This is a genomic window from Salibacterium halotolerans, assembly GCF_900115625.1.
In the GTDB taxonomy this organism is placed as follows: Bacteria; Bacillota; Bacilli; order Bacillales; family Marinococcaceae; genus Salibacterium; species Salibacterium halotolerans.
The window spans coordinates 1-57,671 of record NZ_FOXD01000009.1 but is presented as its reverse complement, the minus strand read 5'-3'; the positions used below and the strand labels follow the sequence as shown (position 1 = coordinate 57,671).

The 57,671-nt window shown below is 48.6% G+C and carries 57 protein-coding genes, 1 tRNA gene and 1 other annotated feature (1 of these 59 running past the window's edge); of the genes, 4 read left to right on the top strand and 54 right to left on the bottom strand.

Features of this window, described 5'->3' with window-relative positions:
- The 26 genes from BM124_RS09180 to BM124_RS09055 all read right to left on the bottom strand — a co-directional run.
- Positions 1 to 58, bottom strand: partial view of a tetratricopeptide repeat protein gene (locus tag BM124_RS09180; protein WP_093336997.1) — the 5' end (the start) only. The gene continues 950 nt to the left of window position 1, outside the view; the window shows 58 of its 1,008 coding nt (coding positions 1–58); the start codon lies at positions 56 to 58; the stop codon falls past the left edge of the window.
- Between the two features lie 122 nt (positions 59 to 180).
- Positions 181 to 768, bottom strand: coding sequence for a 3-isopropylmalate dehydratase small subunit (leuD, locus tag BM124_RS09175; RefSeq protein WP_093336995.1), 588 nt, complete (start codon positions 766 to 768; stop codon positions 181 to 183).
- Positions 769 to 795: 27 nt separating this feature from the next.
- Complete coding sequence (leuC, locus tag BM124_RS09170) at positions 796 to 2,211, bottom strand: 3-isopropylmalate dehydratase large subunit (protein WP_093337111.1); 1,416 nt, start codon at positions 2,209 to 2,211, stop codon at positions 796 to 798.
- A gap of 37 nt (positions 2,212 to 2,248) precedes the next feature.
- Positions 2,249 to 3,325, bottom strand: a complete 1,077-nt coding sequence (gene leuB / locus BM124_RS09165) for a 3-isopropylmalate dehydrogenase (RefSeq protein ID WP_093336994.1) — start codon at positions 3,323 to 3,325, stop codon at positions 2,249 to 2,251.
- A gap of 38 nt (positions 3,326 to 3,363) precedes the next feature.
- Entirely contained in the window at positions 3,364 to 4,911 is a 1,548-nt protein-coding gene (locus tag BM124_RS09160; RefSeq protein ID WP_093336992.1) for a 2-isopropylmalate synthase, read from the bottom strand.
- A 15-nt stretch (positions 4,912 to 4,926) separates the two neighbouring features.
- Positions 4,927 to 5,919 carry a ketol-acid reductoisomerase gene (gene ilvC / locus BM124_RS09155; protein ID WP_093336991.1) on the bottom strand — a complete coding sequence of 331 codons (993 nt, stop codon included), beginning with the start codon at positions 5,917 to 5,919 and terminating at the stop codon, positions 4,927 to 4,929.
- Positions 5,920 to 5,958: 39 nt separating this feature from the next.
- Positions 5,959 to 6,480: an acetolactate synthase small subunit gene (gene ilvN, locus BM124_RS09150; protein WP_093336989.1), complete on the bottom strand. Its 522-nt coding sequence runs from the start codon at positions 6,478 to 6,480 to the stop codon at positions 5,959 to 5,961.
- On the bottom strand, positions 6,477 to 8,204 hold the full coding sequence (gene ilvB, locus BM124_RS09145) for an acetolactate synthase large subunit (protein WP_093336988.1): 1,728 nt from the start codon (positions 8,202 to 8,204) through the stop codon (positions 6,477 to 6,479). The genes ilvN and ilvB overlap by 4 nt, the downstream gene beginning before the upstream one ends.
- 402 nt (positions 8,205 to 8,606) lie before the next feature.
- Positions 8,607 to 9,512: a branched-chain-amino-acid transaminase gene (ilvE, locus tag BM124_RS09140; protein ID WP_093336986.1), complete on the bottom strand. Its 906-nt coding sequence runs from the start codon at positions 9,510 to 9,512 to the stop codon at positions 8,607 to 8,609.
- Between the two features lie 232 nt (positions 9,513 to 9,744).
- The gene (locus BM124_RS09135) at positions 9,745 to 10,398 is read right to left on the bottom strand and encodes a class I SAM-dependent methyltransferase (RefSeq protein ID WP_212634956.1); all 654 of its coding nucleotides are present in this window, start codon (positions 10,396 to 10,398) and stop codon (positions 9,745 to 9,747) included.
- 189 nt (positions 10,399 to 10,587) lie between these two features.
- Positions 10,588 to 10,791 carry a ComEA family DNA-binding protein gene (locus BM124_RS09130; RefSeq protein ID WP_093336983.1) on the bottom strand — a complete coding sequence of 68 codons (204 nt, stop codon included), beginning with the start codon at positions 10,789 to 10,791 and terminating at the stop codon, positions 10,588 to 10,590.
- A gap of 190 nt (positions 10,792 to 10,981) precedes the next feature.
- On the bottom strand, positions 10,982 to 11,224 hold the full coding sequence (locus BM124_RS09125; RefSeq protein ID WP_170841070.1) for a DUF3006 domain-containing protein: 243 nt from the start codon (positions 11,222 to 11,224) through the stop codon (positions 10,982 to 10,984).
- Between the two features lie 10 nt (positions 11,225 to 11,234).
- Positions 11,235 to 12,200, bottom strand: coding sequence for a ComEC/Rec2 family competence protein (locus BM124_RS09120; RefSeq protein WP_093336980.1), 966 nt, complete (start codon positions 12,198 to 12,200; stop codon positions 11,235 to 11,237).
- Positions 12,201 to 12,463: 263 nt separating this feature from the next.
- Positions 12,464 to 12,540: transfer RNA gene (locus BM124_RS09115), tRNA-Arg, on the bottom strand.
- A 143-nt stretch (positions 12,541 to 12,683) separates the two neighbouring features.
- On the bottom strand, positions 12,684 to 13,211 hold the full coding sequence (locus BM124_RS09110; RefSeq protein WP_093336979.1) for a metallophosphoesterase family protein: 528 nt from the start codon (positions 13,209 to 13,211) through the stop codon (positions 12,684 to 12,686).
- 5 nt (positions 13,212 to 13,216) lie between these two features.
- Positions 13,217 to 13,819: an XTP/dITP diphosphatase gene (locus tag BM124_RS09105; RefSeq protein WP_093336977.1), complete on the bottom strand. Its 603-nt coding sequence runs from the start codon at positions 13,817 to 13,819 to the stop codon at positions 13,217 to 13,219.
- Positions 13,820 to 14,587, bottom strand: coding sequence for a ribonuclease PH (gene rph / locus BM124_RS09100; RefSeq protein ID WP_093336976.1), 768 nt, complete (start codon positions 14,585 to 14,587; stop codon positions 13,820 to 13,822).
- 135 nt (positions 14,588 to 14,722) lie between these two features.
- Positions 14,723 to 15,802, bottom strand: a complete 1,080-nt coding sequence (locus BM124_RS09095) for a GerMN domain-containing protein (protein ID WP_093336974.1) — start codon at positions 15,800 to 15,802, stop codon at positions 14,723 to 14,725.
- Positions 15,803 to 15,931: 129 nt separating this feature from the next.
- The gene (racE, locus tag BM124_RS09090; RefSeq protein WP_093336973.1) at positions 15,932 to 16,741 is read right to left on the bottom strand and encodes a glutamate racemase; all 810 of its coding nucleotides are present in this window, start codon (positions 16,739 to 16,741) and stop codon (positions 15,932 to 15,934) included.
- Positions 16,742 to 17,375: 634 nt separating this feature from the next.
- Positions 17,376 to 19,100 carry a phosphoenolpyruvate--protein phosphotransferase gene (gene ptsP / locus BM124_RS09085; RefSeq protein ID WP_093336971.1) on the bottom strand — a complete coding sequence of 575 codons (1,725 nt, stop codon included), beginning with the start codon at positions 19,098 to 19,100 and terminating at the stop codon, positions 17,376 to 17,378.
- Entirely contained in the window at positions 19,100 to 19,363 is a 264-nt protein-coding gene (locus BM124_RS09080) for a phosphocarrier protein HPr (RefSeq protein WP_093336970.1), read from the bottom strand. Before BM124_RS09080 ends, ptsP begins: the two co-directional genes overlap by 1 nt.
- 442 nt (positions 19,364 to 19,805) lie before the next feature.
- Positions 19,806 to 20,021: a helix-turn-helix domain-containing protein gene (locus tag BM124_RS09075; RefSeq protein WP_380713201.1), complete on the bottom strand. Its 216-nt coding sequence runs from the start codon at positions 20,019 to 20,021 to the stop codon at positions 19,806 to 19,808.
- A gap of 390 nt (positions 20,022 to 20,411) precedes the next feature.
- The gene (gene sdhB / locus BM124_RS09070) at positions 20,412 to 21,173 is read right to left on the bottom strand and encodes a succinate dehydrogenase iron-sulfur subunit (protein WP_093336968.1); all 762 of its coding nucleotides are present in this window, start codon (positions 21,171 to 21,173) and stop codon (positions 20,412 to 20,414) included.
- Positions 21,170 to 22,951, bottom strand: a complete 1,782-nt coding sequence (gene sdhA / locus BM124_RS09065) for a succinate dehydrogenase flavoprotein subunit (protein WP_093336967.1) — start codon at positions 22,949 to 22,951, stop codon at positions 21,170 to 21,172. Before sdhA ends, sdhB begins: the two co-directional genes overlap by 4 nt.
- A gap of 15 nt (positions 22,952 to 22,966) precedes the next feature.
- The gene (locus BM124_RS09060; RefSeq protein WP_093336965.1) at positions 22,967 to 23,596 is read right to left on the bottom strand and encodes a succinate dehydrogenase cytochrome b558 subunit; all 630 of its coding nucleotides are present in this window, start codon (positions 23,594 to 23,596) and stop codon (positions 22,967 to 22,969) included.
- 357 nt (positions 23,597 to 23,953) lie between these two features.
- On the bottom strand, positions 23,954 to 25,306 hold the full coding sequence (locus tag BM124_RS09055; RefSeq protein ID WP_093336964.1) for a TrkH family potassium uptake protein: 1,353 nt from the start codon (positions 25,304 to 25,306) through the stop codon (positions 23,954 to 23,956).
- Positions 25,307 to 25,422: 116 nt separating this feature from the next.
- On the opposite strand from BM124_RS09055, the gene BM124_RS09050 reads away from it, so the two are divergent.
- On the top strand, positions 25,423 to 25,782 hold the full coding sequence (locus BM124_RS09050) for a DUF2507 domain-containing protein (RefSeq protein WP_093336962.1): 360 nt from the start codon (positions 25,423 to 25,425) through the stop codon (positions 25,780 to 25,782).
- 89 nt (positions 25,783 to 25,871) lie between these two features.
- On the opposite strand, the gene BM124_RS18550 is transcribed toward BM124_RS09050, so the two are convergent.
- The 19 genes from BM124_RS18550 to zapA all read right to left on the bottom strand — a co-directional run bounded on the left by BM124_RS18550 (position 25,872) and on the right by zapA (position 47,328).
- Entirely contained in the window at positions 25,872 to 26,183 is a 312-nt protein-coding gene (locus BM124_RS18550; protein ID WP_139217103.1) for a hypothetical protein, read from the bottom strand.
- A 195-nt stretch (positions 26,184 to 26,378) separates the two neighbouring features.
- Positions 26,379 to 28,889 carry a DUF2339 domain-containing protein gene (locus tag BM124_RS09040; RefSeq protein WP_244504288.1) on the bottom strand — a complete coding sequence of 837 codons (2,511 nt, stop codon included), beginning with the start codon at positions 28,887 to 28,889 and terminating at the stop codon, positions 26,379 to 26,381.
- A gap of 184 nt (positions 28,890 to 29,073) precedes the next feature.
- On the bottom strand, positions 29,074 to 30,423 hold the full coding sequence (gudD, locus tag BM124_RS09035) for a glucarate dehydratase (protein WP_093336959.1): 1,350 nt from the start codon (positions 30,421 to 30,423) through the stop codon (positions 29,074 to 29,076).
- Between the two features lie 16 nt (positions 30,424 to 30,439).
- Positions 30,440 to 31,936, bottom strand: a complete 1,497-nt coding sequence (locus BM124_RS09030) for a tripartite tricarboxylate transporter permease (RefSeq protein WP_093336958.1) — start codon at positions 31,934 to 31,936, stop codon at positions 30,440 to 30,442.
- Between the two features lie 13 nt (positions 31,937 to 31,949).
- Positions 31,950 to 32,351: a tripartite tricarboxylate transporter TctB family protein gene (locus BM124_RS09025; protein WP_093336956.1), complete on the bottom strand. Its 402-nt coding sequence runs from the start codon at positions 32,349 to 32,351 to the stop codon at positions 31,950 to 31,952.
- A 70-nt stretch (positions 32,352 to 32,421) separates the two neighbouring features.
- A complete protein-coding gene (locus tag BM124_RS09020) occupies positions 32,422 to 33,510 on the bottom strand; it encodes a tripartite tricarboxylate transporter substrate-binding protein (protein ID WP_170841068.1) in 1,089 nt (362 codons plus the stop codon).
- Between the two features lie 155 nt (positions 33,511 to 33,665).
- The gene (gene gucD / locus BM124_RS09015; RefSeq protein WP_093336953.1) at positions 33,666 to 35,126 is read right to left on the bottom strand and encodes an alpha-ketoglutaric semialdehyde dehydrogenase GucD; all 1,461 of its coding nucleotides are present in this window, start codon (positions 35,124 to 35,126) and stop codon (positions 33,666 to 33,668) included.
- Positions 35,127 to 35,156: 30 nt separating this feature from the next.
- On the bottom strand, positions 35,157 to 36,086 hold the full coding sequence (gene kdgD, locus BM124_RS09010; RefSeq protein WP_093336952.1) for a 5-dehydro-4-deoxyglucarate dehydratase: 930 nt from the start codon (positions 36,084 to 36,086) through the stop codon (positions 35,157 to 35,159).
- 1 nt (position 36,087) lies between these two features.
- A complete protein-coding gene (locus BM124_RS09005; protein WP_093337108.1) occupies positions 36,088 to 36,789 on the bottom strand; it encodes a FadR/GntR family transcriptional regulator in 702 nt (233 codons plus the stop codon).
- Positions 36,790 to 36,984: 195 nt separating this feature from the next.
- Complete coding sequence (locus BM124_RS09000) at positions 36,985 to 37,806, bottom strand: helix-turn-helix domain-containing protein (protein ID WP_093336950.1); 822 nt, start codon at positions 37,804 to 37,806, stop codon at positions 36,985 to 36,987.
- A gap of 125 nt (positions 37,807 to 37,931) precedes the next feature.
- Positions 37,932 to 38,963 (bottom strand): hypothetical protein, encoded by a 1,032-nt coding sequence (locus BM124_RS08995; protein WP_093336949.1) that lies wholly within the window; start codon positions 38,961 to 38,963, stop codon positions 37,932 to 37,934.
- 162 nt (positions 38,964 to 39,125) lie between these two features.
- Positions 39,126 to 40,844, bottom strand: a complete 1,719-nt coding sequence (gene uvrC, locus BM124_RS08990; RefSeq protein ID WP_244504295.1) for an excinuclease ABC subunit UvrC — start codon at positions 40,842 to 40,844, stop codon at positions 39,126 to 39,128.
- A gap of 62 nt (positions 40,845 to 40,906) precedes the next feature.
- Entirely contained in the window at positions 40,907 to 41,266 is a 360-nt protein-coding gene (locus tag BM124_RS08985) for a DUF488 domain-containing protein (protein WP_212634955.1), read from the bottom strand.
- Between the two features lie 59 nt (positions 41,267 to 41,325).
- Positions 41,326 to 41,643 (bottom strand): thioredoxin, encoded by a 318-nt coding sequence (gene trxA / locus BM124_RS08980; RefSeq protein WP_090928224.1) that lies wholly within the window; start codon positions 41,641 to 41,643, stop codon positions 41,326 to 41,328.
- A 246-nt stretch (positions 41,644 to 41,889) separates the two neighbouring features.
- Complete coding sequence (locus tag BM124_RS08975; RefSeq protein WP_093336946.1) at positions 41,890 to 42,297, bottom strand: DUF350 domain-containing protein; 408 nt, start codon at positions 42,295 to 42,297, stop codon at positions 41,890 to 41,892.
- A 33-nt stretch (positions 42,298 to 42,330) separates the two neighbouring features.
- Positions 42,331 to 44,688: an endonuclease MutS2 gene (locus BM124_RS08970; protein ID WP_093336944.1), complete on the bottom strand. Its 2,358-nt coding sequence runs from the start codon at positions 44,686 to 44,688 to the stop codon at positions 42,331 to 42,333.
- A 41-nt stretch (positions 44,689 to 44,729) separates the two neighbouring features.
- Positions 44,730 to 46,457 carry a DNA polymerase/3'-5' exonuclease PolX gene (polX, locus tag BM124_RS08965; RefSeq protein WP_093336943.1) on the bottom strand — a complete coding sequence of 576 codons (1,728 nt, stop codon included), beginning with the start codon at positions 46,455 to 46,457 and terminating at the stop codon, positions 44,730 to 44,732.
- Positions 46,458 to 46,518: 61 nt separating this feature from the next.
- Positions 46,519 to 47,061, bottom strand: coding sequence for a CvpA family protein (locus BM124_RS08960; protein WP_093336941.1), 543 nt, complete (start codon positions 47,059 to 47,061; stop codon positions 46,519 to 46,521).
- 3 nt (positions 47,062 to 47,064) lie between these two features.
- The gene (zapA, locus tag BM124_RS08955; protein WP_093336940.1) at positions 47,065 to 47,328 is read right to left on the bottom strand and encodes a cell division protein ZapA; all 264 of its coding nucleotides are present in this window, start codon (positions 47,326 to 47,328) and stop codon (positions 47,065 to 47,067) included.
- A 688-nt stretch (positions 47,329 to 48,016) separates the two neighbouring features.
- Between zapA and BM124_RS18925 the strand changes: the two genes are divergently transcribed.
- Positions 48,017 to 48,433 carry a hypothetical protein gene (locus BM124_RS18925; protein ID WP_170841067.1) on the top strand — a complete coding sequence of 139 codons (417 nt, stop codon included), beginning with the start codon at positions 48,017 to 48,019 and terminating at the stop codon, positions 48,431 to 48,433.
- A 160-nt stretch (positions 48,434 to 48,593) separates the two neighbouring features.
- On the opposite strand, the gene pheT is transcribed toward BM124_RS18925, so the two are convergent.
- The 3 genes from pheT to BM124_RS08940 form a co-directional block, all read right to left on the bottom strand.
- Positions 48,594 to 51,017: a phenylalanine--tRNA ligase subunit beta gene (gene pheT / locus BM124_RS08950; protein ID WP_093336938.1), complete on the bottom strand. Its 2,424-nt coding sequence runs from the start codon at positions 51,015 to 51,017 to the stop codon at positions 48,594 to 48,596.
- A 13-nt stretch (positions 51,018 to 51,030) separates the two neighbouring features.
- A complete protein-coding gene (gene pheS / locus BM124_RS08945) occupies positions 51,031 to 52,065 on the bottom strand; it encodes a phenylalanine--tRNA ligase subunit alpha (protein WP_093336937.1) in 1,035 nt (344 codons plus the stop codon).
- Positions 52,066 to 52,418: 353 nt separating this feature from the next.
- A complete protein-coding gene (locus BM124_RS08940) occupies positions 52,419 to 53,210 on the bottom strand; it encodes a TrmH family RNA methyltransferase (RefSeq protein WP_244504287.1) in 792 nt (263 codons plus the stop codon).
- A 76-nt stretch (positions 53,211 to 53,286) separates the two neighbouring features.
- On the opposite strand from BM124_RS08940, the gene sspI reads away from it, so the two are divergent.
- The gene (gene sspI, locus BM124_RS08935) at positions 53,287 to 53,493 is read left to right on the top strand and encodes a small acid-soluble spore protein SspI (RefSeq protein ID WP_093336935.1); all 207 of its coding nucleotides are present in this window, start codon (positions 53,287 to 53,289) and stop codon (positions 53,491 to 53,493) included.
- Between the two features lie 201 nt (positions 53,494 to 53,694).
- Here the strand turns inward: sspI and BM124_RS08930 are convergent, their stop codons facing one another.
- Positions 53,695 to 54,756 carry a M42 family metallopeptidase gene (locus tag BM124_RS08930; protein WP_093337104.1) on the bottom strand — a complete coding sequence of 354 codons (1,062 nt, stop codon included), beginning with the start codon at positions 54,754 to 54,756 and terminating at the stop codon, positions 53,695 to 53,697.
- A gap of 95 nt (positions 54,757 to 54,851) precedes the next feature.
- On the bottom strand, positions 54,852 to 55,331 hold the full coding sequence (locus BM124_RS08925) for a dUTP diphosphatase (RefSeq protein ID WP_093336934.1): 480 nt from the start codon (positions 55,329 to 55,331) through the stop codon (positions 54,852 to 54,854).
- Positions 55,332 to 55,459: 128 nt separating this feature from the next.
- On the opposite strand from BM124_RS08925, the gene BM124_RS08920 reads away from it, so the two are divergent.
- Positions 55,460 to 55,852 (top strand): sigma-w pathway protein ysdB, encoded by a 393-nt coding sequence (locus BM124_RS08920; RefSeq protein WP_093336932.1) that lies wholly within the window; start codon positions 55,460 to 55,462, stop codon positions 55,850 to 55,852.
- On the opposite strand, the gene BM124_RS08915 is transcribed toward BM124_RS08920, so the two are convergent.
- Genes BM124_RS08915 through infC form a run of 4 tightly spaced genes read right to left on the bottom strand, consistent with a single transcriptional unit; the run spans position 55,827 to position 57,294 of the window.
- On the bottom strand, positions 55,827 to 56,105 hold the full coding sequence (locus tag BM124_RS08915) for a DUF1294 domain-containing protein (RefSeq protein ID WP_342028618.1): 279 nt from the start codon (positions 56,103 to 56,105) through the stop codon (positions 55,827 to 55,829). The genes BM124_RS08920 and BM124_RS08915 overlap by 26 nt on opposite strands.
- A gap of 37 nt (positions 56,106 to 56,142) precedes the next feature.
- Positions 56,143 to 56,499 (bottom strand): 50S ribosomal protein L20, encoded by a 357-nt coding sequence (rplT, locus tag BM124_RS08910; RefSeq protein ID WP_093336929.1) that lies wholly within the window; start codon positions 56,497 to 56,499, stop codon positions 56,143 to 56,145.
- Between the two features lie 36 nt (positions 56,500 to 56,535).
- Positions 56,536 to 56,742: a 50S ribosomal protein L35 gene (gene rpmI, locus BM124_RS08905; RefSeq protein WP_093336927.1), complete on the bottom strand. Its 207-nt coding sequence runs from the start codon at positions 56,740 to 56,742 to the stop codon at positions 56,536 to 56,538.
- 45 nt (positions 56,743 to 56,787) lie between these two features.
- Positions 56,788 to 57,294, bottom strand: coding sequence for a translation initiation factor IF-3 (gene infC / locus BM124_RS08900; protein ID WP_093336926.1), 507 nt, complete (start codon positions 57,292 to 57,294; stop codon positions 56,788 to 56,790).
- An 86-nt stretch (positions 57,295 to 57,380) separates the two neighbouring features.
- Positions 57,381 to 57,506, bottom strand: a sequence feature (ribosomal protein L20 leader region).
- Positions 57,507 to 57,671: the final 165 nt, after the last annotated feature.

Here is a 57,671-nt window from a genome sequence, read left to right as displayed (position 1 = left end):
GATCCGCAGAGCCTGGAAAAGAAATAACATTCTGCTCCGAGTCCTTTTTTTCCTTCATGCTGCGCCCCCTTTCCTGTACGTGATAGTGATGGAAAAAGAAGACAGCCCCTTTGCAGGCTGCCTTTCTGTTTTACCCTCGTGTTGATCGTACACGACTGTCTTTTGCAATGAAAGATGGTTTTATACGTTCATACTTTTTTCGAATTGATCGATTTTATCTTCATACTGCAGCGTGATACTGATCTCATCCCAACCGTTGATAAGCATCTGCTTATAATAATCATCAATCTCAAATGTTTCTTCAAAACCCTGCTCATCGGTGATTTTTTGATTGGGAAGATCAACCATTACGTCGTATTTCTGATTCTTCCCCTTTTCCATCAACCGATATACTTTTTCTTCATCCAGACGTATCGGCAGGATACCGTTTTTGAAACAGTTACTGTAGAAAATGTCAGCAAAACTCGGTGCTATAATCACGCGGAATCCATAATCCTGCAGGGCCCACGGAGCATGCTCACGCGAGGAGCCGCTTCCGAAGTTATGATCGGCAATCAAAACAGTCGCCCCTTCAGCCTGAGGCTGATTCAGTTCAAAATCCGGATTGTCGCTTCCGTCCTCCAGAAAACGCCAGTCAAAAAACAGAAACTGCCCGAAACCTGTGCGCTCAACACGTTTCAAAAACTGTTTTGGGATGATTTGGTCCGTATCCACATTGACACGTGGCAGAACCGCTGTATTTCCGGTGTGTGTCACGATTGGTTCCATTACATTCACCTTCTTTTTCTGAAATCGTTAGTTCGTTACTGCTTCATCGAGATACCGGATATCAACAAATCGACCGGCAATAGCAGCAGCGGCGGCCATAGCGGGGCTGACGAGATGTGTTCTTGCGCCTTTACCCTGGCGTCCTTCAAAGTTACGGTTTGATGTGGACGCACAGCGTTCCCCTTCCGGAACAAAGTCAGGGTTCATACTTAGACACATGCTGCAGCCGGACTGTCTCCAGTCAAAACCGGCATCTTTGAAAATTTTATCCAGCCCTTCTTCTTCCGCCTGCATTTTTACCTGCTGCGATCCAGGAACGACCATAGCGCGCACACCATCTGCCACGGTCCGGCCTTCTGCGATTTTGGCAGCGGCGCGGAGATCGCTGATACGGGCGTTGGTACAGGAACCAAGAAATACATGCTGGATGTGGATATCTGTCATTTTCGTACCCGGTTCCAGATCCATATACTCAAGCGACTGCTCAATAGCTTTACGCTCTGCACCTGTTTCGGCGTCCTCCGGTGAAGGAACCGTTCCGTGAATACCGACACCCTGGGACGGGTTGGTTCCCCATGTTACCATTGGCTCAATTTCCTCACTGTCAATTTCCACAACAGCGTCGTACTCCGCTCCTTCGTCGGTGGCAAGAGCCTGCCATTCTTCCACTTTGCGGTTGAATGCCTCACCTTCAGGAACATGTCTGCGTCCTTCCAGATAATCGAACGTTACCTGGTCCGGGCTGATTAATCCGGCTCTTGCCCCTGCTTCAATGGACATGTTACAGATGGTCATGCGTTCTTCCATCGTTAAACCACGGATAGCTTCTCCGGTGTACTCCAAAACATGGCCGGTACCAAAGTCGACACCATGTTTTGCGATGACAGCAAGAATGATGTCTTTTGCCGTTGCTCCCGGGTTCAGCCGGCCATTCACACGGACTTCCATTGTTTTCGGCGGGGACTGCCATAATGTCTGCGTCGCCAGCGTGTGCTCCACTTCACTCGTGCCGATACCAAAAGCAAGCGCACCAAAAGCGCCGTGGGTGGACGTATGGCTGTCACCGCACACAATAATTTTGCCCGGCTGAGTAAGCCCCAGTTCAGGACCTATGATGTGGACAATACCGTTATTCGGACTGTTTAAATCCGCAATTTCCACACCAAATTCATTACAGTTATTTGTCAATGTTTCCATTTGCTTTTTGGAAACAGCATCCGTAATGGAAGACCTGTTTTCGGTCGGAACGTTATGGTCCATCGTCGCAAACGTCAAATCCGGGCGGCGGACTTTGCGTCCGGATAGACGCAGTCCTTCAAAAGCCTGCGGAGAAGTAACTTCGTGCACCATCTGAAGGTCTACATACATCAAATCCGGTTTACCGTCTTCGGCGTGTACTTTATGGCTTTCCCAGATTTTTTCGATTATTGTTTTTGGTTTCATTTCCGCTTCCCTCACTTTTCCTCTCCCGGTTCCCCGGTTATTTTTTCAGTACCTCCATGACTTTTTCCGTCATTTCATCTGTGGACAACGCGGTTTCCCCTTCTTTTGCAATATCTCCGGTACGATGTCCGGCACTCAGAACATCAGAAACCGCTTTATCAAGAGCATCCGCCTCTTCTGTCATTTTAAAGGAGTATTTCAGCATCATCGCCGCCGATGCGATCATCGCAAGCGGGTTCGCTTTATTCTGTCCTTCGATATCGGGAGCAGAACCGTGAACCGGTTCGTACAGACCCGGTGCCTGTTCTCCGATACTCGCCGAAGGCAGCATGCCGAGCGATCCGGTAAGCATGGAGGCAGCATCGCTTAAGATGTCACCAAACATATTGCCGGTTACCATCACATCAAACTGTTTTGGTTCACGGATAATCTGCATGGCAGCGTTATCGACCAGCATGTGTTCGACTTTCACGTCCGGATAGTCGCTTTTTATTTCTTCCACCGTTTCGCGCCAGAGGCGGCTCGATTCCAGCACATTTGCTTTATCAACCGACGTCAGCTTTTTACGGCGGAGCTTCGCCATTTCAAAACCCTGACGGACAATTCTTTCTATCTCGGATTTTTTGTAAATCATCGTATCAAGTGCTGCTTCTTCTCCGTCCACCTGTCTGCGTTCCTGCGGGCGGCCGAAATAGATACCGCCGGTCAGTTCCCTTAGAATCATGAGGTCCACGTTATCGACCACTTCTTTTTTCAGACTGGAAGCGTCCGTCAGACTTTCATGACCGGTCACAGGACGAAGATTTGCAAAAAGCTGAAGAGCTTTGCGGATACCGAGAAGTCCCTGTTCCGGGCGCAGTCCGGAAGGATGGTTCTCCCACTTCGGACCGCCTACCGCTCCAAGCAGGACACCGTCACTGCTTTTACACGTGTCCACTGTTTCCTGTGGAAGAGGGTCTTCATGTTTGTCGATGGCTGTTCCACCGATATCGGCATACTTATACTCAAATTCATGACCATACAGCTCTGCGACTTTATCCAGTACGGTGGTGGTTGCTTTTACGACTTCCAGGCCTATTCCATCTCCCGGAAGAACGGTAATTGTTTTCTTCATTCTTTTCTCTCCCTTACAGCTTTCATCACCCGGCAGCGTTACACGTTGACTTTTTCCGCCTGAAGATCACGGCCGCTCTGATAGTTCAGCGCGCGGTTTATGGCATTGATATAGGCACGGGCGGAGGCTTCCAGCACATCATTAGCCGTACCGCGTCCGGATACTTCCACGCCTTCGTACTCCATTAGAACATTGACTTCTGCAAGAGCATCCCGTCCGCCGGTAATAGACTGGATGCGGTAATCTTTAAGATCTGCGTGTCCTCCAATCATCCTTTCAATTGTCTGGTATACGGCTTCTACACTGCCGGAACCTGTCGCTGCTTCCTGGATGGTGTTTCCTTCCGGATTTTTCAGCGTGACAGTTGCCGTTGGAATATTGGTGGTACCGTAGTTCACCTGAAGGGTTTCCACTTCATAATAGCTGACGGACTCCCCGGCTTTTTCTTCAGACATGAGCGCCATAATATCTTCATCGGTTATTTCACTCTTCTTGTCTGCCAGTGTTTTAAATTCTTTAAACACTTTTTTCAGCTCTTCCTCTGAAGCCTGGTAGCCGAGTGCTTCGATCTTATTCTTGAATGCATGGAGCCCGGATAGTTTGCCGAGCACCATACGGTTGGCGTTCACCCCGACGAGATCCGGCGTGATAATTTCATAGGTGGAACTGTTTTTCAGCACGCCGTCCTGATGAATGCCGGATTCATGGGCAAATGCGTTGTCCCCGACGACCGCTTTATTACTGGGTACCGTCATGCCGGACAATTTACTGATCATCGTGCTCGTGCGTTTGATTTCATTCAGGGTCAGGCCGGTTTCTGCCTTATAGTAATCATTGCGGATTTTCAGTGCTACTGCAATCTCCTCAAGCGAAGCATTGCCGGCCCGTTCCCCGATGCCGTTGATGGTTCCTTCCACCTGACCTGCTCCAGCTTCCAGTGCAGCAAGCGAATTCGCCGCTGCCATACCAAGATCATCGTGGCAGTGCGTGGAAAGTACTGCTTGATCCGAATTCGGCACGTTTTCCTTAATATAGCGGAACATGTGACGTATTTCATCCTGCGTGACGTAACCGACCGTGTCCGGCAGGTTAATCACTTCCGCGCCGGCATCAATGACTTTTTCGATGATTTTAACTAGAAAATCAAGGTCGGAACGGCAGGCATCTTCAGCGGACCACTGCACGTGGGGGAACCTTGTTTTCGCATATTTCACCGCTTCTACTGAATTTTCTATCACCTGCTCCGGCGTCATGCGGAGCTTATGCTCCATGTGGATTGGTGACGTGCCGATGAAGATATGCAGTCTTGGTTCCACGCCGCCTTTCAACGCTTCCCAGGCTGTATCAATGTCTTTAAAAACGGTGCGGGAAAGACCGGTGACAGAACTTCCTTTAATCGAATCGGCGATGTTTTTCACCGATTCGAACGAACCGTTGGACGATGCCGGGAACCCGGCCTCGATGATATCAACACCGAGGCGTTCGAGCTGATAGGCAATCTGCATCTTTTCATCAAAATTGAAATTCACACCCGGTGCCTGTTCCCCGTCACGAAGCGTTGTGTCAAAAACATTAATCTTCCGCACAGTCACCACTCCTTTCTATTTTTTGCCGACAAACGGCATCATTCCGCGCAATTCACGGCCGACTTCTTCAATCTGATGTCTATTTTCACGCGCATTGGTTGCATTAAATTCCGGACGGTTTGCCTGGTTTTCAAGAATCCAGCTTTTCGCGAAACGTCCACTCTGAATATCATCCAGAATACCGCGCATCGCTTCTCTGGTCTGCTCCGTTACAATTCTCGGGCCTGCCTGGAAGTCTCCCCACTGAGCAGTGTCCGAAATGGAGTAACGCATTCCTTCCAGACCGCCTTCATACATAAGATCCACAATCAGCTTCATTTCGTGGAGGCATTCAAAGTAGGCCACTTCCGGCTGATAACCGGCTTCCACGAGCGTTTCAAATCCGGCTTTCACCAGAGCAGATGTGCCTCCGCAAAGAACAGCCTGCTCACCGAACAGGTCGGTTTCTGTTTCTTCCTGGAAGGTTGTTTCCATGATACCCGCGCGGCCTGCTCCAATCTGTTTAGCATAGGCAAGGGCGATATCTTTTGCCTGGCCTGTGGCATCCTGATACACCGCGATAAGGGACGGTACGCCGGCTCCTTCTTCATAAACGCGGCGGACGATGTGCCCCGGTCCTTTCGGCGCGATCATAAACACGTCGATGTCTTCCGGAGGAACCACCTGGCTGAAGTGGATGTTAAAGCCGTGCGCAAACGCGATAGCTTTGCCGGGTTTAAGTTCTGGTTTAATCTCATTTTCATAGGTTCCCGGCTGATGTTCATCCGGAAGCAGAATCATAATGACGTCGGCCTTTTTCGTGGCTTCATTGACGGTAAATACTTCAAATCCGTCTTCTTCCGCTTTCGTCCAGGACTTTCCTTTACGAAGTCCGATGATAACGTGAACACCGCTTTCCCGCATATTTTTCGCGTGGGCGTGGCCCTGGGAGCCGTATCCGACAACCGCTACCGTTTTGTCCTGCAGGATTCCCTCATTGATATCACCATTGTAAAGTGCTTGTGCCATAATTGCTATCTCTCCTTTTAAAGTAGTAAAAATTGTAGATTAATTTAGAATAGAATACCTTGGTGTTTCAAAATCACTTTTAACCGGGCCCCGTTTGAAAGCAGTGATGCCGGTACGGGCAAGTTCTTTAATGCCGTATGGTTTCAAAAGATCAATCAAAGCTTCCACTTTCTGTTGATCGCCGGTCACCTGGAGCGTAATGCTCTCCCGGCCGACATCCACTACAGAAGCGCGGAACGGCTCGGCAAGCGCGGATATTTCTCCTCGATGCTGCGGAGCGGCGACCACTTTAACAAGCGCCAGCTCTCTTTCAATGATCGAATCATCGGTAATATCCCGCACTTTCAGCACATCCACCTGTTTGTTGAGCTGCTTGATCACCTGATCCAGTCCGCGTTCGTTATCGACATTCACAACAAACGTCATACGCGAAATGTCAGGGTTCTCTGTCATGCCGACGGTGATGCTCTCAATGTTAAACTGCCTCCGGGCAAACAACCCTGTAATCCTGTTCATCACTCCGGAACTGTTATTTACTGTTGCAACGATGGTGCGTTTCACGGCTTAATTCCCTCCATTTCATGATGGCCTTTTCCAGGTGCGATCATCGGATAGACATTTTCTTCTTTTTCCACCCGGCAGTCCATCAGCACCGGACCATCATAGGTGAGAGCGTCTCGCAGCGCCTGATGCATCTCCTTTGGATCTTCTATTTTCCAGCCCTTAATGTTGTAGGCTTCCGCCATTTTCACAAAGTCCGGCTGGATAGGAAAAATCGAGTTGGAATAACGCTCGTCATAGAATAATTCCTGCCACTGACGGACCATACCGAGAGAAGCATTATTTACAAGAATAATTTTCACCGGCAGATTCAATTCCTGCAGAATCGACATTTCCTGCGCCGTCATCTGGAATCCGGCGTCGCCGAGCACGGCTACAACCTGCCGGTCCGGTGCGGCGAACTGGGCGCCGATAGCTGATGGAAAGCCGAATCCCATGGTTCCGAGTCCACCGGACGTCACCCAGGAATCGGGGCGGTCGAACTTGTAGTACTGGGCAGCCCACATCTGATGCTGACCAACGTCTGTCGTCACGACAGCCTCGCCTTTCGTTTCTTCATAAATCATTTCCATCAAGTGCTGCGGTTTGAGATAATCCTTCTCTTCGTGATACCAGAGCGGATATTCTTCCTGCCATGCAGCAAGCTGCTCTTTCCATTTCGTGAAGTCGCCCGGAGTGCCGTTGTATTCATTCAGCATGCGCAGCGCTTCTTTCGCATCTCCCACTACAGGAATCTCGGTTTCGATATTTTTGCCGATTTCGGCCGGATCGATATCGATATGGGCCACTTTGGCATTCGGCGCGAAGTGTTTGAGCGCGCCGGTCACCCTGTCATCAAAGCGTGCGCCGATGCTGATTAAAAGGTCGGATTCATGCAGAGCCATGTTCGCGGTGTAGGTGCCGTGCATGCCGACCATGCCAAGCGACAGGTCGTGGGTTCCCGGGAAAGCTCCGAGACCGAGCAGCGTGCTCGCTGCAGGAATCTGCTGCTTCGTAATATACTCATAAAGTTCATCGGATCCACCGGCGTGAAGTACTCCGGCTCCGGTGAGAACGACAGGCTTTTCTGCTGCCGTTAAGGCATCGGCCAATTTTTTAATCTGAAGCTTGTTGGGAACGACAGTCGGCTGATAGCCGGGAAGTTCCACCGGTTGATCGTAGTTGAAAATACCGGACGCCGCCGCAATGTCTTTGGGCATATCAATTAATACAGGACCGGGCCGGCCGGTGGAAGCAATGTGAAAAGCTTCCTTGATCATCCGGGGAAGATCTTCTACTTCCCGCGCCTGAAAATTGTGTTTTGTAATCGGCATCGTCACCCCAATAACATCGGCCTCCTGGAAGGCATCGGTTCCGATTGCGTTTGTAGCCACCTGACCGGTAATAACAACGAGAGGAAGCGAGTCAATCATGGCATCGGCAATACCGGTGACAACGTTTGTCGCTCCGGGACCTGAGGTGACGATACAGACTCCGGGATTTCCGGAAACTCTGGCATACCCTTCCGCTGCATGTACCGCCCCCTGCTCATGACGGGCAAGCACATGATGCATTCCTGTTCTGTAAATTTCATCATAGGTGGTTAAATTTGCACCGCCTGGATAGCCGAAGACGACTTCGACATTCTCCCGCGCAAGCGCCTGAATAAGCATGCTGGCTCCCGTCATTTCCTGGCTTTCGTCTTTGAGTTCGCGGTCCTGCATTTCTTTTGTCTCTGGTCCCATCTCTGCTTCCTCCTTATACATAGTTTTCTTGGTCGGCGGAACGTCAAATAAAAAAAGTCTTTCCGCCCTTTAACCAGAATGAATCCAGTTAAAGGGGCGGAAAGACTGCTTTCCACGGTACCACCCTTTTTTGCGGCAACAGCCGCCTCGGCGGCGGAACGACTGCTTTGTTCCGCCTGTTATGATAACGGGTGAAGTGTACATTCCTGCACCCGGCCTGCATTACCGGCAGTTAAGCTTTCACACAGGCACTCAGAGGGGAGTTCATCTACAGCGGCAGTTCCGTTTCTCAGCATGCACGGATCTCTGTGAAGGCCGGAATGCAGACTACTGGTCCTCTTCAGCGTATTTCTCTATTTGACTGTTTTCGTATAGACACCGGGACGTACAATCCCGTCTGTTTCAAGTTATTTCGACTTCTGAACGGGGCGCTTCCATGCTTACGCCGTCCTGTTCTACTTTGTTACGAAATGCTTCCAGTATCCGCTGCGTTTCTTTACCCGGCTTTCCATCGCCGATAATACGGCCGTCCACCTTGACAACCGCAATAACTTCAGCAGCTGTCCCGGTAAGAAACACTTCATCGGATGTATAAACATCATGTCGTGTAAAAGGGTCTTCTCTTAAATCATAACCCATTTCAACGGCAAGTTCAACAATCGCCTGACGGGTAATTCCTTCAAGAGCTCCCACGTAGCCGGGAGGTGTATACAGCACACCTTCACGCAGAATGAAAATGTTATCTGCGGAACCTTCCGCCACATACCCTTCGTTATTCAGCATCAATGCTTCATTCACACCGGCAAGACCGGCTTCAATCTTTACAAGAATATTATTTAGATAATTCAATGATTTTACTTTAGGGCTCAATACATCCGGGCGGTTTCTTCTTGTTGCAACGGTGACAATATCCAGACCTTTTTCATAAAACTCTTTCGGATAAATAGCGAGTTTCTCCGCAATGACGACAAGCTGCGGGCGCGCACAAGACGCGGGATCCAGACCGAGATTGCCGACTCCGCGGGAAACGACGAGACGAATATAGGCATCGCGGAGATTGTTCTTTTTCAGTGTCTCCACAATAACGTCAGTGAGGTCCTGTTTCGTGTACGGAATGTCAAGCATTATCGACTTTGCGGAATTATAAAGGCGGACAAGGTGTTCATCAAGTTTGTAAACATTGCCGTTATAGACACGGATGCCTTCAAATACGCCGTCACCGTAGAGAAAACCATGATCAAAAACGGAAATTTTCGCATTTTCTTTCTCCACAAATTCTCCGTCCAGATAAATCCATTGTTCCCCCATGCCCGATCACCTCTGATGTTCCTTCAATATTAAACGGTAACGTAAATGCATGGTTATTCTGAAAATTTTCCGTGTCAATTACGTGTTTGACGATTATAATACGCCGGTTAAAGGTTTTGGTCAATCCCTTTTTTAAAATTATTAGACGATTCAAAAAGAGAAGATAAATTTGAATGCGGTTACACCGTCTATTTATCAAGCTTTTTGTCGGATTATTTCTCTAACAAAAATTTTATTCTTTCTGAGCCAAAAACGTGAGAGTGTTGTTTTCTGCATGCCTGTCCACTTTCTCAACCACCACCCTCCAGGAGGCAAATGCCTTCCGCAGTAAATCAACCGCTTCCTGCCACGTTGGATTCCAGACCGGATCCGGATGTGTATCTTGAGATTGATCCGTGTTCATCACAATCGTGACATAGCGCTTATATACCACACCGGCTTCGATACGGGATAGAAGCATTTCCCGGTCTTTCTGGGACGGAATGTGTTCCAGCAGGTGGACAGCCAGGATCCAGTGGTAATACTGCTCCTCTATCGCTGTGTTCTCCACTTTTTCATGAACCGGTTTGATATTTGCTTGCACGCCGAAGCGGCCGCTGTTCGTTTTGAGCTGTTCGACCGCAAGGGGAAGATGATCGACCGCTGTCACCTCTGTATTCATAGCCGCGGCCGAACCTGCGATGGCAAGCGCGTGCCTTCCCGGACCGGCACCAAGATCGAGCACACGGCTGTCCGGAATCCGCTGAACCACCGGAATATAACGTTGAATAAAGGGCGACGGCTTCTCGAGCCAGGACCCTTTTTCAAATAGATTATAACTGCTGTACAGATTATGGAAGTACTGTTTTTGATATGTTACTAGTTGCTCTTCATTCATGAATGTCATCCCTTTCGATTCAAAAAACGTGCTACCGTATCGGTTAAAGGTCCGTTCCAATTGTATAGGCAGCGTCCTGATAAATCAATTTATTCCTGCAGAAAACAGCGGGCATCTGCACCGCTTTCGGCCTGTGTTTTCATCACGACAAGTCTTTAACAGAACAGATGTCCGTCTATCAAGAAAAAATGGAAATAATTAACTTATAGTGATGTTCGGCCGCATTGCCTCAATTGTTGCCATCCCGATGTAAGAAACATTATTCAGCTCATCCATCGATTCAAACTGCCCGTTTATATTTCTGGATTTGATAGTGTTCTCTACAATCGCAGGACCGACTCCTCTAATGTTCTGCAGTTGTTCATAAATTACCGCAGACAGTATGTACTTCCCGTATGCCATCCCATTCACAAAGAATCGGAATGTGAGAGAAAAGTTGTCTCACATTCCGCTTTCTATTACTTCTTTCTCTCTGTTCGAGTATTTCTTTCCATATTTATTCCTCGGAGAAAACAAAAGAAGACGCCGGGATTCACTAAATCAAGGCCCCCCCATCGATAATATCATGGTATTTATTAGTTTCTGTTCCCACCTATTTATTCTTCAGCTTCTGAAGGGTTGATTGGGCTTTTTGTTTTCGGTATTTTGTTTCCTGATAATTTACTACAGCTTCCCGCACTATTCCATCTCCGTTACATTCAACTTCTATGACATCACCTTCCTTTAAACCGGCAGGAAGTTGTTTTGTTAATATCTCTTTCTTTATGCTTTCATCGCCGGCAGGAAGGAGAATGGCCAGTTCCCCCTCCAACCTATCGACCGTGTATTTTTTCAAATAAACCCTCCTACCCACATATCATACCCAGTGGCATATCAATTATAAAGTCTTTGTTATCTACATTTTCATTTCCATCACCGGTCCAAGGCTCTGATGATAGCACCTTGGGACCTTGAGGATACAGCGAAACTTCAATATTTCCGGATTCATACGTGCTGTATAGTTCAACTTCAGCATCTTTCAAAATTCCTACAACATTTTCAGAAGGGTGGCCGTAATTATTTTCGCCGTAAGACAGAAACGCTGTTTCAGGATCCACTGCTTCCACAAATTGAGCACTTGTTGATGTATCTGCCCCGTGGTGACCAACCTTCAGCATGTCGGACACGACATCGTATTTTTCCATCATTTCTACTTCATTTTCAATCGTAGCGTCCCCCGTTAATAACGCTTTTGTTTCTCCATAGGTGAAATGAAGGACAATAGAGGATTTATTGATAACATCGCTGTCATGATATCCATTCAGAATTTGCACTTCAGCAGCCTGCGTGTCTAAATATTCCCCTTCTACTGCTTTTACAACATGAATATCCTGTTCATCTATTACTTCAAGGTACTTCTGATACGTTTCCGTCGTATGCTCTTTTCCGCTATCCAGCACATTTTTTACTTCTACTTCTTTCAATACCTTAATTAATCCGCCGATATGATCGACATCCGGATGTGTTGCCACAACCCATTCCAAGCTGTCGATATGCTCTTTTTCTAAATAATCAATGATTACTTCTCCCGATCCGTGCATGCCTCCGTCAATAAGAATATTTCCTCCGGCACCAGTGGGCTCCACTAAGATGCTGTCACCTTGTCCTACATCCAGAAAATGCATGTTCAAAGCAGCACCCGGAGCAGCTTCCATTCCTTCCTCTTTTGTGATTCCATTACATCCCGGCATTGCCCCTTCTTCAGCATGAATCACTGGTGTCAACATGGACCCAAGTAATGCTATGGTCAATATGTACCTTTTTAGTCTCACCAAACTCCCCCTCAAAACGTTTCTGTTATTTTGCCACAAACCGGGTGAAATAATGGAGTTTGATAAAAATAATTAATCATTTCTTTTATGGAAAAAATGAATTGGGCAGCAGCCAATCACTTTAAGGAGTTTTTTTACGGAGAAACAGGGAGAAAATAAATCCTGCCCCAAAGAGCTAAAATCAGAGCGATTTACGAAAAGCAGAAATGTTGGATATAAATTAAAAACCCCTTGTCTCCCAAGGGGTTTGGCACTTTTGATTTTGGTGTCCCAGGCAGGATTCGAACCTGCGACCTACGGCTTAGAAGGCCGTTGCTCTATCCTACTGAGCTACTGGGACAGGACGTATGTTTTTTCAGCGACAAATATTATATTATTATATCCGGCGCCTTAAGTCAATACGATTTTTGAAAGTGTGTAAAGGAACAGAAGAAAAAACGGCCCGGACCTGGAGCAGAGGCTCCAGGCCGTGGTCCGTACCTTTTATTCTTTTGTTCCAGCCGGGAAAGAAGCGTAGAGATCGGTTACTTCTTCGGCCGACTCCCGTTCATAAAAGCGTATTTCAGCTCCTCCGGATTCATCAAAGGAGGCGATCGCATACGTCTGTTCCGGACGGGTGCGGGGCTGCATCACACTGCCCGGGTTGACGAACAAAACACCCTGGTCTTCAAACGCGGTCGGGTGGTGGCTGTGGCCGAAACATGCCATGCGCGACTGTGTTTCTTCGACACGGTACGAAAGCGGAATGTGGGTCATTTTAATATTATAGAGGTGGCCGTGGGTGACATACACCCGGACCCCTTTTACCGTTTCAGCGATATCTTCAGGGAATTCGTCGGGCTTGTCCACGTTTCCCTGTACCGTATGTACACCATCCAGAATAGAAGAGTCTTTGGACAATTCAGAGTCTCCGCAGTGAAAGACAGCATCCACTTCGCCGCGGTGACGTTCAATCACTTCACTGAGTTCCGTCCGGCTGCCGTGGCTGTCACTGACGATTAAACATTTCATAGGATTCACTCTCCTTCGTCCGCTGTAATATTCAGGCTCTGTTCTTTCATTTTCTGAAGAGCCCGGAACCGGTGGCTGATCTTATTTTTTTCTTCCGGCGGCAGTTCTGCCATGCAGACGCCGCGCTCCGGCAGATAAAAAATGGGATCATAGCCGAAACCGTTTGTACCTGATTTGGCCGAGGCTATGCTGCCTTCACACGTTCCGCGGAATGTTTCCGTAGTCTTTTTCGGCGCTGCTGCGGCAATCACACAGACAAAACGCGCCGAACGTTCTTCCTCCGGTACGTCTTCGAGCTCCCGCAGCACTTTGGCCGTGTTCGCTTCATCATTTTTTTCCTCCCCGGCATAACGGGCGGAATATACACCGGGACGTCCATTCAGTGCATCGATTTCGAGTCCGGAGTCATCTGCAATAACCGGCACTTCATACACACCGGCAATCGCTTCCGCCTTCAGGGAGGCGTTCTCTTCAAACGTCACCCCGGTCTCGGGTATATCTTCCATGTCCACATCAAGCAGGGACTGGACAGCCACATCAGAACCGAACATGTCACGAAATTCTTTTACCTTGTTTTCATTTTTGGTTGCGATAATGATTGTGCGCATTTACTCAACCGCTTCCTTCTTTGTTTGAATGTCCTCATCAATGGAGCCGAGCAGTTCTTTCTGGATCAGAAACAGTTCATTCATTCCTTTTTCCCCCAGGTCCAGGAGGGAATTAAGCTGTGCGCGGGAATAGGAAGCTTCTTCCCCCGTCCCCTGCAGTTCAACCAATTCACCATTTCCCGTCATCACAATATTCATATCCACCGCTGCGTCGGCATCCTCTTTATAGCATAAATCCAGCAGTTCTTCCTGTCCAGCGTCCACTCCGACAGAAACAGCAGCCAGGTAATCGAGAATCGGCCATGTCTTGATTTTTCCTGCCTCTACAAAAGATTTTACTGCCATGGCCATGGCTACAAATGCACCTGTAATGGAGGCAGTCCGTGTGCCGCCGTCTGCCTGAATGACGTCGCAGTCAATCCAGATCGTACGCTCCCCGATGCTTGACAAATCAACAACAGAACGCAGGGACCGGCCGATTAAACGCTGAATTTCCATCGTTCGTCCGCTCAGTTTTCCTTTCGCTGCTTCCCTGATATTACGCTGCTCGGTCGCTCTTGGCAGCATTGAATATTCTGCAGCAATCCAACCTTTTCCGCTGTTGCGCATAAATGGCGGAACGCGGTCCTCAATGCTCGCCGTGCAGATAACTTTGGTTTCTCCCACGGTGATCAGCACCGAGCCTTCCGGATGTTTTAAAAATTCCGTATCAATAATAACCGGACGCATCTCATTTTTCTCTCTTCCATCAAAACGTCTCATTGTCATGTTTGTATCCCCCTATTCTGAAAAAAACCTGTTACGGTGTAACGTCTGACAGCTCCTGCCCTCAGGGAAGCAGGAGCTTGACAGACGCTTCCTGGATAAAAAGAAGGCAGCATGCTGCCGCCTTACACTGCATCATTATCCTTTGGAAGGAGCTTCATTCACAAGAGCCGGACGTGCCAAAGGTTCATCCAGCGATTTCCCGTTTACACGCAGCACTTCTTCGGCCCCTTCCACATTCAGTTCTACATTTTCAACGCCTTCCAGTTCTGTTGCCGTCAGAGCTACCGCGTGCAGCGCCTGCTGTGAAACGGATCCATTCTGCCCGCTGAGCAGTCCTTCATTGAAAAAGAGGGACGCGGTCTGCTGCTTGACCTGAGACGGTTCCGCAAGCGTTGTTCCTTCACGAAAAACGCTGTGCAGATTACTGTCCGGCGAAGGACCTCTGACCAGTTCGTTCATCGCAGCGTCCAGTTTGTTATCCTCCTCGTCCCCGCTTATTCTTCGGGTAACAGGAACATAATAAGAGTTTTCCCCAACTTGGGATAAAAAATAAACAGTGACGCTGCTGCTGTCCGTCATGTCACTGACGCTTCCACTGTCCAGATTAATTCCCTGGTCACGACTGTACGTCTCTCCAATCGGCGTTCCATTCACGGGCATCGTTTCCTGCTGATAGCCGTTTATCTGGAATGAAACATCGTTCACATTCTCAAACTGTGTCAATGTCCACGTTACAGCCTGAAGTACCGCCTGCTCTTTTTCCGGTTCATAGTCACGGAATTCCGGTGAAAAGTCAGTAACAGCCGTTCCGTTTTCATCCAGGCGGACGTCTACTTCCGTACCGGGAGGCAGAACAGCCTGGAATCCGTTAGGAACCATCTGACTGATCGGCCCTCCGCTGACGAGGTGCTCCAGCGACTGTTTCAGTACACCTTCCGTTTTGGGAAGAGAAAAGGTCTGCGGGGCAACCATTCCATTTTCATCAATGAGATAAAGTTCCCGTTCCACCGTTTCCTCTTCCGCTGTCTTCTTTTCGTCACCCGAAGAAGAAGATTCATCTTCTTGTGCTGCCTCCTCAAAGTCCTCCCATGCTATTTCCTCGGTTACTTCTTCCGGAGGTTCGTCCATATTCCCTGCCTCATCACTGCCGAATCCACACCCTTGCAAAATAAAAGGCACCGTTAATACGGCTGCTGCCTTCCACGGCATTTTCATTCATTCTTCCCTCCCAGACCAGTTTGTACTATTTATACGAGCCTGTATGGGAATTAGACCATCAGAATATATTTTCCCGTGAAAATACCGGATAAACCGCTGTTTTTAGAGCCATTCGGGCGAACGAATTCAATGTGTTTTTTCCAGGCTTATGGACCGGACATCCGATGTCGTATCATCCAGCCAGTGGTCCGCGATCATACGGAAATGATCAACCCGCCCGGTTGTATAAAACGTGTGATTCGGGAACGCCGTGTCGGTGTGAAGCATATCATTAAAATTCAAAATAGTGCTGGCTTCGCTGGCTGTTTCGTCTCCGGATGAAATGAGCCTGATTTCACTCCCTACAACTTCCTGGATAACTTCCGCCAAAAGAGGGTAATGGGTGCAGCCGAGAATCAGGGTGTCAAAGGAGGAGTCTTCCGTGAGCGGCTGAAGTGTCTGCCGGACAATCGATAACGCTTCCTCCCCTTTACATATTCCCTGTTCGACCAGAGGAACAAAAGGGGGACAGGCGAGCGACTGTACATGTACATCTTCATTTATAGCATGAAGCGCACGCGGGTAGGCGCCGCTGGCAATTGTCCCTTGCGTTCCAATGACGGCGACGTGATCTGTTCTCGTCAGCTTCAGGGCTGTAATGGCACCCGGCTGTACAACCCCGATGACCGGAATATCGAGATGTTCCTTCACTTCTTCCAAAACAACAGCCGCCGCCGTATTACACGCAATGACGAGCATTTTTATGTTTTCCTGCTGCAGTCGATCAATCATCTCCCACGTAAACTGCCTCACTTCATGGACAGGACGCGGGCCGTATGGACATCTTGCGGTATCTCCAATATATATCATTTTTTCTTTTGGAAGCTGCCGGGCAATCTCCCGGGCCACGGTCAGGCCTCCAACTCCGGAATCTATAATTCCAATTGGTCGGTTCACTTGTTGTCCCTCTATTTCTCATTGGTTTATTCATGCTGTGCTGAAAGTTTCTCCGGCACCTTCTGTATCATGTATATTCTCTCTTTTTTCCGGCGTGATTGCAAGACGGGTGTGATATTTCAAACAGCTTCATCCCCTTGGAGTACGAAATAATTCCTCTCAAGTGGAAATGCATAGCTTCCCTCTACTGTATACCAAAAAACAGAGTCTGGGACAACACTCTAAAGTGAATGAAAAATTCCGAACGATTCCTTCAAGGAATCGTTCGGAATTTTTGTTTTGCATTAAACACCGCTTCGTCAAAACACTTCGCTTTTACTCCAGAGCACAAGGGCGGCATCGATTCGCTGGGGCTCATCGTGCCTTCTTTGCCGTGGGCACGGCTCGAAAAAGAGGAGGTTCGGCTAAAACCGGCACGTCCTGTGCCAACGCCGACCTAACCCGCATCCTACGGGCCCTCGGAAGAAAAACCCTTCCTGCGGGGTATCGAGACTCGTGCTGTTCCCACAGGAGTCTACGTGTTTTGACTACGCTATATAAGCGCTTCTTAAACAAGATTTTCAAACTTTCGTTTTTTGATCAATGTTATTGTCTTTTGTCTCAGATTCGGCATACGGTTTATTCCTGAAGCAGATCAGTTTTGAACAAAGCCTTTTTCATAAACAAGGGCTTCTACATCCTTGGCTGTCGGAAGATTTACGGCTTCGGCGGCCAGTTCTTCTGCATCTTCCGTCGTAAGCGTTAGAAGCTGGCTTCTGGCGGGCAGCACAGACGTGGCACTCATGCTGAACTCATCGAGGCCGAGACCCAGAAGCAGAGGTACCGCTGTTTCCTCCCCGGCCATTTCTCCGCACATGCCGGCCCATTTTCCTTCCTGATGAGCCGCTTCAATCACCTGCTTGACCAGTCTCAGTACAGCTGGGTGATACGGCTGATACAGATGGGATACTTTTTCACTCATCCGGTCGGCAGCCATTGTGTACTGAATAAGGTCGTTCGTACCGATGCTGAAGAAATCGACCTCTTTGGCAAAAATGTCGGCCGCTGCGGCGGTAGAAGGAATTTCCACCATAATACCTGTTTCGACATCTTCTGCCGGCTGCTGCCCTTCCTGCTTGAGGTCTTCTTTTACATCTTCGAGAATGCCTTTTGCTTCCCGGAATTCTTCGATGGTCGCCACCATCGGGAACATAATCTTCAGATTCCCGTAAGCGCCGGCACGCAGCAGTGCCCGCAGCTGGGTGCGGAACATGTCCGTCTGCTCAAGACAGAGACGGATGGCACGAAAACCGAGAAATGGATTCAGTTCCGACGGCAGATCGAGATACGGCAGTTCTTTATCTCCGCCGATATCCAGGGTGCGGATGACTACCGCCCGTCCGTCCATTTTTTCAAGTACTTTTTTATATGCTTCAAACTGTTCTTCCTCATCAGGAAGTTCATCCCGGCCCATGTATAAGAATTCTGTCCGGTACAGACCGATGCCTTCCGCACCGTTGGCGAGAACCCCCTCCAGGTCATCCGGTGTTCCTATGTTTGCAGCAAGTTCGACACGGGTGCCGTCTTTTGCCGTGGAGGGCTCGTTTACAAGCTTCGCCCATTCCTCTTTTTTACGGAGATAGTCCTGCTGCTTCTTTTTATAGGAAGCAATCATGTCTTCATCCGGCTGGAGAATGACTTCTCCTTCCATGCCGTCAATAATGAGAAAATCTCCTGTCTGGATGGATGACGTTGCCTGTTTTGTCCCGACAACAGCAGGAATCTCCATGGAACGCGCCATAATGGCTGAGTGGGACGTACGTCCGCCGATATCCGTCGCAAATCCAAGGACATAATTTAAATCAAGCTGCGCGGTATCAGACGGCGTCAGGTCTTCAGCAATAACAACGGTCTCTTCCTGAATGGCGGCCAGGCTTGTATTTTCCACGCCCAGAAGGTGAAGAAGAATCCGCTGGGAAACATCCCGTATGTCGGAGGCACGTTCTTTCATATACTCGTTGTCCATACCTTCAAACATCGTGACATACATGTCGGATAATTCTTTTAATGCCGATTCAGCATTTACCTGCTCGTCTTTTATTTTTGAAGTAACCCCGTCTATGATTTCCGGGTCTTCGAGCACAAGAAGATGGGCGGAAAAGATCTCCGCCTTGTCCTCTCCCATATCATTTAATGTCTTGTTTTTAATAACCTGAAGCTCCCGCTTAGCGTTGTTCACCGCTTCATGAAAGCGGGACACCTCCGTCCCGGTATCGTTGATCTCGGTCTTTTCGATGTTCATTTCCGGCTGTTCAAGGACAAATGCTTTTGCAAAAGCGATGCCCTTGGAGGCAGCGATACCTTTCAAAGTGGTAGTCATTACTCTCCAAGCCCTTCTTTCACTACTTCGTCTACGGCCTGCATAGCTTCTTCTTCATCGGAACCCTCCACGCGGATGGTTACTTCCGAGTTTTTGCCGACACCAAGAGACATTACGCCCATGATGGATTTTAGATTAACGGACTTTCCGTTATATTCGAGCGTAATCTCGGAAGAAAACTGGCCGGCTTTGTTCACCAGCTGGGTAGCCGGACGGGCATGGATCCCGGTATCGTTTGTGATGGTATACGTTTGTTCTTTCATGACTGAAACCCCTTTTCTAATAATTTATATCGCTTTCATAAACATACTAAGGATTGCAGCGTCAGGTCAAGCATTCCTGGTTCTTTTTTGTAATCCGGACGTTAGTAAAAAAAGGCATGAGCAAACGCATTAGGTCGGTATAGAAACAAGCCGTTGCGCGGGTACTTATTTCTTCCTGATGCATTTACTCATGCCTGATCCAGTCAGTAACACGTAAATCTGTACAATAATATGACAATGCCTTCGCTGCAAACTTATATTTCATTTTAGCACTTTCACATTCAATCGGCAAGGTTTGATGAGTAATTTAAAAAGAACCGGCTTTCCCAAAGGGTGTGAAACGGCCGGATATCACCGGTTTTTAAGATAAACAAGGCTTTGGAGATTCGTGCGCCCCCGCTTCCAGCCACTTTCATCCCTTTATGGAAAAGCCGTCCGTTCATTAAATCGAAAGTTCTCCAAGCCGTATGAGTTCAATAACAGCCTGGGAACGCCCCTTAACCCCCAGCTTCTGCATCGTATTGGAAATATGGTTCCGGACCGTTTTTTCGCTGATAAATAACTGGGAGGCTATTTCTTTTGTCGTCTGATCCTGGACGAGTAATTCAAACACTTCCCGTTCCCTTTTTGTGAGCAGGGTACGGTAACCTCTGTCCATCTCTCTCAAGTGGCTTCACCCTTTCTTGACAAGGCTGTCCCCGTCCTCTGCCTGATGGCGAAAGGGTCGGAGGATGGAAAGAATATAGTCAGCATATTTTATGCGCCCGGAGAACAGGGCGTTACGGACAGCAGCCTTTAATATGACAGGAAATTTCCCTCAAAAACAATCACAATGTGTGTCTCCATTCCGGGCAGTTGAAGGAAGTGACGGCTGAGCACCGGTATACCTGATGATTTGGGGGATGTAACTGCACGCCCCTGTCGTAAATAACTATTACCGCATAGCAGACAATCCGTTCATCGTCTCTCTGCTTTTTTATCGAGTGAAACAATTACGGTACGGCAAAAAAACCCCTCCGGAAAGTCCGAAGGGGATATTGAATAGTTATCATGCTCTGTCGCTTCCGAAGAAATTTTTGAATGCCTGGAGAGATGTGTCGCGGTTCAGGGCGGCGATGGATGTAGTGAGTGGAATGCCTTTCGGGCAGACTTCCACACAGTTCTGCGAGTTACCGCAGCTTTCAATGCCGCCTTCTCCCATCAATGCTTCCAGCCGTTCCGGTTTGTTCATCTCACCAGTCGGGTGGGCATTATACAGGCGCACAAGAGAAACAGGTGCCGGCCCCATAAAATCGGAGTTGTCATTGACATTCGGGCAGGCTTCCAGGCACACACCACAGGTCATGCACTTCGAAAGTTCATAGGCCCACTGCCGTTTGTTCTCAGCCATCCGTGGTCCCGGACCAAGATCATACGTGCCGTCGATCGGGATCCAGGCTTTGACTTTCTTCAAGGAGTCAAACATACGGCTCCGGTCCACGATAAGGTCACGAACGACAGGGAATGTCCGCATCGGCTCCAGTTTAATCGGCTGTTCAAAATGATCAACAAGGGCGGTACAGGACTGCTGCGGCTTGCCGTTAATGATCATCGAACAGGCACCGCATACTTCTTCAAGGCAGTTCATGTCCCAAACGACAGGAGACGTTTCCTGACCTTCGGCATTGACAGGGTTGCGGCGTATTTCCATCAGGGCTGAAATCACATTCATATTCGAACGGTAGCTGAGATTGAATTCTTCTGTGTACGGTTCACTGTCCGGGCTATCCTGGCGCGTGATGATAAAACGAACCTGTTTATCTTCGCTCATTGTTTACCAGCTCCTTGTTTCTCAGATTCCTTTCCTTTCGAATAATCCCGTTTCCGCGGTTTAATCAGGGAAACGTCAACATCTTCATATTCAAACGCCGGCTCGTTCTTTTCCGGATTGTATTTTGCTTTCGTTGTTTTCAGATAGTCTTCATCATTACGTTCCGGAAATTCCGGTTTGTAATGCGCGCCCCGGCTTTCATTACGGTGATACGCGCCGAGCGTCATGACACGGGCAAGGTTCAACATACCTTTCAGCTGGCGTGTGAAAGAAGCAGCCTGATTACTCCAGCGTGCCGTATCCGGCATATTGATGTTTTTATAACGCTCCATCAGTTCCTGGATTTTTTCATCTGTTTCAAGCAGTCTGTCGTTTTCACGGACAACCGTCATGTAGTTTGTCATCCACTCCCCGAGTTCCCGGTGAAGGGCATACGCATTCTCTTCCCCGCGCATGTTCATGATGTTTTCAAATTCCTCTTCATTCTCTTTCTTGTAACGATCATAGATGGAAGAAGGAAGATCTTCAGCCAGTTTATCGAGGCCGTTGACGTATTCCACTGCACTAGGTCCGGCAACCATGCCGCCGTAGATAGCGGAAAGAAGTCCGTTTGCGCCCAGGCGGTTTGCGCCGTGCTGGGTATAATCACATTCCCCGGCTGCGAACAGTCCCGGAATGTTTGTCATTTGATCATAATTCACCCACATGCCGCCCATGGAGTAGTGGACAGCCGGAAAGATTTTCATCGGTACTTTACGTGGGTCGTCTCCCATGAACTTCTCATATATTTCCATGATGCCGCCGAGCTTGACGTCGAGCTCTTTTGGATCTTTGTGGGAAAGGTCAAGGTACACCATGTTCTCCCCGTTCACCCCGAGTTTTTGGTTGACACACACATCAAAAATCTCACGGGTCGCGATATCACGCGGTACAAGGTTTCCGTAGGCAGGGTACTTTTCTTCCAGGAAATACCACGGTTTGCCGTCTTTGTATGTCCAGACACGTCCGCCTTCCCCGCGCGCGGATTCACTCATCAGACGGAGCTTGTCATCACCGGGAATAGCTGTTGGATGAATCTGGATAAATTCTCCGTTTGCATAATAAACACCCTGTTCATACAGCCTTGCAGCGGCAAATCCTGTGTTTATCATGGAGTTGGTCGTTTTTCCGAAAATAATGCCAGGTCCGCCGGTTGCCATTACGACAGCATCGGAGCGGAACGTTTCAATTTCCATAGTTGTCAGGTTCTGGGCGGAAATGCCACGGCAGCGTTCTTCTTCATCCAGAACAGCACCGAGAAATTCCCAGCCTTCATATTTGTTCACCAGTCCTTCCACTTCATAGCGGCGTACCTGCTCATCGAGGGCATACAAAAGCTGCTGTCCACTGGTTGCACCCGCAAATGCTGTGCGGTGATGCTGCGTTCCACCGAAACGACGGAAATCAAGCAGACCCTCCGATGTGCGGTTGAACATAACGCCCATCCGGTCGAGAAGGTGAATAATGCCCGGCGCTGCTTCCGCCATCGCTTTTACCGGAGGCTGGTTCGCAAGAAAGTCACCGCCGTACACGGTGTCATCAAAATGCTCCCACGGAGAATCCCCTTCACCCTTTGTGTCGACGGCACCGTTAATGCCGCCCTGAGCACAGACAGAGTGGGATCTCTTAACGGGAACGACGGAAAAAAGGTCTACCTGTTTGCCGGCTTCGGCTGCTTTAATGGTCGCCATCAGGCCTCCGAGCCCGCCGCCGACTACGATAATATTACCATCACTCATGTGTGATACACTCCCTTACATATTCGCTAAATCAGGATTGATAAATGCGAGCAGCGCACTCATTCCAATAACGGACAGGGCGACAAAAACAACCGCTGTCGCATAGGTCGCAAGCCGCTGGGAACGGGGGGTTACTGTAATGCCCCACGAGACGAGAAATGACCAGAGACCATTGGAAAAATGAAATGTCGCTGAGAGCACGCCGATGATGTAGAATACAAGCATAAATGGGCTGCTAAGTATTTCCGCCATCATATCATAGTTCACGTCTGCGCCAAAAGCGGCCTGCACACGTGTCTGCCAAACGTGCCATGCAATGAAGACCAGAAGATAAACTCCCGTAATTCTCTGTGCAAGGAACATCCAGTTTCTGAAAAAGCCGAACCGGGTGGTGTTGCTTTTTCCCTGGAATACTATATACAGTCCGTATACGGCGTGAAAGAGAATAGGGAGAAAAATGATGAAGATTTCCAGAAAAATGCGGTATGGTAAACTCTCCATGAAATGCGCAGCAGCATTGAATGCTTCAGCGCCGCGTGTTGCAAAGAAATTGACCGTCAAATGCTGAATCAGAAAAATCCCTATGGGGATGACACCGAGCAGCGAATGAAGTCTGCGGTTCATAAAATCGCGGTTTTCAGCCATGCCTATGTTCCTCCTAAAAAAATTTTGATTCATGATTCGTCGTAAACGGCTTCTTATTCTTGTTCGATGAACGACCTCCTGTTTCTTCTCCAGAGGCAGCATGGATTCCATGCGCAATCAACGCGCCACATTCTGTTATGTATAACCGAAATCCTGCATCTTCCCTGGTTGTGATAGGGTTGAGCAGTATAGACCAATTAGTCTGAATACTCAACAAAAACCCGCGTCGTTTTCATCATTCCGACAAATTAATTGTACTCCCCCTGTCACAGCTAGTCAAGAAACCGGATACACCTTCATAACAGTTTTGAGCTTAAAAAATGCCCGGTTCAGCCGGGCATTTTTCAGTATTTCTTCTCAGCCGATAATCATACGTTCTGTCGGATAGCGGAACGATGATTTCGTTTCTTTTCGTTTCACGGAGAAAAGCAGCACCAATATACCAACTCTACCGATAAACATAAGCAGCATCAACAGGAACAGGCTTGGGTTTGACAGATTCGCTGTCACCCCGGTCGTAAGGCCTGTCGTTCCAAAGGCAGAGCTTGTTTCAAATATAATATCGATAAGTTCCACCTTCGGATTGCCCTGCTCGAAAGCTGTAATGAGCGTGACAGCCAGGAAAAGACCGAACATGAAGAAAGACAGCACCATGAATGCCTTTTGCTTATCCTCCGGATGAATTTCCCGGCCGAATACTTTTACATCACTTTTTCCAAGCGCAAAGCTGCGGATGGACAAAAACATCACGGCAAGGGTTGTTGTGCGGATACCGCCCCCTACACTGGACGGACTTGCGCCGATAATCATGAGCAGCGAAATGAGAAGCAGCGTCGGAAGGGAAAACGAAGACGTCTCCATTGTTGTCAGACCGGCACTTCTTGCCGTAGCTGAATTGAAAATGGAATAGAAAAACTGCTCATGCCAGGCCATCCCATCAAAAAACATTCCCCGTTCCAGCACCCATATACCTGCGGCGCCTATAACAAAAATCAGAAAGTACGTCGTGACGGTTACTTTTGTAAACAGGCTGAATTTAAAATAACTGCTTTTCGTTGTGAAGTATTCGCGTACTTCCATTAATACCGGAAAACCAATCGCTCCGGCAAAGATAAGAAGCAGTACGATAAACTGCACATAATAATCGCCCGCAAACGGAATCAGCGACTGTCCCGTCACATCAAAGCCGGCATTGGTAAAGGCACTCAGTGCAGCGAATGACCCCTGGTAATAGGCTTCGGCAGCCGTGTCAAAGTGCTGCAGGTAATACGTGCCGAGTATCAGAGCACCGACCAGTTCAATGGCAAGCGCAAGCAGTAGAATGCCGCGCATCAGCTTCACCATTCCGGAAAACTGGTACTGATTCTGGTCCACCATGATGAGCAGCCGCTGGGACAGGTTGATTTTCCGGCCGAACAGCATCCACACAAATGTCCCAAGCGACATAATGCCGATGCCTCCCACCTGCATAGCGAGCGCAAGAAATACAACACCGGTATAGCTTAGTGATTCTGACACATCAATGACACTGAGACCCGTTACACTAACCGCGGATACGGACGTGAACAGAGATTCCATGTAGGACATCTCTATCCCGTCCTGATGGGAAAAAGGCAGCCATAATAGAAAACTGAATAAAAACATCGATAATATATAAACGGTTATTATGATCCGAAACGGCGTCATGAAACGTTCCAACCCTTTTTTCATCGCTCTTACCTCCGACTGGAATTCGGGCTACAGTATATCATGACTGAAAGGTATAAGCTATAGCGATTTCCAGCTTTTAAAGGTATAATGGCAGATGGCGGAAAGGACAGATAACCATGAATGATTTTAACTACTCACTGTTGCGGGAAACACTCCTCCCGGCACTGCTCGGCACCGACGAACCCGATATTTTGTACTGGGGCGGCAGACGCATCGCGCGGGAATACAAAAAAGAGACAATAGAAGAAATGCAGGTGTTTTTCCGGGAAGCCGGCTGGGGGGATCTGGCATTAACATCGGAAAAACGTAAAGAAATGGAATTTGAGATGCCCCTGGCCCGCGAGGAGAAACATCTCGACCGCCATCTCGAAGCGGGATTTCTTGCAGAACAGATGGAACACCTCAAAAATACCTCCGCAGAAACGATGGTCACTGAAAAACGAAAGCGTGTACTGTTTCACGTATACTGGGACTAAACCGGAAGCAGGCACCTCCGTGAAGCGGCAGATACCTGCCGTTCCCTTCAGCTTTTCCAACCGTACTGCGATGGGAGCGGCACAGTATCTCACTCTTTTGCATCGGGAAAAGAGCGCCCTTCATCCATCCACTCGTCCACGATCCGGTTGTATCTTTTCTCGTTTTCAAACCGGGCCGTGGTGCCGGCTGCCGCATTCACAATAAGAAACGCTGACAGTCCGGACGGATTTGTCAAAAATGCGTACAGAATGTCTGTAGGCAGAAGCCCTTCCACCATAAAAAAACCGGTGGATACATACATAAACATCGTGACACTTGACCGGATGGTTTCCTTTAGAATAATCCAGCCCGTCTTCTGGTGTCTTTCTCTTTTCCATCGTTTATAAAATCTCTTCTGCAAAGCCCCTCTCCAATACAATACACAGGAAGCTGCCCCAATTATCAGGACAAGTCCTGTGTAATATATGCTGGTATAGTACACTTCTATATAAAAAGGAAAAATCACAAGCAGTGCAGATAATAGACATAATACAAGAATCGATCGAGTCATCACACCACTCTCCGTTTCTTTTTCCAAACCTGAAATATCATTTTTTTATGCCTGCTCCTTCTGTCTGCTTGATACTTTTTGATACAGATAGGAAATGCCGATTAATACAATGCCGAAACAGAAGTAAGCCGCGATCTGACTCATTTCTCCCAGGAACGCAAGATCGGCGAGAAAGAGCTTGCCTGTAGCAAACAACGTCAGCGCGAGACCTATCCGGCGGATATAGACAAAACCGCGCATAAAACCATAAGTGATGTAACCAAGCGCTGTGATGAGATAAATGAGACTGATCACAAAGCCGGCGCCGTCAAGCTGCAGCTGCACATGGAGAAACGCCGCCTGAATGATGAAAAAGTAAAGACCGGAAGCAGCAGGGTACCATTCCGCGTTCATGTGCCGCGCACGCATAAAGGCGAGCAGAAGATCACGGCCTGTCGTGAAAATCACAGCCTGACATACAATCAGTACAGCAAGCGCCGTATAATCCACCAATCGATCCGCGTCTGTGCCGACCGCCGGAATCGCCGCTGTGACAACGAAGGCGGCCAGCCCGCCTGTTCCATATAAAAACAGGCACAGATATCCGACAACTTTATCGTACAGAAGTGGTGTTTTCTTCATGCCGTACCCGATTCCGACAGATAAGAAGGCCAGGATGAGCCACTGGTAAAACCAGTAATGATCAAAGGATACCGGGACGAACTCGTAGTACCAGTGCAGACTTTCATACACAGCATAGATCCAGAGATTCATAAGGGCGACATACTTTACGACATCAATAAATCGATGAAATCCCCGAAAAAGCACGACATGCGCCGTTTTTTTCTGAGCATGGATGTAGTAGAACATAACAAGCAGCAGGCCTGCTGTCATAAAGGTATATTCGAGATGGAACAGCGGAGGGTTTTCTCCATCCACATACCTGGCCGCTTCTACAGCGAACATGCCAAACGAAAGACCAAGCACAACCCATCCGGCTTTTTCGAGCAGTCTGACGCTGTATTGATTGGCATAAAACATAATGACAAGAGCTTCGGCCAGCCAGCCGAGCGCCGCCCATTCCCAATCGAACTGAAACGGTACCGCAAGCACCATAAATGCAAGGGCTAATCCGTAAAACAGCACAACAGTCTGTTTTTCACCACTCATCCGCTCTGCAGCCAGCTGTCCAAGGGCAAAGTAAAGGACTGCGAATGACAGAGCCAGAAGGCCGGCACCGTCTTCCCACTGCATCACATGCAGGAGGAAATACATGACGGCACAGCTGACCAGCGTATTCATCGAAAGCAGCGTTACATCCGCATACTTTATTGCGGTTCTATAGATAAACGGATACGCAGCCGTTAGACTAAGATACAGCAGGAACGTTGCGATGGCAAAAACGAAACTTACTCCTTTCACCGGTGACAAAGCAGTAAGGATCAAAAAGGTAGGGATATTCAACCAAAAGCTGATTTGATGCACAATGGTCCATCGTTTTTGAAACGACAGTCCCAGCACGGATCCATTCAATAACATAAAATAAACCATCGCCGCATACACAGCCGTCTCATCCAGACCAAACGCCGCCATATAGGAATAAAACGGCAGATAACCGCCGACGAGACCGAATGTACACACGGTTTTGGATTGATAATAAAGAGACAGGGCGATGGCTCCGGCGGTAATGACGACGGATGAAACAAGAGCCGGCGTCATTCCGATAATCTCCAGCAGAAAGTAGCTGAAAAAGACCGATCCATACAACACGGCAATCCCGCCGCCGGTCAAACCGACCGCAAACGTCTGTTTTTGTTTACGAAAGAACCATTCGCCGGCCGCGAGCATCAACAGACCGAGCACAGCAAAGGCCGCGCCTTTAATTTCGTCATTGAACCACGTCGTATAGGAATAGCGGAAGGCTGCCGCCACCCCTAAAAGAATCAACAGAATACCGAGTTTGTTGATCCAGCTCAAACCGATCTTCATTTCTATCTGATTTTCTTTCTTCCGCTTTTCTATCGTTTCTTCGTCTATATCTCCACCGGCAAAATCTTCGTAGCTCTGCGACATGGAATACAGCAGATCCCGTTCCTGCTCTGCCAGCAGATTCCGTTCCTTCCGTGCTGCTTCTTCCACTTCCTCCGTCAACTCCTGCAGCCGCTGATCGACCGCTTCTGCTTCCTGATGAATAGACTGCGCCCTCTTATGTTTGAGCTGTTCTATATTCTTTTTCGCATCTTCTTCAAAACGGCTCAGCTGGTCACGGGTGCTGTCCATAGCTTTGCCGAAATAGGTATGCATCTTTTTCCTGGACAGTTTCAGGATGTTCGTTTTTTCATCCAGCATCTGTTCCTGCAGGGCATGCCGCAGATTCTCATTTTCTTTTTTTACATCCTGATAGGTTGTGCGGAGTTCTTCCAAAGCTTTCTGGTAAGCTTCGTTCTCCCGCTGCAGGGTTTCATTATGCTGATGGACATCACTGTTTTCATATGTTGATACAACCGCGTCAAATTCTTTGGACAGCTTATGCTGCTCCTCCTTCATCCGTTGCAGTCTTTCCTTGATATCCTCCATCTTACCCCCCACTTTTTCTGTATACTTTTACCTGCTATTTTACTAGAAACAAGAAAAACCGAAAGTCCTTCTTACCATTTCACACCATATTTCACATTTATGGGATCTATGCCCCCTGAACCACAAAAAACCCGGACGATGAGCGTCTGTCATCGTTCGGGTTTTACATCATACTTATTTTTGGTTACCGGACTAAGCTTGGGCGTTTGGCATCGAATGTCCAGCCTGGTATCAAATACTGCATGGCTGCCGCGTCATCTCTCGCGCCGAGTCCCATTTTTTTATACAAAGCATGGGCTTCTTCCACTTTTTCTATATCTACATCAATCCCAAGTCCCGGCTTCTCCGGAACGCTGATTTTGCCACCGGCGATTTCGAACGGCTCTTTTGTCAGCCGCTGACCGTCCTGCCAGATCCAGTGGGTGTCGATGGCTGTAATATTGCCCGGGGCTGCGGCAGCCACATGGGTGAACATCGCAAGCGAAATGTCGAAGTGATTGTTGGAATGCGACCCCCATGTAAGTCCCCAATCGTGACACATCTGCGCGACACGGACCGAACCCTGCATCGTCCAGAAATGGGGATCGGCAAGCGGAATATCGACCGCGTGCAGCTGCACAGCGTGCCCCATCTGCCGCCAGTCCGTCGCAATCATGTTGGTCGCGGTCGGCATGTTGACGGCTTTTTTGAACTCAGCCATGATTTCGCGGGAGGAAAAACCTTGTTCCGCTCCGCATGGATCTTCCGCATAAGCTAATACGTCATGTTTCCCTTCACAAAGCCGGACCGCTTCCTCAAGCGACCATGCTCCATTTGGATCAAGAGTGATACGCGCCTCCGGAAAAGCTTCAGACAACGCTGTTACAGCTTCCATTTCTTCTTCACCGCGGAGAACGCCGCCTTTCAGCTTGAAATCCCGGAATCCGTAGCGCTCATACGCTGCTTTTGCCAGTCGGACAATGGCGTCCGGTGTCAATGCTTCTTCGCGGCGCAGACGGAACCAGTCATCTTCTGCATGGAGATCCCCTGCATACGGCAGATCGGTTTTATTCCGGTCTCCGATATAAAAGAGATAACCGAGTGTTTCCACCTCCGTCCGCTGCTGCCCATCTCCCATCAGTGCCGCGGCCGGAACATTCAGATGTTTTCCAAGCAGATCAAGAAGGGCTGCTTCAAGCGCTGTCACTGCATGAATAGTAACACGCAGATCGAATGTCTGTGCTCCACGGCCGGCGGAATCACGGTCTGAGAACGTTTCCCGAACCTTTTTCAGGATATTTTTATAGTTCCCGATGGATTCACCTTTCAGCAGCGCTTCGGAATCCTCAATTGTCTGCCGGATATGCTCGCCTCCAGGAACCTCTCCAACTCCCGTATTGCCGCTGTTATCCGTCAGGATGACAACATTTCGAGTGAAATACGGGCCGTGGGCACCGCTTAGATTCAAAAGCATACTGTCCGATCCGGCAACAGTGTATACCTTAAGGCTGGCAACTGCCGGTGTTTCCATTTGTGTTTTCGTGTTTGTTCCCATATCTAACCTCTCCTATTTACGAAGCTGATTCGGCTTTTTTCGTTCTGCGGTTGTCAATGACCGCATAGACAACCGATACAATAATCACGACCCACAATCCGATGGCGAGTGGACCATCCGTGAAAAATACAGTTAAATCGCCGCCGCTTCCTTTCAGACTGTCAATGAAATACTTTTCCCCTTGTGTACCGAGTATGAATCCAATCAAAAACGGGGCGATCTGAATGCCGACTTTCGGGAAGATATAACCAACCAGACCGAAGAGCAAAAGTGTCCATACATCGAACATTACACCATTGTTGATGGCATACGATCCAACCACACACATGAGCATAATAATCGGAAAAATAATATGCTTTGGAATATACACAATCTTCGCGAAATACTTGATTGAGAAAAACATCATGATAAACATGGCAATGTTGGCGATGACAAGCGCGAACACGATACCGCTCCAAAGGTCGGGATTTGTCGTAATGAATAACGGTCCAACTTCAATTCCCTGCAGCAAAAAGGCACCGACCAGTATGGCAGTTGTACTGTCTCCCGGTATTCCAAGGGAAAGAAGCGGAACAAGAGCGCCTCCGATCAACCCGTTGTTCGCGGACTCACTGGCGATCATGCCTTCGGGTTCCCCTTTTCCAAGTTTTTCGGGATTTTTGGAAAAGTTTTTGGCCTGGGAATACGAAGTGATGGAAGCCGCGCTCCCGCCGACACCGGGCAGCATCCCGACAAAGGTGCCGATGATGGAGGAACGAACGGTGTTGACAAACTGTCCTTTGAAAATACGGAATTTAAATTGTTTGGCCTTGTTTTTTGCCAGATCGATTTTCTGATGTGAAGCTGCAACAAGTCCTTCTTCTGACTCCTGAAGGTTCTGCCCAATCGCGAACAGGCCGATCAGGACGGGAAGAAGAGAAAAGCCGTACACCAGCTCCTGTTCAAACCCGGGCGGCACTAGCCGAATTTGGTTGTTGTCCGGGAATCTTCCAATCAAGCTTATGAATACCCCGAGGACACCGCTGAACACACCGCCGAGAAGACTTCCTTTTGAAATAGAAGCAATGACAGTTAAGGCGAACACAACAATCAGAAATTTGTCCACAGCGGAGAAATCAATAGCAAAGGAGGCAAGCACCGGAGCAAAAAAGAAGAGAATACTTAAACTGACAAATCCACCTATAATGGAAGCAGTAATTCCCACCTTCAGCGCTTTCTCCCCTTCTCCGTTCTGTGTCATTGGATAGCCGTCGAATGTGGTGCACAGCGATGAAGGCGTCCCTGGAATGTTCAGCAGAACCGCTGGTACCATCCCGCCGCTGATTCCACCCACATACAAACCAATTAATAACCCAATGGAGTTAATCATATCCAGCGCGTATGTAGCGGGAAGAAAAATAGCGATAGCCATTGTTGCTGTCATTCCTGGAATAGACCCCATGATAATCCCAATCAATACGCCGAAAAGACATAATAAAACGGACAATGGGGTAAGTACTTCAAACATGGGCATCGTTTTCTCCCCCTTACGGCAGTGTGATACTGAATAGATTTCCAAACACGTACCATACGATAAGAACCGTGGCCAGTGAATTGGATAAAGAGATGAAGATGGATCTGAGTTTGACATTTCCTATATAAAGCAGGGTGATCGCGAACATGAACAACAGACTCGCTGCCAGAAATCCGAGTCTGGGCAGAGCCAGCGCGTACACAATCAGTAAAATCATCGTGCCGTAGAGTTTGAGTTTGTCGTAGTTTTCGGTAAAAAATTTGAACGAAACACCATTTCCTTCTTTTCCGACGACTTTCTTGATATTGGCCGCAAGAAGAATGAGTCCAAGAATGATGAGGATCCCCAAAATAATTCTCGGAAAAATAATGTGGTAGGTATTATAAGACATTTCTATTGTGAAGAAATCCGACATGTCTTTCACCCTCTTCCTTTGGAGGCAGCGGAGCCGGCAGCCAACATCAGCCGGCTCCAGCTTTGCCCGGTTATTGTGCGATATTATTCAAGTCCGGTGCTCTTTCAATAATGGAACGCATCGTTTCGCGCTTATCAAGCAGGTACTCTTCTGCTTCGTCGGACGGCATATAGTTCGGAGTATAAGCGTTGTTGTTAAGGTCACTTTGATAGTCTTCATTTTCTACAACCTGCGATACCGCATTGTCCAGAGCTGTTACGACATTTTCATTCACGTCTTTTGGAAGAAGGAAGAAAAATTCTTTATCGAATGTGAATTCTTCGCCTCCAACAGTGATTCCCTGTTCCGCAAGAGTCGGGATATCAAAGCCTTCCACTCTTTCGCCGGCTGTGATGCCCAGAAATTTCATCTTCACCTGGTCTTCCACGCCGTCTTTCGTGTACTGATTGTTCGCACCGATCGAGCCGTGAATGATGTCGGCGTTATCGTCCCATAGTGCCTGGTCTTTATCCTGCTGTGATCCTGTCACGTAAGCTTTAATTCTGTTCGACACTTCTTCCCCGTACTCTTCCTGCACCCATAGATAGTATCCGTTGAACACAATTTCAGAGACGCCGCCGGCTTGAATGGCAACTGTAATCTCTTCATTCGGATTGCTGCTCAGCCATTCCGCTGATTCAGCCATCGAGTCATATGGCGCGTCTGCGCTTGCCAGAAACGCGTTCCCGGGGTTGGTTGATACCATCGGTCCAATAGTATAATTCTCCAGTTTGTTGCTTTGATCAAACGATCCGTATTCTACACCGAGATACGCCATATCGTGGAAAAACATGACGGTGCTTCCGTCATTCGATGCACTGGATAGTGCATCAAATGCCTGAACGCCGCCAACCGCGTCCACCTGCATGTTCGTGTTCAGGATATCTTCGGCGTACCTGCTGACAGCCTCTGCGTTTTGATACGTATCCCCGCCGGTGGATGTTGAACCGATAACCACCCGCATTCTGGAAAGATCAAGAGCGGCTTCGCCTGAACCTCCCCCCTTTTCCGCTGATGTTTCTCCGCTTCCTGCTGTTTCTTCACTTCCGGATGATTCACCGCAGGCCGCCAACAGAATCCCCAGCAGCGCCGCCATCAAAATATACATGGTTTTTTTCATTTGTAGACCTCTCCTTTCATAACATGAATGATCATTCGAGTTCGGTTTACTTCTCATCAAAGCATTAAAAAAAGCGCTTACATACATTATCAAATATAAAGTCTCCCCCTTTTCCTGATGCGAAAAGGGAAAAAGGGGGGACAAATGCTTCCCACTTACTTGACGAGAACGGTTTTAATATCGGTGAAGAATTCTTTTGCCGCTTCACCCTGTTCGCGGGAATGGGAACTGGACTGCTTCATTCCGCCAAACGGTGCCTGCAGTTCTACACCAGCGCTCTCTGCATTGATTCGGACGAGACCCGCTTCCATGTCATCGATAAAGGCGAGCATCTTCTGTACATTGGTTGTGAAGATAGAGGCGCTCAATCCGTATTCGACATCGTTGGCCAGTTCAATGGCTTCATCTACCGAATCCACTTTCATCAACGCCAGAACCGGACCGAAAATTTCTTCCTGGGCGATGGTCATATTTGTTTCGATGTCTTCAAAGACGGTCGGCGCCACAAAGTATCCGTTGTCGTATTCGCCTCCTGTCAGCCGTTCGCCGCCGCATAGAACCGTGCCGCCTTCTTCTTTTCCTCTTTCAATATAGTGAAGAACCGTGTTAAGCTGGCTTTCACTTACGCTCGGCCCCATCCAAACCCCTTCGTTCAGACCGTTGCCGGTATTTATTTCTTGTACCTTCGCTGTCAGCTTCTCTTTAAAAGCTTCGTAAACACCGCTGTGTACAATAACTCTGCTTGTGGCGGTACATTTCTGTCCGGTTGAGCGGAGTCCGCCGCTGATGGTAGCATCCACGGCTTGATCCAGATCCGCGTCTTCTGTCACAATGACCGGGTTTTTGCCGCCCATTTCGAGCTGGTATTTAGCGCCTCTGGCGAGAGCGGACTGACCAATCTGCTTTCCTACACTGTTGGATCCGGTAAAGGTTATACCGCCCACTTCCGGATGGTCAGCAAGACCCTGACCTATGACAGATCCCGGACCGGTTACCATGTTTACAACACCGGCAGGAAACCCTGCTTCTTCAAAACATTCAAAGATTTTCGCGCATGTCACGGCAGCTTCTGTTGCCGGCTTGAGAACGACAGTGTTTCCGTAAATTAACGCCGGTGCTGTCTTCCATACGGGAATAGCTACAGGGAAGTTCCACGGTGTGATGACACCGACAACGCCGAGTGGCGCCCGCGTCGTGAACATCAGGGCATCTTTATCTGTGGATGGAATAACATCTCCTGTTTTGCGCATTCCTTCTCCGGCGTAGTACCGCAGTATCGCTGCGCCTCGCATTGTTTCTCCTTTTGCTTCAGGGAGTGTCTTTCCCATTTCACGGGTCATGCACTGCGCTATATCTTCTTTGCGGTTTTCGATCAAACCAGCTGCCTTGTACAGATAATTTCCTCTCTCGGCACCGGAGAGTTTTCTCCATTCTCTTTTAGCTGAGGAAGCCGCTGTTACAGCCTGTTCCAGATCTTCAGCCGAAGACTTCTGCACACTGCCGACAACGTCACTTAAATCAGCCGGATTTCTGTTTGTTACACCCTCCTTTGTGTTCGAAGGAACCCATCCCCCGTTTATGTAATTGGAAAATTCGTTAAATGTTTTGACAGCCATAATACCCCTCCCGATAAATTTAACTTTGTTTTAAAGTGTCACTTCGCGATTTGGCGGATACTTTTTCAATGCAGCTTTCAGCACTTCTCTCAACTCTTCATAATGGTCGTCTTCCACCGGTGTGACAGGGGGCCTTGCCGTATTTGAAACAGGCAGACCTACAATTTCCATTCCGGCTTTAATTAAAGCTACGGCATATCCTTTCCGCTTCCGTCGGATTCGATTGATCGGCAGTATTACATCTCTATAGATTTCTTTCACCTGATCGTCATCACCCTCCTTAAGCGCATCATAAAACGTTCTCGAAATGTGCGGGATATAGTTGGAAATAGCCGAGGAATAGCAGTTGAACCCAAGCGGCATATAAGCCGGCATCGTAAGCTCGGCCATCGGCATCCCGTTCAGCCATCCCAGCCTGTCTCCGATTTCCTGCGTGAATTCGATGTTGGTTTCCATGTCTCCCACACCATCTTTCAGCCCTACAACCTGTGGAAAATCTGTGAGGCGTTTCAACGTTTCAAGCTGCAGCAGTGCATTCCCCCTTTGATAGAGAATCGCGTTCAAATCTGTACTTGTGATGATGGTTTTATAATACTCATAGAGTCCTTCCTGCTCTCCCTGAATCAAATAAGGAGGAAGGATCAGGTAACCGCCTGCCCCTTTTCTTTCGGAAATTTCCGCCTTTTTCAAGGATTCAGATATATTTCCGCCTACACCGGTGTAAACAGGAGCCCTTCCAGCAGTCACCGAAACAGCCAGCTCTGTCATTTCTTCGAATTCTTCCATGCCTATGTTCGTGCATTCTCCGGCTCCGCAGGCCACAAATATAGATTCAAGTCCCTCATCCAGCAGAAACTCAATATTTTCGGTTAAAGCTTCTTTGTCTATGTTTCCGCTTTCATTAAAGGGTGTAACCGGGAAACCGGAAATCCCTTCCGGTGCTTTTCGCTTATCCGTCATGTTACTCATCCTCCCTCTCTGTATTTTCTTTCTTTGTAATTGGACGAATCAGCCTGTTTCTTGCATGATCAAGGTGGCGGTACATGCTTGCGTGAGCTTCAATGGGATCCCGGTTTCTAAGCGCCTGGTAAATATCTTTGTGCTGTTGTAGTGTTTTTGACTTATTCCGGTCTACAAGCGCGATGTTTTCCAGTGTTTTATCATACATGTTCAAAAGAGGATCAATAATGCCTTCTGTTATGGAGTTGCTTGCACTGTGTGCAATAATCCGGTGAAATTCCCGGTCCGTTTCGGAGTAATCGCCATCAGCTGCCTCCATAATCTCAATCGTCTCTTCCAGCCTTTTCAGTTCCAGCTCCGACATTTTTTCAGCTGCCAGAGAGACGAGGCCAAGTTCCTGGGAAAGACGGGTTTCGATAATCGTATCAATGTCCCCGACCGATAGAGCGAGCATGATACGGTATGGTTCGCTCCCCACTTTATTGGAAAAAAACGTGCCTTCCTTCGTTTTCCGGTGGATAACTCCCAGCGTTTCAAGCGAACTCAGCGCTTCCCTCAACACGGGTCTGCTCACATACATCATATCCATCAGTTCCATTTCCGAAGGGAGCTTATCCCCTGCTTTTAACTGACCATTCATCAGCAGGCCGATGATCTGTTCAATCACCTGGCTGGCAAGCGTTCTCCGTTTAACGGATTCCATTTTTATCGGGCCGGTATCGTTACTCAATCTGCCCCCTCCCCTCTAACCTAAAAGCTTATAAAAGCGTTATTACTTATTTAGTAATTTGAATTGTAAGACAAATAAACAATACAGTCAATGATTTTTATAATATTATTTTTTTGTCAAACAAATAAACAGAACAAAATCGGGTGAAAATTTCTCACCCGTTCTGCCTCAGGACATTTTATCCTGGGTGTCGATATTCTTCTGAAATTCCTTCGGGGACAAACCACTGAACTGTTTGAAAAGCCGGCTGAAATAGTAACTGTCTTCGTATCCCACTTCCTGTGCCACTCTGAAAATCGGCATGGATGTACACTGCAGCAGTCTGCCGGCCTCTTTCATTCTTTTATGTATAATGTACTGCCTCGGTGTTTTCCCCGTATAGTACTTAAAACCTTTATAGAATGCGGAACTGCTCAATGTTGAACAGGACAGAAGCTTCTGTACCGGAATGTTGTCATAAAAATGATAATCAATATAATGCCGGGCTGCTTTTATTCCGCATTCAGCACTTTTCTCCCCGGATGTCTGCGCCTGCTCTATTTCTTCCATCACGTGATGAAAATAGGGAACAATCAGTGAATAATCTGATGGATCTTCCACCCACATTTGGTGCAGCCTGTTCAGATAATACCCGGCCAGAGGATGCATGGTTTTTTCCACCTCGTCTGCTTCCCCTGTGATCTTTTTCTGTTCCACACCCCATTTCCCGTCTTTTTGGAACACCCAGGCTGCAGTGAAGGTTACAAATAGTATGTAGATATGCGGCTGCGGAGTGATGTATAATCCACCGGTGTGATGGTTGAGAAACTGAATAACATCCCCCTTTTCCATGTCGACTTTGGTTTCCTGCCGGGACACTTTCCCCTCCCCTTCAAATACATACATAACAATAGAATCACCAGGCCTTCCGCTGTAATCAGCCCGGGCCGCGTTCGTTATTTTCTCGACCCGTATGTCTGTTATATCGAAAACTTGATGTAACATCCCCATAGTTGGTACCCCTTTGTCCTATCATACTTAATTGATAATGATAATCAATAACAATTTTACACTACACAGTTTACATTGACAAAAGACGACCTTTTGCCAAGGGCCGTCTTCTGACTGATATACCGCTACTGAGCTGTTACGGCCAGAATGGAATCATCCGGATCTAGATACAGTGCTACCGAACCTTCCAGCTCTTCGGCCACATCCGAGTCAAAGGATGTTGTATCCCCCTCCTCTTCAACAAACGAACCGGCATACTCATAGTTACTTCCATCCATATCAATGGACTCTTCAAATATTCTTTCGAACGGACCGTTTACCGTTTGATTGTAAACTTCCGCTACACCTTCTTCTTCGTTGAAGAGGAGCATATCCCCCTGCTTCACATCATCCAACGTTATTCTTTGGTTGTTTTTCACGATCAGAAAAGAAGCAAGGTCCAGCTCCTGACTCAGTCCCGTTACCGTGGTCCCCTGTTTTTTCTCCACAAGAAGATGATGCGGCATGTCGAATTGACCAACAAACGAATCATCACGGTCCAGCTCTTCTTCGGAAACCATTTCGTACGATACCATTTCATTACTGCCGTTCATTTTGACATGCATATCTTTATTAAAGGCATGGATGAGATCCATATCCATCTCGTCCGGCACCGTTACCGACTCTAATCCGTTCCCTGATGTAAGTGTCACCTGCCGTTCTTTTACGTCACCGGCATCCATGTTCTCAATCTTCACTTCATCCATGTGCTTGGTTCGGTGAACGACGTTCGTCAGTGTCTCTTTCCCGGTCTGTATTTTCATTGTATAATCCTGAAGGCGTTCCAGCTCCGCGGAGCGGTACATATGAAGCACAGCGCCGGTCGCGTCTTCATTCATCTCCACTCTTTTCACCCCTTTTCTCTGCCGCGAAACGTCGTGTACAATCTGTACATCAAAGCGGTCAAATGATGGAACCTGCCGGGTAAACGTTACCTCAATTACACTGCCACCGTTATTTAAAGCCTGTACACTGCTGATGGCTGTTTTATTCACTACTTCCGCTTCTTTCCCTTCCGATTCCGAGGCCTGCACCGCCCCGGTAAACCATACTGCAAAAATAAGGCTGATAAGTGCTGATACCATTACTTTTGGATTCCATAATAGTGTCGTATTCATTTTTACTCCCCCCTGGTTTATCGTTTTAATTTTATCCTCTACCCTCTCTTTATTGATATTGAAAATCATTATCAATTAATAGGATAAAATAAAAAACATCCAAGGTGGAATGGATGTTTTTACATAATTCATGGACTTTTTTTTAATGGCAGTACGTATTGTTTACTCCTTATCTTCAAGGCGTTTCATTAATTCGCGCGACACGTTGTCGGGAATGGAGATGCCCCGGAAATCTTCGATCGTTGCTTCCTTCATCTTTTTGACGGAGCCGAAATGGCGCAGAAGCTGGCGTTTACGTTTTTCGCCGACACCCGGCACATCATCAAGAATGGATGTGAACATGTTCTTTTTACGTGTCTGGCGGTGAAACGTAATGGCAAACCGGTGCACTTCATCCTGAATCCGCTGCAGCAGATGGAACGCATGACTGTTGCGTTGAAGGGGGACGACTTCCGCCGGATCACCCGTCAAAAGCTCCGATGTTTTGTGTTTCTCATCTTTAGAGAGTCCAGCGACCGGAACGAGAAGACCGAGTTCATCTTCGAGCACGCTTTTCGCCGCACTCAGCTGTCCCTTGCCACCATCAATCAAAATCAGGTCAGGCAGTTCTGCTTTTTCTTTCAGAAGCCTTACATAACGGCGGCGGATCACTTCTTTCATGGAGGCGTAATCGTCGGGCCCTTCCACCTGTTTCACTTTATATTTCCGGTAATCCTTTTTGTGCGGACGCCCGTCCAGAAATGTCACCATGGCTGATACCGGATCTGCTCCCTGGATGTTGGAGTTGTCAAATGCTTCAATGCGAAACGGCGTATCAATGTTCATTTTCTCTCCAAGGTCTTCTACGGCGCGGATCGTTCTCTCTTCATCGCGTTCAATAAGCTGAAATTTCTCCGACAGAGCCTGTTCCGCGTTCTGGGAAGCAAGGCGCAGAAGTTCCCGTTTCTGTCCACGCTTAGGCTGCTGGGTTTTGACATCGACAAGCTGCTCTGCCATATCTTTGTCCACTTCCTGCGGCAGCAGAATTTCCCGGGGCTTAATGTGGTCTTCATTTAGATAGAACTGGCCGAGAAATGTAAGAAAGTCCTCTTCCGGATCCTGATAAAACGGAAACGTCGACACATCACGTTCAATTAGTTTGCCCTGCCGCACAAAGAAGACCTGCACACACATCCAGCCTTTATCATAGGCATATGCGAACACATCCCGGCTCTGTCCGTCATTGATGGTCATTTTCTGCTTTTCCATGACAGCATCAATATGCTGCATCTGATCGCGCAGCTCTTTGGCCCGTTCAAAATTCAACGCTTCCGAGGCTTCATGCATTTTTTCCTGAAGATCTTTTTTCACTTCCTGATGCCCATTGTTCAGAAAGCGCACCATATCCTGCACAAGCTGTTTGTTTCTTTCCTGCGGCACATGAAATTCACATGGAGCCAGACACTGGCCGATATGGTAGTACAGACAGACCCGGTCGGGCATCGTCCGGCATTTTCTAAGCGGATACAGCCGGTCCAGCAGTTTTTTCGTCTCATTTGCGGCGATGGCGTTTGGATAAGGTCCGAAATACCGGCCGCCGTCTTTTTTCACCTTGCGTGTCGTGATAAGCCGCGGGTGTTCTTCATTTGTGATTTTCAGGTACGGATAGGATTTATCATCTTTTAAAAGGACATTAAACTTCGGTTCGTGCTTTTTGATGAGGTTCATCTCGAGAATCAATGCCTCTATATTGGAAGAGGTAATGATATATTCAAAATCATGAATATTGGCAACAAGCTGCTGGGTTTTACCGTCGTGGGATCCTGTAAAATAGGATCTCACCCGATTTTTCAGCACTTTCGCTTTGCCGACATAAATAATGGTACCGTGTTTGTTTTTCATCAAATAACAGCCCGGTTTTGCCGGAAGAACCGCCAGTTTTTCCTTGATGGCGGACAAGGACTTCACCTCTTTTCGTCGATCCACTGCTTTAGAAGCACCGCATGGTTACAGGTTTCATCTTTTGCTGCAAACAGCAGCGTGACAGTCTCTGAAGCAATCTTCTCTGCAAGTTCGTTTATCTTCTGCTGCGCGTTCTTATCGTTTTGCAGTTCTTCTTCGTAATATTTGGCGAACGCATCAAATTTTTCTTTATCGTGATTAAACCATTTCCTAAGGGGCGTACTCGGGGTCACTTCTTTTGCCCAGTCATCAAGCTCCGCCTTCTCTTTGGAAATTCCTCTCGGCCAGACTTTATCCACGAGTACACGGTACCCGTCCTGTTCGTCTGTTTTCTCGTACATTCGTTTCAGCTTTACCGGCACGATAACACCTTCCTGTCGAAAAAAACTGCTGACGCGGACATCAGCAGTTTCGATCGTTTTTAGGATAAATGTTTGTTCAGCACTTCTTCCAGCTGTTCTTTCGGCTGGAATCCGGTGATCTGTTCCACGACTTCTCCGTTTTTGAAAAGAAGCAGAGTCGGGATACTCATAACACCGAATTTACCTGCTGTTTCCTGGTTTTCATCCACATCGAGTTTCGCGATTTTGATTTGATCTCCCATTTCGGAATCGATTTCTTCCAGAACCGGGGCGATCATTTTACATGGACCGCACCAGTCTGCCCAAAAGTCCGCGAGTACAACTCCTTCAGACGTTTGTTCTGTGAAATCCTGGTCGGATACATTTACTATAGCCATAGTGATGTCCTCCTTTTAATCTTAATATCCTGATACTGTTGGTATTATAGCACCCGGATCGCTCCGTTGCGAATAAACTGCTCACTTGTTTTTAATGTACCCGGACAAGCTGTGAAAGAAACATATCTGTTTCATGAAAAAAACAATAAATAGACCGCTCCCGATATGACAAAAAGGATGCAGCACGCGATTAAGATTTTGGCCAATCGTTCCACGACAGTTCTCCTCCCCCTGATTGACTTGGTACTACAGGATACCGGCGCCGATTACAAAGGACATTCCGACGGAAATGATAAACGAAATCAGGCCTACAGCCCGGTTGTCCGCCTTGAGTTCTTCATCGATTTTGAACATCGGTGTCAGAAACTCAAACATCACGTAACTGAATACGAGGAGAACGAAGCCATACGCACCCCACAGTACCATCGTCAGTATGGCATCATTATGCTCGATGGAAAAACGGAAAATATTAGCCACCCCGAATATTTTCCCGCCTGTCGCAAGCGCCACCGCCATATTTCCGCTTTTTATTTCCTCCCAGTTTTTATACGAAGTGATCGTTTCAAAAACCGTCAGAAAAACAATAAGGGAAAGAACAGCCACGCTGAAGTTTGCCGCTGTCTCTACAAATGGGTTCTGCATCAGATTTTCCATATCGTCCGCCTCTCTTATGAAACCTTTTCCTGGTTATTTCAAACGGGCAACGGTATTACCGATTCCGCCCTCATTCATTCCGCCGTCTCTGGCCTCTGCGACGCTGGGGTGTTTTTTCAGCAGTTCTTTAACACCCCTGCGGAGAGCTCCGGTTCCTTTGCCGTGGATAATATGGACCTGCGGGTAGCCGGCGAGTACAGCTTCGTCGAGATATTTTTCGACTTTCTGCATCGCGTCTTCATACCGCACTCCGCGAAGATCAAGTTCTGGTTTCACGGAATTATCCGCCGACACTTTCGTTACGGGGCGGGAAGGCTGTCGGACCGGCTCCTGCTTGATTTTCTCCATATCGTCCGCTTTAACGTTCACTTTCATAATCCCAAGCTGTACCTGGTATTCTTTTTCGTCTTTTTTCTCAAGAACCTGTCCCTGCTGGTTGAAACTGAGTACTTTCACTTCATCGCCGGGTTCAAATGTTCTTTGTTTATCCGCCTGCTTTTTGATCTGCTGCTGCCGCTTGTTTAAGTCCGGCGCTGCCTGATCCATCCGTTTTCTTGCATCAATGAGCTCGTGTTCTTTTACCTGATGGCCTTCTTTTTGAAGCTGCCGGAGATCTTGAATGATTTCATCAGCCTGTTCACGGGCTTTCTCGAGCTCTTTTTGTGCTTTGTTTTCGGCGGACGAAATAACGTCCTGTTTTTTGTGGTCCATTTCCTGAAGATTCTGCTGCAGTTCCTGGTGCAGCTGCTCTGCTTCCTGGCGTGTCTTCCTTGCTTCCTCGAGCTCTTCTTCAGCTGTCTGTTTCTTCTCTTCAAGCGACGTAATCATATTTTCGACCTGGCGGGTATCAGCGTGAACCTCCGACTCCGCCGCCTCAATAATGTTTTCGCCAAGACCCAGTCTGCGCGAAATGGCAAAAGCATTACTCCGCCCCGGGATGCCGATGAGAAGCCGGTACGTCGGACTCAGAGTCTCTACGTCAAATTCGACACTTGCGTTCATAACACCTTCCCGGTTGTAGGCATAGCCCTTGAGTTCGCTGAAGTGGGTGGTTGCCACCAATCTGGCACCACTTGCGTACACGTAATCGAGAATGGAGACGGCAAGAGCGGCACCTTCGGTAGGATCCGTGCCGGCACCGATTTCATCGAACAGCACCAGACTCTTCTCATCCACGTGATCAAGAATATCAACAATGTTGGTCATGTGGGAGGAAAAAGTACTTAAACTCTGCTCAATCGACTGTTCATCCCCGATATCAGCATATACATTGGAAAACACAGCTGCTTCTGATTCTTCCTCCACCGGCAGATAGAGCCCGGACTGCGCCATCAGGGTGAGGAGTCCGACCGTTTTCAGTGTTACTGTTTTTCCGCCGGTGTTCGGTCCGGTAATGACGAGCGAGGAAAATGTCGTTCCAAGCTCCACATCGATCGGCACCACTTCATCACCGTCCAGAAGAGGGTGTTTCGCTTCTTTGAAGCGCAGGCGCCGGCTGTCGTTTAAATGCGGCCGGGATGCTTTCAGCTCATTCGCGTAATGAGCTTTTGTAAAAAGAAAATCAAGTTCGGCAAGGTAGTCCAGATTTTCAAGAAGCTGACCCGCTGCTCCCTGCACCCGTTCCGAGAGCTCCTTTAGTATACGTTCAATTTCCTGGCGTTCCTGCACGCGCGCTTCATTCAGCTGGTTATTCATCGTGACCACGGACTGCGGCTCGATGAAAAGCGTTGCCCCCGAAGATGATTGGTCATGAACAATGCCGCCGAATGAAGAACGGTATTCCTGTTTGACCGGAACAACGTAACGGTCATTGCGGATCGTGACAATCGCATCCGACAGTTTTTTCTGCTGCGCGGAGGAGCGGATCATCTGCTCCAGTTTGGAACGAATATCAGCTTCCAGCCCCCGTATTTTCTGACGGATACTGCGCAGGGCGGGTGTGGCTCCATCCAGCACCTCCCCGTGATCATCAATGGACTGTTTAATTTCACGCTCCAGGTCGGAAAGCGGGGCGATCGGGGCAGCCAGTCCGGCAAGAAGCGGCAGTTCGATATCTTCTTCCACCATGGTTTCGATAAACTTCTTAATGCGCCGCCCTCCATAAATCGTATCGGCGGTCTCGAGCAGTTCTCCAGCATTCAGCGTTCCACCGATCTCGGCCCGTTTTAGATGAGCGTGTATGTCTGTAATCCCCCCAAGCGGAGCCTGTCCTCTCAAGCGCAGCACTTTTGCTCCTTCTTCCGTTCGTCTCAGTGCTTCTTCGGCTTTTTCAAGTTCGGAAAAGGGCTTGAGTGCATCCACTTTCTTTCGTCCCAGTGTGGACGCAGCATGGTTTTTCAGCTGTTCTTTCATCTTGTCATATTCCAGTACGCGGCGTACGCGTTCGTTCATGCCCGGTCATCCTTTCAACACAAGCTGTCTTGAAGCAGGTTTCAGCGTTCTGTGCGTTCCTTTTTTCCCTCCAGGAAAGCGCGCAGGTCATCTATATTTCTTGTATTCAGTATTTGTTCTTTCTGCAGCAGTGCTTTCTTGGCGGACGCGGTTCCAATTTCCATATGATCCAGCATTTTTGGTGTATGGGCATCGGTGTTGATCGAAATCACCGTGTTGGTTTCCACTGCTTTACGCAGCCATGCCGCGGATAAATCAAGACGGTTGGGGTTGGCATTGAGTTCCAGTGCCGTACCAGTTTCTGCCGCCTTCTCAAGCAGTGTCTGCACGTCAGCGTCATAACCCTCTCTCCGCCCGATCAAACGGCCGGTAGGATGAGCGATAATATTTACCGATGGGTGCTGCAGCGCAGCATCAAGCCGCATCATAATGTCTTCCCGGCTTTGGGAGAAAGAAGAGTGAATCGAGGCAATCACCACGTCAAGCTGCGACAGCACTTCATCTTCAATGTCCAGGGTTCCATCCGGACGGATGTCCATTTCAATGCCGGCAAGCACCGTGAAGTCATCATATTTTTCATTGACACGCCGAATTTCTTCTATTTGCCGGAGAATACGTTCTTCATCCAGGCCGTGCGCCACCTGCAGAAATTTGGAATGATCCGTTACCGCCATCCACTCGTGACCACGGCTCCGTACTTCTTCGGCCATCTCTTCCACCGACAGGGCACCATCACTCCACGTTGTGTGCATGTGAAGATCCCCTTTAATATCGCTTCGTTCCACCGTTTCATACGGTTGTTGGTATGTTATCGTTTCATCTGCACCGCGCCGCGCTTCCGGAGGTATATAATAGAGACCAAGATAGTGAAAAAAAGCTTCCTCGGAAGAAAAAGAAGTTACCTCTTTGCTCTCCAGGTTTTCAATGCCGTATTCACTCACACGTTCCCCCCGGCTTTTTGCAATCTGGCGTATCTGCACATTGTGATCTTTAGATCCCGTGAAATGGTGGAGTGTCGTCGCAAAGGCGTCGTCATCTGTTAAACGGAAATCCACCTGAACCGGATAGGAAAGAGCAAGCTCGAGCGATACTTTGGACGCCCCGTCAGCGATCACTGCCGATACATGCGGCAGTTCCTGCAGCTCCGTTCGGACAGCATCCGTGTTTTCAACCGAGAGAATATAGTCGAGATCTTTGACGGTTTCCTCCATCCTGCGGAGGCTTCCTGCCCTGGCCCACCGTTTGATGCCTGTAAGTCCTCTTATTGCTTCTTCCAGCATTTCCGCTGTTTCAAGCATAAAAGCGACCGGGAGCCGTTCCGGACGGCTTCCTGCATCTTCGAGTGCTGCGAGTATTTTTTCTTCTGTTTTCGCGCCGAACCCGGAAAGCTCCCGGACGTGTCCGGATTCACAGGCCTGTTTCAGCGAAGCGGCATCTGTAATCTGCAGCTCCTGATACAATTTAGCCACTTTTCTTCCACCCAGTCCCTGAAGGTCAAGCAGCGGGATCAACCCTTCGGGAATGTCTGCTTTCAGCGTTTCCAGCACCCCGGCCTGACCTGTATCCCGGAGTTCCTGGATGACAGCGGCGGTTCCTTTGCCGATACCGCTGAGCGAAGCAGGGTTCTCGATTTCGGCGAGAGACCGTTCATCCTGTTCAAGCGCCTGGGCGGCTTTTCGGTAAGCCGAGGTTTTAAACGTATTCTCTCCCTTTATCTCCATATAAACCGCAATGGTTTCCAGCGCCTGGATCACCTCTTTTTTGTTCATTCCGGGTTCCTCCCTTCTCCAACGTACGAAAAAACTTCCCGCTGATAGAGAAGTTTTTTTCTTAAACCTCTTCCATCCAAAGGCCTTTCAGCCAGTCGGACAAAAAAGGAGTATGGTTTATCATCATGTCAGCCATAGTGGATTGGTCAATGGTCTGCTGCACCATTTCTATAGGCATCAGTGCTGCAGTCATCAGCAGAATAAACATCAACAGATACGTTTCGACAAAGCACAGGACGCCGCCGAGCCACCGGTTCACCATGCGGAGGACCGGCAGTCTGGAAACAAAATCAAGCATGGACCCTATAATCTGGAGAATAATTTTCACCGCAAAGAAAATCAGGATAAACGCAATACCGTTGTAATAGACGGCCTCAAGATCAAACGAAGTGACCATCATTTGGACAATACTGTCTCCGTCGGTGGAAATCTCAGGGTGAGGGAGCCATAACCGTAAATACTCGGACAGCTCATGATAAAACGTAAAAGCAACAAACAGTGCTATAAAAAAGCTGACTAAATGTATCGTCTGTAATATAAAACCTCTCCGAAGCCCAACAAAAAAACTGATAACCAGTATCAGGAGTATCAAAAGACTCAGCATGAATTACCGTTCCTCTTCTCTCTCATTTCGCCCGCCGGTTTCGACCGACTGTTTCAGCTTGATGTAATCGTCCGTTATATTGAGCGCTGTTAACACAGCGAGTTTCGTCGTATCCAAATAAGGATTGTGCTCCTTGAATTCACGCATTTTCTGATCCAGGTGCTCTGCCACCTGCATGACATGTTCGGGAGGTTCGTCTCCGACAATCGAGTACGGCTGCCCGAATATGGTGACTGTCGTGCGCTGCTTATCGTTCCCGTCATCCACGGGTAAAACCTCCTGTCGTCAGCAAAATACCTACACATAATAATAACAGAATCATTTCTGAATGGAAATGTTTTTTCCTTGGTATTATACCCGCTCAGGCAGGCGAAAAAACAAATAGGCTGCTGCCGGATTTTACAAAGGTTTAAAGAGCGTAAAACAGACGTGCAGACAAAAGAATAAAGAGTCTGGGACAAAAATAAAATAGGCGCACGAAAACACAAATGTTCTGCGGCGTTGTTCAAGAGCCGCATAGCAGTGGAGCCAAAATGCTTCGGCTCCTGCTGAGAAAAGCACGAGTCACGGGTGCCCCGCAGGATGCAGATCAGGTCGGCGCCCGCACGTGACGTACTTCCACAGGCTAATGACGTTTAAAGGGCGCACCAAACACTCTAAAGTGCTTTATGAATCATTCATGATGACGTTTAAGGGTGCACCGCTCCCTCTAAAGTGCCTCATGCGTCATGCCTAACGACGTTTGAGGGGGCACTGAACCCCCTAAAGTGCTTTATGGACTATTCCTCTCCCTTTTCATGCAGCGACGCGGGCTCTTTGTTGCGTCAACCCGTTCGTTTCCCGGCTGAACGCAACCTGGATTCGTTCATGACGACGTTTGAGGGGGCGCTGAATCCCCTAAAGTGCCTTATGACCCATTCCCAACGAACGTCCGTCCATCTGCGTTCCACCCAACTTGAACGAAACAAACAAACGCCTTCATTCTCTACAAACCACCGTACATCCGCCCTGCATTGTTCTGTATCCGTACGGCCGGATCTGCTTCCTTTTCCTCCGTTATACCGGCTGGCGTCGTGATCACATCGCGGAGCAGCTCAGTTGCGGTTTCGATTCCGGCAAACGGGTCCTGGAACGGCCGGGGTCCGTCGGCTTCAACAAGCAGCTGATCCGGCAGGACCGCAGCCGCGAGCCGTGGTGGCTTCTACGCCCGGCACAGGACGTGCACGGCTTTAGGAAAAGGTCCCCCCTTTTTCTCAGCCGAACTTCCTCGTTTTCAAGCCGTGCCCACGGCATAGAAGACACGATGAGCGCCAGCGAATCGATGCCGCCCTTGTGCTCCGGAGTGCAAAGAAGACACGATGAGCGCCAGTGAATCGATGCCGCCCTTGTGCTCTGGAGTAAAAGCGAAGTATGTTGGCGCAGCGGTGTATCTTAGAAATGAAGAATGCCGAACGATTTGAAAAAAATCGTTCGGCATTCTTTATGTGATACAGGTTTGTAGACTCTTTTCGCCAAGTCATCACCTTATTCGTTTATTTCCTGAGTTCCGCGCTCACTTCTTCTTCGAGTCGTTTCAGTACATTATCGTGGGCCCTGCTGACTTCTTCATCTGTCAGCGTGCGGTCGGGATCGAGATAAACAAGGGAGAACGCAAGAGACTTCTTCCCGGCACTCAGGTTTTCTCCCTGATATACATCAAAAAGGGATATATCATGCAGAAGACTTCCTCCTGCTTCCCTGATTACGCGTTCCACTTTTCCGGCCGGAACGTCATTATCAACGACCAGCGCAATATCCCGGGTTACTGCAGGGTAACGCGGCACTGTTTCATAGAAAACAGACACGGCATCATAAGAAAGAATCAGATCCATATCAAGCTGGAATACGTACGCTTCCTTAAGGTCCCATTCTTTCTCCACAGACGGGTGAAGCTGCCCGGTAAAGCCGGCATAGGTACCGTTGAGATAGATGTCGGCACTTCTGCCGGGGTGGAGTTCCGCTTGAGAAGACCGGACAAACGCCACCTCAGAAGCGACGCCCAGTTCATTAAACAGTCCTTCGAGAATACCTTTTATGACAAAGAAATCTGCTTTTTTCTTCTCGCCCTGCCACAGATGGGTGTCCCACCATCCGGTAACAGCCGCGGCAAGAACTGTTTTTTCCTGAGGTTGTTTTGTGAGCGTGCCGCCGGGCTCTCCTATGAAAATGGATCCCAGTTCAAACAGGGCGGCATCGTTGATCTGCCGGTTACGGTTGTACTGCACTGTGTCGAGAAGCTGAGGAAGAAGGCTCGTGCGCATCGTGCTCCGTTCTTCACTCATTGGCAGCGATACGTCCACTTTTCCCGGCAGCGTATGGAGCTGCAGCCTGCTGCTGTGTTCTCTGGACGTCAGCGTGTACGTCAGGGCTTCGTTCAGTCCCGCGCTTTCAAGGAAGCGGCGCATATGGCGCTCACGCCGCTGTCGGTCTGTTAAAAATCCGGGTGTTGTCACGCCGGACGGAAGCGTGGTCGGGATGTATTCATACCCGTACAGGCGGGCTGCTTCTTCTGCCAGATCAACTTCCCGCTCCAGGTCCGGCCGGCGCGTCGGAACTTCCACTTTAATACCGCCTTTTTCCGCGGATGCCGGCAGACGGAGACGACGGAATATCGATAACATGTCGTCTTCGGAAAGATTCATACCGAGAAGACCATTTAACTGCCCCGCACTCGTCTCAATCTTTTTGTTTTCTGCAGGACGATGGTCCACTTCCACACTGCCCTGAAGTACTTCACCTCCGGCGTACGTCTCAAGCAGCGAGGCCGCCCGCTCTGCTGCTTCCTCCACCCGTCCGGAATCAATTCCTTTTTCAAACCGGATGCTTGATTCGCTGCGAATACCGGTCTGGCGCGAGGCTTTTCGGACTCTGGCCGGCTGGAAGTAAGCCGCTTCAAGCAGAACCGCCGTTGTGTCATCCTGCACTTCGGACGATGCACCGCCCATGACGCCGGCAAGAGCGACAGGTTCTTTCCCGTTTGTGATGACCATATGCTCAGAAGAAAGAGTTCGTGTCTCACCGTCGAGTGTCGTCATCTCTTCCCCTTCTCCTGCGCGGCGCACGAGAATTTCCGACGAGCCGAGCCTGTCCAGGTCAAAAGCGTGCAGCGGCTGTCCGTATTCAAGCAGCACATAGTTTGTGATGTCCACCACGTTGCTGATCGGACGGATTCCGGCTGCCGTGAGCCGGTTCTGCATCCACTGCGGCGATGGACCGACTACAATGTTTTTCACGACTTTCACGCCGTAGAAAGGATTGTCTTTTGGTACATCGACCTGAACCGAAACATGGTCTGAAGCATGTTCTGCGCTTTCTTTATGTGCGGTGTCGGGATGAATAACGTCTCTGTCGAGCAGTGCTGCCATTTCATAGGCAACACCGAGCATGCTCAGGCAGTCGGGACGGTTGGGGGTTAAATCCAGTTCCAGCACGGTGTCACGCAGACCGATTTCCGCCACGGCGTCCGCACCGACCTCGGCGTCGTCCGGCAGGACATAGATGCCGTCCTGATATTCTTTTGCTACAAGTTTCTGCTCCACACCCAGCTCCTGAAGAGAACAGATCATCCCCTGGGATTCCTGCCCGCGCAGAGTGGTGGTGGTAATTTCGATACCTCCGGGCAGAACAGCGCCCGGCTCTGCTGTAACTACCTTCTGTCCGGCCCGAATATTGGAAGCACCGCAGACGATGGTACGTTTCGCACTTTTTGTATCGACAACGCAGACACTCAGCTTGTCGGCTTCCGGATGCGGGCTGCATTCTTCCACATAACCGACAACGACGTGTTCTACTCCTTCGGTGCGGTTGTGAAGCATATCGACTTCCACGCCTCCACGCGTCAGCCGCTCCGCAGCGTCTTCTGCGCTTAAGTCTTCTATATCTACATAATTTTTCAACCATTGATAGGAAACTAACATGATGAAATCCTCCTTATGCCCGTTTGAACTGGTTTAAAAACCGGATATCATTTGTATAGAAATGACGGATATCATCGATTCCGTATTTCAGCATCGCAAAACGTTCCACACCCATACCGAAGGCAAATCCGGTATAGATTTCCGGATCAAATCCGCTCATTTCAAGCACATTGGGATGTATCATGCCGGCTCCCAGCACTTCAATCCAGCCGGAATACTTGCAGACCCGGCAGCCTTTGCCGCCGCAGATGCCGCAGGAAACGTCCACTTCCACCGACGGTTCTGTGAAAGGGAAGAAACTCGGTCGCAGCCGGATACTGCGGTCGGCCCCGAAATATTTCTGAACAAAGGCTTCGAGCACTCCTTTCAGATCGCTCATCTGCACATTTTTATCTACATAAAGTCCTTCAATCTGCATGAATTGGTGGGAATGAGTCGCGTCGTCATCATCGCGGCGGTACACTTTTCCCGGACAGACGATTTTGACCGGCCCCTGTCCTTCAAACGTTTCCATCGTGCGCGCCTGAACGGGCGACGTCTGCGTGCGCAGCAGCATATCGGTCGTCACATAGAAGGAATCCTGCATGTCGCGGGCCGGGTGTTCCGCCGGCAGGTTCAGCTTTTCAAAGTTGTACTGATCGGTTTCCACTTCCGGTCCTTTTGTTACCTGAAAACCAAGACCGACAAAAATATCTTCAATTTCTTCCACGACAGCAGTCAGCGGATGGCGTGCACCCTGCTTCACTTCTCTGCCCGGGAGCGTGATATCAATACTTTCTGCTTTCAGCTTTTCATCGATTGCCGCTTTTTCAAGCTGTTCTGTCTTTTCTTCCAGTTTCTCCTTGATTTCTTCCCGGACGTCATTGGCCTTCTGTCCGACTTTCGGACGTTCTTCTTCCGACAGCTGTCCCATGCCGCGGAGAACTTCCGTGATCGGTCCTTTTTTCCCAAGGTATTTCACTCTTACAGACTCCAGTGCTTTGACGGAGTCTGCCTGCTTTATTTCCTCCAGCGCTTCTCTGCCAAGTTCCTGCAGGCGGTCAATCATGTTTTTCTTCCTCCTTTAACGTAAAAAAACCTTCCTCCCTCTGCATAAGGGACGAAGGTTCCGCGGTACCACCCTTGTTAACCATAGACGTCTGCATACGTCCGGTTCACTCGATTAACACGATAACGGGGGGATGCCCGGTACACCTTACCAGCAGGTGACACCACACTGGTTTCCGGCGCCGGCTCCGGAGCGAATTCCACAGACCTGTCACAGAACCGCTTGCAGTCGGCGGCGGATCCTCCCTGGGTGACGGGTTTCCTGTATACTACTCTCCTTCACAGCCTTTTTCCTCTTTTTCGTTCATGATCATGGGATAAGTATAAGAAAAAATAAAAATGAATGCAAGGTGTTTAATATGGCTGTTTCAAATGATACAGCAGAATGCCCGAAGCAACCGACACATTCAGGGATTCAGCGTTTCCGTATATCGGAACGTAAATATTCTGATCCGCCTCATCCAAGAGGGACTGCTGCACCCCCGCTCCTTCATTGCCGACGAGAAGTGCAAAGCCTTTCTGCGCACCGATGGCGGTATGTGACGTTCCTTCATTTACCGAGGTCCCGAATACGGGTATCTTGTGCGCCCGGCAGGATTCCAGCCATTCTTCCAGCTCCGCCTTCAGTACCGGCATATGAAAAAGGGATCCCTGCGTTGCCCGGACCACTTTATCATTGTATCCGTCCACCGTGCCTTCTCCGAGAATCACCGCCGTTATGCCTGCTGCATCCGCGGTCCGGATCATCGTGCCGAGATTGCCCGGATCCTGCACTCCATCAATAAGTAAATACGTATGGCTGCTGTGCACCTCGAGTCCGGTGTCCTCCGGCATACGGCAGATCGCGGCCACGCCCTGCGGCGTCTCGGTGCGGCTCATCTCCTGCATCACCTGCTTGGTCACCGTCGAAACCGGCAGGCCGGACAACTTCACATCATCGGGGATATCTTTATCTTCTTCTATAAAAACATCTGAAATGGTTACATCATGCGCCGCGGCTTCTTTCAGCAGGTGCCATCCTTCAATGACAAACTGCTGCTCGCGTTCCCGGAATTTGCGCTTCATTAAGCGTTTTACATTTTTCACTTTTGGATTTTTGACAGAGTCGATTTGATTCCATGCCATTCCTTTTTCCCAATCCCCCATCTGCATATTTTTTTCTAAGGAAGAACACACTACACCTATTGGTCATTATTTTATCACAAAAAAGGAGGGCATATGGATGTCTTTTAATCTTCGGGCAGCTGTTCTTGAAAATGTGTCGGGCAATAATGAAGAGCAGGTGGAAGCGACGATTCAGGATGCTGTGGAAAGCGGAGAGGAAAAAATGCTTCCGGGGCTCGGTGTGTTGTTTGAAGTATTCTGGAAACAAGCTTCCGACCAGGAGAAAGATCAGGTCATCCGCGATATCACCGACGGTCTTCAATAAAAGACGCCAGAGATCGGCGGATAACGACGTCTTTTCGGCCGGTATACCTCTGCTCTTGGCAGGTAACGCATCACATTCAGCTCGTAAACAGACGATGTCCGCTGGTACAGCGACTCTTTCTGCCGATAAATACAAGCCTCTCCCCCATCATTCGGGAACAAAAACGCTCCCCGCCGCAACAGGCGGAGAGCGCTTCTTTTTTTACGAGTCATACGTGATTTCGTTCACTTTATCGGCGTCGAGTCCTTTGATGATTTCAACAAACAGCTGCACCGCATGTTCGAAGTCATCTTTGTGCAGGATAGCAGCATGAGTATGAATGTAGCGGGTCGGAACGGTAACGGCCAGACTCGGCACACCTTCGCCTGTGAGGTGAATGGATCCCGCGTCTGTGGCGCCGCCGCTCATCGCGTCGAACTGATAAGGAATGCCGTGCTTATCCGCCGTTGCAGTCACAAACTCGCGCAGACCTTTATGTGACACCATGGAACGGTCGTACACTAGAATTTGCGGTCCTTTTCCGATTTCCGCCTTGGCATCATTTTCTGTAACACCCGGCGTGTCACCGGCAATGCCGACATCCACGGCGAATCCGATGTCCGGCTCAATTTTGGACGCCGATGTCTTCGCACCCCGCAGTCCGACTTCTTCCTGAACGGCGCCCACCCCGTACAGTTCGTTTGGATGATCTTCATTCTGCAGGCGTTTCATCGCTTCAATCGCAATAGCGCAGCCGATGCGGTTGTCCCAGGCTTTGGCCATCATCAGTTTTTCGTTGTTCATGATGGTGAAATCGCAGATCGGTGCGACAGAGTCACCCGGCTTGACCCCAAAGCTTTCCGCTTCTTCTTTGCTGGAAGCGCCGATGTCGATAAACATATCTTTGATCTCCACCGCTTTTTTGCGCTGTTCCGCTGTCAAAATGTGCGGAGGCTTGGATCCGATTACACCGGTAATGTTACCCCGGGACGTCATGACGTTCACACGCTGGGCGAGCATCACCTGGCTCCACCAGCCGCCGACCGTCTGAAACTTCAGGAAGCCGTTATCATCAATTTGGGTGATCATAAAGCCGATCTCATCCAGGTGGCCGGTCACCATGACTTTAGGACCGCCTGCTTTTCCTGTTTTTTTGGCAATCAAACTTCCGAGATGATCGGTCGTTACATCATCCGCGTAAGGGGAGATGTGTTTCTTCATGACATCCCTGGCTTCTTTTTCATTGCCTGGAATGCCGTTTGCGTCGGTTAGTTCTTTCAGCATCTGTGTTGTTTCGTCCAATGTTTATTCCTCCTTTTTGCTGATTCATCCGTTTCCATTTTACTATAATGCCCAATGTAAAGATACTCAAACGAACATTAGTAACCTTCTTCCTGTCGTTGATGGTTTGCTTCATTCTTTTGGAGGTATGCTGCTTCCATATCCTCTTTTGAAAAACCAAGCTTATACCCGAGCGTGATATATGCCTCAAAAAGGTCGAGAAAATATTCTTTCGAAAATGTTTCTTTCAAGGAGAGGGCCGTTTCGTACACGCGGTGAAACTGTTCCGTCACCCCGGCACCCGGATTTCCGCCGGCTTCCGGCACTTCTTCCCAGCCGCCGTCCAGACCAAGAGACAAGATGAAATGCAGGCCGTCCACGTATTCTTCAGCGATCACATCCCGGTCTGAGGCAGGTTTTTTGCTCCAATATTTAAAACAGCGGGTTTCGTTGGCAAGTTCCCCGATTTCCACAAGCAGGGCCAGCATTTTTTCGGCGTGAATCTCCCCGCGGTTCAGGTTATGCTCTTTTAGAATTCTTTCATCGAGTTCCCGCTGAATGGCAAACAACTGATTCATGCTCTATCTTTTCCTTTCTCCCTCAAATTCCATTACAATGAAACTAACAACAATGCTGCTGCGTATAGTATAATGCAGACAAGACTTTTTTTTCGAGAAATGATTCTCCGCAGGAGGAGGAATGGGAAATGGCACTTTTGCTCCGGATACTGATTCTCATTGCAGTCATCATTGTCATATACGCTGTGATTAAATATATTCTCAATCCGAAACGCAAACTGGAACTGGCTCATGATAAAAAGCAGTTTTATTTCCTTGATGATCCCGACAATGTACGAAAAAATTTCCTCATTACCTATAAAGGCGTTATGTTTGAAGGGGGAAAATATCTCGGCACGACAGATAATGCTTTCGATATTGTTTCCGTCTCGATCTGGGTGAAAAACAAAGACCGGCTGCAGGGTCTTCATACAGAGGATTTTACCTTTATGGAGCGGGAGATCGAGCAGCAGTACCCCCATGCCGGCATCGAGTGGAAAAGCCCCATCCGCGAATTTATTGCAAAGTCAGATAAAGAATAATAATAACGTGAAGCGCAAAAATAAGAGGAACCCCGGCTTTAAAAAGAAGATGCCGGGTCTTGTGCCGGAACAGATACATTGCCGCAAGCATTCCGGCGCTCCCGCCTGCCCACGTAAGAAGCCAGAGACGCTTTTCCGGTATTCTCCGCTTTTTGCGGCGTGCCTTGTACTTGTCGCTGCCGGCTGCCGCAAACGATAACAGATTGACAGCTGCAGCGTATAATATGAACCACATCACCATATGTACTCCCAATAAAACAGGCCCGGGCTGCCCCCGGGCCGTTTTTTATTTATTTAAGGTTGGCTTTTGCTTTTTCTGCGAGCTCGGCAAAGCCTTTTTCGTCGTTTACAGCAAGATCGGCCAGCATTTTGCGGTTCATGTTAATGTCCGCCTGCTTCAGTCCGTGCATCAAACGGCTGTAGGAAAGCCCGTTCAGACGCGCTGCAGCGTTAATACGGGTGATCCACAGTCTGCGGAAATCACGTTTACGCTGACGACGGTCCCGGTATGCATAACGCAGGGATTTCATCACCTGTTCCTGCGCCGTTTTAAACAAACGATGACGGGAACCCTGGTATCCTTTTGCTAGATTCAAAACCTTATTACGACGACGACGTGCCACATAACCGCCTTTTACTCTTGGCATCGTCTATCCCTCCTTCTTCATTTTGCGTTTTTCGTATTATTTACGTTTTTTGTAAGGGAGCAGTGTGCTGATCCGTTGATGGTCGGTTTTATGCATGATCGCATCATCACTCAACCGTCTTTTCTGTTTCTTCGTCTTATTACGGAAAAGGTGGCTTGTATATCCGTGACGGCGCTTCAGCTGGCCGTTACCCGTCTTTTTGAAACGCTTCGACGCGCCGCTGTGGTTTTTCATTTTAGGCATAGGTTGTTCCTCCTTCAGTGTCGTTCCTTGTGTTTAAACGAAGTGTTATTCTTTTTCCGGTTTTGGAGCAAGCATCAAGAACATGCTGCGCCCTTCCATCTTCGGTTTCGTTTCTACCGTAGCAACGTCTTCGCATTCTTTGGCCATCCGGTCGAGAACTTCTTTCCCGATATCAGAATGCGTGATCATACGGCCGCGGAAACGGATGGCCGCTTTGACCTTGTCGCCTTTGGATAAAAACTTGCGGGCGTTTTTCAACTTCGTGTTAAAGTCATGTTCTTCAATGTTTGGACTGAGACGCACTTCTTTGACGTTGATGGTCTTTTGTTTCTTGCGTGCCTCTTTTTCTTTTTTCTGCTGCTCAAATCGGTACTTTCCATAATCCATAATTCGGCAAACCGGAGGCTTCGCATTTGGAGCTACCAGTACAAGATCAAGTTCGGCTTTTTCCGCAAGATCCAATGCTTCGTTTTTCGATTTGACTCCGAGTTGTTCGCCATTGGAATCGATGAGGCGTACCTCACGTGCACGGATTCCATCATTCACTTTCATATCGTTACGAATAATGTGCCACCTCCAAAAAAATTACGAATCAAAGCAGCCAGTTGCGTATCACTCCTGATACAGCAGGTCTTTTCGAGGCATAAAAAAAGCAGGCGCAATGTACACACTGCACCCGCTGATCATTCTTTAAAAAGTACCGGGACCCGCCGACAGCCTTTAAGCGTCAGTCAGGTGAGAAGCGGGCGCTTCTGCTTGCTTTGGTTTCGGTTGTTCAAACACTAGTTCAATGTACCAGATGAAACAGAGACTGTCAATACATCTTTCTTACACGTATGCGTCAAGTTTTTCTCGGTCGTTCTGAAAGACTGCCGTTTTCAGCCCTCTATTTTTGTACACCGCGAATCTTCTACCGCGCTCCGCTTGCT

Bases quoted from the DNA above. Each gene is read 5' to 3' on its own strand.
- leuD (WP_093336995.1), bottom strand. From the start codon at position 768: ATGGAACCAATCGTGACACACACCGGAAATACAGCGGTTCTGCCACGT.
- leuC (WP_093337111.1), bottom strand. From the start codon at position 2,211: ATGAAACCAAAAACAATAATCGAAAAAATCTGGGAAAGCCATAAAGTA.
- leuB (WP_093336994.1), bottom strand. From the start codon at position 3,325: ATGAAGAAAACAATTACCGTTCTTCCGGGAGATGGAATAGGCCTGGAA.
- ilvC (WP_093336991.1), bottom strand. From the start codon at position 5,919: ATGGCACAAGCACTTTACAATGGTGATATCAATGAGGGAATCCTGCAG.
- ilvB (WP_093336988.1), bottom strand. From the start codon at position 8,204: ATGGGACCAGAGACAAAAGAAATGCAGGACCGCGAACTCAAAGACGAA.
- ilvE (WP_093336986.1), bottom strand. From the start codon at position 9,512: ATGGGGGAACAATGGATTTATCTGGACGGAGAATTTGTGGAGAAAGAA.
- BM124_RS09135 (WP_212634956.1), bottom strand. From the start codon at position 10,398: ATGACATTCATGAATGAAGAGCAACTAGTAACATATCAAAAACAGTAC.
- BM124_RS09130 (WP_093336983.1), bottom strand. From the start codon at position 10,791: ATGGCATACGGGAAGTACATACTGTCTGCGGTAATTTATGAACAACTG.
- BM124_RS09110 (WP_093336979.1), bottom strand. From the start codon at position 13,211: ATGAAATGTTTAATCGTCAGTGACAGCCACGGCAGCCGGACGGAACTC.
- BM124_RS09105 (WP_093336977.1), bottom strand. From the start codon at position 13,819: ATGCGCACAATCATTATCGCAACCAAAAATGAAAACAAGGTAAAAGAA.
- rph (WP_093336976.1), bottom strand. From the start codon at position 14,587: ATGACAATGAGACGTTTTGATGGAAGAGAGAAAAATGAGATGCGTCCG.
- BM124_RS09095 (WP_093336974.1), bottom strand. From the start codon at position 15,802: ATGAAAATGCCGTGGAAGGCAGCAGCCGTATTAACGGTGCCTTTTATT.
- ptsP (WP_093336971.1), bottom strand. From the start codon at position 19,100: ATGACTACCACTTTGAAAGGTATCGCTGCCTCCAAGGGCATCGCTTTT.
- BM124_RS09080 (WP_093336970.1), bottom strand. From the start codon at position 19,363: ATGAAAGAACAAACGTATACCATCACAAACGATACCGGGATCCATGCC.
- BM124_RS09075 (WP_380713201.1), bottom strand. From the start codon at position 20,021: ATGGACAGAGGTTACCGTACCCTGCTCACAAAAAGGGAACGGGAAGTG.
- sdhB (WP_093336968.1), bottom strand. From the start codon at position 21,173: ATGAGCGAAGATAAACAGGTTCGTTTTATCATCACGCGCCAGGATAGC.
- sdhA (WP_093336967.1), bottom strand. From the start codon at position 22,951: ATGAGTGATGGTAATATTATCGTAGTCGGCGGCGGGCTCGGAGGCCTG.
- BM124_RS09060 (WP_093336965.1), bottom strand. From the start codon at position 23,596: ATGGCTGAAAACCGCGATTTTATGAACCGCAGACTTCATTCGCTGCTC.
- BM124_RS09055 (WP_093336964.1), bottom strand. From the start codon at position 25,306: ATGAAAAAAGGGTTGGAACGTTTCATGACGCCGTTTCGGATCATAATA.
- BM124_RS09050 (WP_093336962.1), top strand. From the start codon at position 25,423: ATGAATGATTTTAACTACTCACTGTTGCGGGAAACACTCCTCCCGGCA.
- BM124_RS09040 (WP_244504288.1), bottom strand. From the start codon at position 28,889: ATGGAGGATATCAAGGAAAGACTGCAACGGATGAAGGAGGAGCAGCAT.
- gudD (WP_093336959.1), bottom strand. From the start codon at position 30,423: ATGGGAACAAACACGAAAACACAAATGGAAACACCGGCAGTTGCCAGC.
- BM124_RS09030 (WP_093336958.1), bottom strand. From the start codon at position 31,936: ATGCCCATGTTTGAAGTACTTACCCCATTGTCCGTTTTATTATGTCTT.
- BM124_RS09025 (WP_093336956.1), bottom strand. From the start codon at position 32,351: ATGTCGGATTTCTTCACAATAGAAATGTCTTATAATACCTACCACATT.
- BM124_RS09020 (WP_170841068.1), bottom strand. From the start codon at position 33,510: ATGAAAAAAACCATGTATATTTTGATGGCGGCGCTGCTGGGGATTCTG.
- gucD (WP_093336953.1), bottom strand. From the start codon at position 35,126: ATGGCTGTCAAAACATTTAACGAATTTTCCAATTACATAAACGGGGGA.
- kdgD (WP_093336952.1), bottom strand. From the start codon at position 36,086: ATGACGGATAAGCGAAAAGCACCGGAAGGGATTTCCGGTTTCCCGGTT.
- BM124_RS09005 (WP_093337108.1), bottom strand. From the start codon at position 36,789: ATGGAATCCGTTAAACGGAGAACGCTTGCCAGCCAGGTGATTGAACAG.
- BM124_RS09000 (WP_093336950.1), bottom strand. From the start codon at position 37,806: ATGGGGATGTTACATCAAGTTTTCGATATAACAGACATACGGGTCGAG.
- BM124_RS08995 (WP_093336949.1), bottom strand. From the start codon at position 38,963: ATGAATACGACACTATTATGGAATCCAAAAGTAATGGTATCAGCACTT.
- uvrC (WP_244504295.1), bottom strand. From the start codon at position 40,844: ATGAAAAACAAACACGGTACCATTATTTATGTCGGCAAAGCGAAAGTG.
- trxA (WP_090928224.1), bottom strand. From the start codon at position 41,643: ATGGCTATAGTAAATGTATCCGACCAGGATTTCACAGAACAAACGTCT.
- BM124_RS08975 (WP_093336946.1), bottom strand. From the start codon at position 42,297: ATGGAAAATCTGATGCAGAACCCATTTGTAGAGACAGCGGCAAACTTC.
- BM124_RS08970 (WP_093336944.1), bottom strand. From the start codon at position 44,688: ATGAACGAACGCGTACGCCGCGTACTGGAATATGACAAGATGAAAGAA.
- polX (WP_093336943.1), bottom strand. From the start codon at position 46,457: ATGAACAAAAAAGAGGTGATCCAGGCGCTGGAAACCATTGCGGTTTAT.
- BM124_RS08960 (WP_093336941.1), bottom strand. From the start codon at position 47,061: ATGCTGAGTCTTTTGATACTCCTGATACTGGTTATCAGTTTTTTTGTT.
- pheT (WP_093336938.1), bottom strand. From the start codon at position 51,017: ATGTTAGTTTCCTATCAATGGTTGAAAAATTATGTAGATATAGAAGAC.
- pheS (WP_093336937.1), bottom strand. From the start codon at position 52,065: ATGATTGACCGCCTGCAGGAACTTGGCAGAGAAGCGCTGGAGGAAATA.
- BM124_RS08940 (WP_244504287.1), bottom strand. From the start codon at position 53,210: ATGGGGGATTGGGAAAAAGGAATGGCATGGAATCAAATCGACTCTGTC.
- sspI (WP_093336935.1), top strand. From the start codon at position 53,287: ATGTCTTTTAATCTTCGGGCAGCTGTTCTTGAAAATGTGTCGGGCAAT.
- BM124_RS08930 (WP_093337104.1), bottom strand. From the start codon at position 54,756: ATGCTGAAAGAACTAACCGACGCAAACGGCATTCCAGGCAATGAAAAA.
- BM124_RS08925 (WP_093336934.1), bottom strand. From the start codon at position 55,331: ATGAATCAGTTGTTTGCCATTCAGCGGGAACTCGATGAAAGAATTCTA.
- BM124_RS08920 (WP_093336932.1), top strand. From the start codon at position 55,460: ATGGCACTTTTGCTCCGGATACTGATTCTCATTGCAGTCATCATTGTC.
- rplT (WP_093336929.1), bottom strand. From the start codon at position 56,499: ATGCCAAGAGTAAAAGGCGGTTATGTGGCACGTCGTCGTCGTAATAAG.
- rpmI (WP_093336927.1), bottom strand. From the start codon at position 56,742: ATGCCTAAAATGAAAAACCACAGCGGCGCGTCGAAGCGTTTCAAAAAG.
- infC (WP_093336926.1), bottom strand. From the start codon at position 57,294: ATGAAAGTGAATGATGGAATCCGTGCACGTGAGGTACGCCTCATCGAT.